Source organism: Flavobacterium ginsenosidimutans (assembly GCF_037478105.1).
Lineage (GTDB): Bacteria > Bacteroidota > Bacteroidia > Flavobacteriales > Flavobacteriaceae > Flavobacterium > Flavobacterium ginsenosidimutans.
In genome coordinates this window covers 576,715-634,385 of sequence record NZ_CP147988.1, presented here as the reverse complement: position 1 = coordinate 634,385, position 57,671 = coordinate 576,715, and the positions used below count along the sequence as shown (strand labels likewise).

Genomic DNA, 57,671 nt, shown 5'->3' with positions numbered 1-57,671 from the left:
AGTTCAAAAGGTTCGCCAACGGTAATTCCAGCGGAAGTTATTCGCGCTACCGAAGAAGAAAAACAATATCAAATTACGATGCTGGATAACCTGCATAATTTCCACGAAGCGAAAGTAAACGAGCATTTAAATACATTACAACAAGCCGCTATTAAAAACGAAAACTTATTCGACCATTTAATGGAAGCTACAAAAGTTTGTTCGTTGGGTCAGATTACTTCGGCGTTGTTTGAAGTTGGAGGGCAGTATAGAAGGAATATGTAAGTTTTGATTTTTTAATGATATGAAAAACCTCTCAAAAAATCTTGAGAGGTTTTTTTGTTTATAAAGTTGATAATAAATAAAGAAATTATAAAGAATTTTTTGATAAAAATTAATTAAATTTAAAATCAAATTGAAATGAAAAATATTCAGATTGTATAAAAAACATGTCAAAAAAGAAGGATACCGTAAAAAATGAATGGATTGAATTTAGAAATTCTGTATATGAAACTAAATCAAAAAGCCAAGATGATTTTGAAAAATACATAAATATAATTGCTTCTGGCGGATTAGGTATAACCATAGCTTTTTTTGATAAGATAGTGCAAATAGATAAAGCGACATGTCTTTGGATAATGGTTTGCGGTTGGGTTCTTCTTGCAATTACTTTATTGGTGAATTTATTTTCACATTTTAAATCCGTTCAATATATGGAATTTACAATTTCGGAAATAAACGATGAAAAATATGAAGAAGTTTTCACTAATGTTGAAAAGAGAAATAAAATTATTAATTGGTTTAACCTAGTCTCTTTGACCTCACTCATTATTGGTGTGTTGGCTATAATTAGTTTTGTAACTATAAATTTATATATTATGAGTAATGATCGAAAACCGGTTTATCCACAAAAACCTATTCCTGAAGAAAAAGGAAGAAAAATACCTAGCCCTCCAGTGAGTAGGCCATCAAATACACCAAAAAAATAAAAAACATGAATGAAGAGATAAAAAAGAAGTTGGAAGAAGCACTGGCTTTAAGTAAAAAGATTGAAGATTTAGGCAGTAAAGTAATTGCAGGTAGAAATGTTCCGACGCCTTCAAACTCATTAAAACCTAAAGTAGTTATAGTTGCAAAGCCTGGAGAGAAAAAGAAGTAATATTAATTTTTTGAAAATTTTCTTATCTTGAAGATACCGATACAAAAAACTAAAATCAAACTAATATGAAAATTTATAATGCTGATTTTAAAATATTGCGTTTAGAATTCAACATTGAGATTTTAAAGACAAAACCATTAATGGAATCTAATGTCGAAATAGTACTGGAGTTATTTCCAGCATCTGACGGTATAAAAGACGCTTGTAGATTTGGATTTAGGATTGCTTCTCATTTTTTAGAAGTAAATTCAAAAAAAGAAGTGGTTGGTTATCTTTCTGAATATTTTTCTGATTTTGTAATAGAAAATGAAACTAAAGATTTGATTGCCATTAAAAGATTTGTTGAAAATGCATTTCTTAATCATGAGGTTCAATTTCAAGAAAATAAGCCTATTGAGGTTGTGATGGATAACTTGATACTAAAACCAAATATAGAAGGTTTTACTCAGGATGTCTTTTCCCATTTAAAGAAGAACGGATATTATCCAGATTAAAAATTACTGTGCCTTCTATCAAGGTCATCTCGCTCTTAAACCCAAAGTTTACCCTTTTCAGTTTGTCATTTCGACGTAAGGAGAAATCACACTAGTAATTCTACAAAGATTGGCGATTTGCTTTGTCGATTCCTGAGTGTGATTTCTCCTTACGTCGAAATGACAAGATTGTGTGCTAATTGGGTTGAAATATAACTATTCAAAAATCTCCTCAACATAACCCAAAAATTCCATTTCATCCACAGGAAACAAATGCAGAATTGTTTCCAAAATCAGACTCACATTAATAGTCGCACTTTTATCTTTTTTAGAAAAATTATGCATATCATTATCAAGTGCCAGAATGCATAATTTGAGTAAATCGGTAATGAGACAGCCGAGTTCTAAATAATTGACCACTTTAAATTGTGCGGTATAAGAATTGGCTTCGTTGGTTGGTTTTAGCGTTGTAAAATACTGAGCGGTTAATTTTTGCAGTTTTTGTAGTTTTTCTGTTTCGTTTGTTTCGTTTGTTTCGTTTGTTTCCATAAGGCGTATATTTTAAATGATTTACAATTGGACTTTTATAAAATTATTATAAGAAAAATTGTACTTTTGTTTGATTCGGCGAAGGAAGAAATAGATTTTGCTGTACGAAATCATTTTTTACTGTATCGCACGGCAAAAAAATCTGTTTTTTACATTTTGCCGATTTTGAGACTTTATTATTATCTTTGAATTATGAGCACACTAACAAAACCAAATCATATAGGGCGAAAAATAAGCCGTATTCGTGAACTTCGAGATATGAAGCAGGAAGCTTTGGCGCAAGCTTTAGGAACAAATCAGCAGGCGATTTCGGCTATGGAAAATAGCGAAACCATCGATGACGAAAAACTTGTTGAGGTGGCAAAAGCACTTGGTGTAACGGTTGAAGCGATTAAGAATTTTTCAGACGAAGCGGCAATTAATTATTTCAATAGTTTTAATGAAGCGGTTCATAATAGTCATTTTGGAAATAATAATCACTGCACTTTCAATCCATTAGATAAATTAATGGAAACGGTAGAAGAAAATAAAAAGCTTTACGAACGTTTGCTTCAAGCAGAAAAAGATAAGATCGAATATTTAGAAAAATTGCTAAAAGAAAAATAGTAAATTTTATATAATAGAAAACCTCTCAGAAATGAGAGGTTTTTTTTGTTTATGTAGGAATTTTTTAACAATAATTTATTGGTGTCTTTCTGAAAAACACAAAATAGATTTATGCTTAAAATATGAATGTTTGTTTTACAATTTTGTAATTGGAATTTGTTTAACTTATTGAAAAAGTGATGAATAATTAAAAAAAAAGTAACCGAATGCGTGTTAAAATTTACTAATGCAATAAACAATTAATTAACTTTATTCTGGCTAAAAATAGTATGCTATAAAATTATAATCTAAATTTTTTAAGATTTTTTAAAATAAGTACAGTATTAACTATAAAGTAAGGCAAATGGATTTAAAAGACAAATTAAAAAAGTGTTGCAAATGGACGACCATTGGCGCTGTATTGGTAACAGGGATAATTAATTCGCCTAACGCCATGGCTCAGGAGAAGAATAAGCCAAACATTTTGGTAATCTTTGGAGACGATATTGGTATTTCTAATATCAGTGCCTACGGAAAAGGCGTAGTGGGTTACCAAACCCCTAACATCGACCGTTTGGCCAAAGAGGGAGCTATGTTTACTGATTATTATGCTGAAAATAGTTGTACGGCAGGGCGCTCAACGTTTATCACCGGACAAAGTTGCTACCGCACAGGTCTGTCAAAAGTAGGACTTCCCGGAATTGATATTGGTTTACAAGCACGTGACATCACTATTGCGCAAGCCCTTAAACCATTAGGTTATGCAACAGCCCAATTTGGTAAAAATCACTTAGGCGATTTGAACAAATATCTGCCAACTGTACACGGATTTGACGAGTTTTATGGAAATCTTTATCATTTGAATGCGGAGGAAGAACCTGAAAGAGCAAACTGGCCCAAAGATCCTCAATTCTTAAAAACAGCCACTCCTCGCGGTATTATGAACTGTAAGGCATCTGACAAAGATGATCCTACGGTTGATCCGCGTTTTGGTAGAGTAGGCAAACAAACCATCGAAGATATGGGGCCATTGACTAAAAAGAGAATGGAAACTATTGATGATGAGACTTTTGATAAAGCAATCGATTTTATAAAAAGACAAAATAAAGACGGAAAACCATTTTTTGTATGGATGAATGCTACTCGAATGCACTTATTTACACACGTGCGTGAATCAATGCGCGGACAAAGCGGTATGCCTGACAACGAGTATGCTGATGGTATGTTGGAGCATGACGGCGACATAGGTAAAATTTTAAAAGCATTGGATGAACTAGGTATTGCCAACAACACTATAGTGGTATACGCTACAGATAATGGACCAAATATGTTTAGCTGGCCCGATGCCTCTATCACTCCATTTCGTAGCGAAAAAGACTCAAACTGGGAAGGTGCATTCCGTGCTCCAGCTTTCATTCGCTGGCCTGGACATATCCCGAGTGGACAAATCCTCAACGGTATTGTTTCTGGTCTTGATTGGTTTCCAACATTGCTTGCAGCAGCAGGTAATGCAAATATAGCAGACGAGTTGTTAAAAGGTGGCTATCAATCGCAAGGTAATACTTTCAAAGTGCATTTGGATGGTTTCAACCAATTGCCTTATTTGACAGGTACAGCTCAAGACAAGAAATCGGCAAGAAATGAATTCTTTTATTTTGACGATGATGCAGATCTTGTAGGTATTAGATTTGACGACTGGAAAGTGGTGTTTGAAGAACAAAGAGCTAAAGGTAACTTAGACATTTGGCAAGACCCATTGGTTAAACTTCGTCTTCCTAAATTGTTCAACTTGCGTCAAGACCCTTATGAAAGAGCTGACGATACAGACCAATACAATGACTGGAGATTGAAAAATGACTTTATCTTGGCACAAGGAATTCAAAAATCAGCCGTATTCTTAGAAACATTCATTGCTTATCCGCCAAGCCAAGAACCTGCAAGTTTCACGATTGACGGAATATCAAAATCTGTAAAAGAAAAAATCAAAGCAAACCAGCAGGAATCTGGAGCAGTCAAAAAGAAAAAATAATTTTTTTTGTTTAATTGATTAAGTAATAAATTAGTAAAAATTCAATAAAAAAGGGGGCTAGCATCGCGCCACTTAAACAATAAAATTCCATAAGCTTGTCATTTCTCCTTACGTCGAAATGACAAATATTGTAGATAATAAGGCTTTAAATAACAAAAAAACCTCTCAGAAATGAGAGGTTTTTTTATAATAGTTCTATTGAATTAACTTTTCGCTATCGCTTTTGGTTTGCGTTTTAATTTTTCCATTATGGCATCAGCTTTTTCGTTTTCACAAATGAAGCGTAGGGATTCTGCATAACGGTAATAATAAATCGGATCTAAATCTAAGGTTAGAGCAAATAGTTCGCCATACCATTCGGCGGCTTTGTCTAGTTTATATTTGGAGTAAGATGAATTTCCTAGTTTCTGAAACAAGTCTACAGATTTATAGCCTTTTGCAGCGACTTTTTCGTAGATTTTTATGGCATCGACATAAGCATATTTGTCGCTGACTTTTTCCGTTATATAAACTTCATTTTGAGCAGAAGCCTCAAATGAAAGTACAATTAAGAACACTAAAGTGAGAAGTTTCTTTTGCATGAGTATTTGTTTGGGGCGTGGTATTATCGTGTTTTTAATTGTTTTTGAAAATAATTTGACAGCCAAAAAGCTGCTGTAATCAATCATAGAACGTCATTTTTGGTTTCTTATTTTGTTGAGTGCCATAAAAATGGCTGATTTTCTGCATTTTAATGTAAAATTTATGATTTAACTTTATATCAGTAAAGAAATCAAAATGACGATACATGAATATTTCAGTAAAATAGAAGCTTTGCAGGACAATAAAAATACGTTTTCTGCTAATGCTGATTTGGAGTTTTACATTCAAAAAATACAGCAGGATTGCACAGAATCGTCTTTTATGCTTCATTCTTTATTCCAAAAATCTACTATAAATAATACTATAATAACGAAGTTTTCAGATCATTTAAAATTATTGTTTTTAGACGAACAAGAATCTGGAAACGTTTGTTTTGTGAATAGCGATGAAATAAGACCAGAATACAGACAAAGTTTCAAATTAATCGATTTGCTGGATTATATCTATGCTTTGGGGCATTCGTCATTTTACCAGAAATTTCAAAAAATAATCATAACCAATGAAGCTGAAGTTTTTTGGAAACTCGTTAAAATTGGTTCTAATCTAAGAAAAGAAATAAAATAAAAAAAGCAGCTCCTGGTACGAGCTGCTTTTTCATTTTTTTAGGGCAAAAAAATTAACGACGGAAAGATGGACTCTGATTAGCAGATTGGTCTAACTTTACAGTCTTAACTTTTTTAGCAGCAACTTTAATTTCGTGTTTCGCAACTTTGTCATTTGCTTTCACTTCAAGAACGTAAGTTCCTGCAGGAAAACTTTCTAAACTAATTGTTTTTGAAACTTCTAACTTGTCTGCTGCAGATTCTCCCGCATAAAGTAAGTTGTGATTCTCATCATAGATAGAGAAAGATGCATTTTCTACAGTATCCAAAGTAAAACTAACTACTTTTCCGTTTCCTGTTTTGATGTTTAAAATATAATCACCTTTTCCTTCAATGGCATAGGTAAACACAGTCGCTAAAAAAAAGGCAGCAACTAAACCAGCTTTGGTAAATTTTGTCATGTTTTTTTTAAATTGTTAATTACTAAATGTGGAACGCGTAAAACTACAAATACAAATTTAATTTTTAGCAACAAATTGGCATTTTTTAACGCTTAACTTGCTGAATTGAAACTATTTCTGCATTTTGTTTGAACTATGTACGTAATTACTGGGCTCGCGGTTTTAAAAATTTTGATATTTTTTTAAGTGTTTTAAAGTCACTTATTTTATTAATCAGAATACTTTTCTTAATTCAGGCTGAAATTCATTTTTCATCAATTTTAGAAATGAAAAAAACAGCTCTAGAAGCAAAAATGCTATATTAATTTAACCGCAAAGTGCGTTAAGATTTTCGCAAAGCAAGCTAAGTTTCTTTCCAGTAATTTTATAAAATAAAAAAGTTCACAAAGCTATATGGATAAAACTTTGTGAACTTTGAGCTTGCGAAATCTTAAACAAAAATCTTTGCGAACTTTGCGGTAAAAAAAATACAGTAAGTATAAAGCAAAAAAAACAGCTCTGTAACCAACCAAGAGCTGTTTCTTAAACAATAAAAATGTTATTTTTAATTTTTTCTAACCTTATTTTATACCTTTTTGGAGTATAAAAATTAGCGTGCAGCAACGCTCGAATTTTTAGCGAAACCAGCTTTGTAAGCATAAGAAACTGCATTTCTTGATAAAGAAGCAGTATCACCAATTGTGATTTCGTATTTCGCTTTTTTTACGCTGTCTTCAACTTCTAAGAAGTAAGTTCCTTCTGGAAATTCTTCTAAACTAAAAGTTCTCAAAATTCCTTCTTTACCTGAAGCAGTTTCAGAGTAAATAAGTGTTCCGTCCTTGTCATAAATTGCTAAGTTGGCTTTCTGTACTTTGTTAAGTGCGAAAGTAATCAGTTTTCCATTAGCTTTCATTACGTGAAGAGTAAACTCCGACGTTCCATCAATTGCGTAAGTGCTAATTCCTGTGAAAAGCAACGCAGCTACTAAACTCATTTTTGCAATCTTTTTCATGGTACTTAGTTTTTAAATTATTAGTTCTAATTCTCTGATGCTAAATTACTTATGTAATACATGAAAAAGCGCAACTGTATTTTCCGATTTCTATGCTATATTCTCATTTACGAAACCGTTATAGGTTAAAATGTGAATTATTTTTATTGTTTTAGTTAATTCGTTAATTATTTTTTAATGTTTTGCTTGATTTTAAGTTTACAATGGGTTAAGGATTTATTTACAAAAAGCAGTGAGTTTTTTAACCGCAAAGTGCGCTAAGATTTACGCAAAGCACGCTAAGAATTATTATGCAAGAGGTTTATAAAAACGCAAAGTTCGCAAAGCTTTGTGAAAAAAACTTTGCGAACTTTGCGTAATTCTTTGCGTCTTTGCGGTAAAAAAAACTTAAAGCAAAAAAAAACAGCTCAGTAACCACAAAGAGCTGTTTTTAAAACTTTTGAAAGTTTTTAACTTACTAACTATCTAACCTCACTTTTTATACTGTATAAGAGTATAAAACTTTTCTAGCGTACTGCTACGCTTGTATTTTTAGCAAAACCTGGTTTGTAAACTGAAGAAACTGCATTTTTAGATAAAACAGTATTTTCATCAGTTATTGTAATTTCATATTTTGCTTTTTTGATATTGTCTTCAACTTCTAAGAAATAAGTTCCTTCTGGGAATTCTTGTAAACTAAAAGTTCTTAATATTCCATCTTTCCCAGAAGCAGTTTCAGAATAAATTAGAGTTCCTTCTTTATCGTAAATTGCCAAATTAGCTTTCTGCGTTTGATTAAGAGCGAAAGTGATTAATTTTCCATTAGCTTTAATTACGTGAAGATTAAACTCTCCAGTTCCATCAATTGCGTATGTGCTAATTCCTGTAAAAAGCAACGCTGCTACTAAACTCAATCTGATAATCTTTTTCATGGTAATTAGTTTTTAATTAATATTTCTTCTAATTCTCTGATGCTAAATTACTTCAGATGTAAGTAAAAAATCACAACTGTATTTTCCAATTTCTATGCTATATTCTCATTTACGAAACCGTTATAGGTTAAAATATGAATTATATTTATCGTTTTCGTTAAATCGGTTATTATTTTTCAACGTTTTTCGTGATTTTTAATTTACATTGAATTAAAGATTGGCTTAGAAAATGTAGGAATTTTGAAAAGATGCTAAGTTGCTAAGATTCCGAGGTTCTAAGTTTTTTTTATTGTGTTTTGTTTTAACGCAAAGGGCGCTAAGATTTACGCAAAGCGCGCTAAGTTTTTTGAGTAAATTCTAAAGAATAAAAGTTCGCAAAGCTTTATCTATATATAGGTATAGCTTTGCGAACTTTGCGTTTATATACGCGCTCAATGGTAAAAAAAAACCTTGCGTTCTTTGCGTAAAAAAAACGTCATGAAGAAAAGGTAAAGCAAAAAAACAGTTCAATAACCGCAAAGCTCACAAAGATTTACGCAAAGTTCACAAAGTTTTTTTATCAAAGAGCATGCATATAAATGCAAAGTTCGCAAAGCTATATTACGATAAAGCTTTGCGAACTTTTTTATTCTATAAAATTTACTCAAAAAACTTAGCGCGCTTTGCGTAAATCTTAGCGCACTTTGCGGTAAAAAAACTTTGCGGTAAAATTTTATAACTCAAAATGTAAAGAGCAAAAAAAAACAGCTCAGTAACCACAAAGAGCTGTTTTTAAAACTTTTGAAAGTTTTTAACTTACTAACTATCTAACCTCACTTTTTATACTGTATTAAGAGTATAAAATTTTAAGTGCCGTGAAGTAGCACTTAACTTTAATATCTTCTTAGTTTAAAGAAGTAGTTCCTTTTGAAGATAAAACAGAAGTTTTAGCATCTACTGTAATATCGTATTTTACTTTTTTGTAGCTGTCAGCAACTTCTAAAATGTATTTTCCTTGTGGAAATTCTTCTAAACTGAAAGTTCTTAAGATTCCTTCTTTACCAGAAGCATTTTCAGTATAGATTAAATTACCATTAATATCGTATATACTGATAACAGCTTTTTGTAATTGATTAATTCCAAAAGCAATTACCTTGCCATTTCCTTTTAATACATGAAGATTTAACGCTTCATTTCCATCAATTGCATAAGTACTCATTCCTGTTAGAAGTACTGCACATACTAAACTTAATTTCATAATCTTTTTCATATTCTATAGTATTAAATTTTTTTCGTTCATTTCTCTGAGGCAAAGTTATAGCAGCATGTGTGTTATTTTAACATCTATATTTTCCAATTTCTATGCTATATTCTCATTTACGAAACCGTTATAGGTTAAAATTTGACTTTAATGTTGTGTTTTTGTTAATTTGATTGTTTTTCTTCAAAGTTTTTTAAAAACTTGATACTTCATAAAATTTCCATCTTTCTTACAAAATTTCACATATTTGTATAAAATCACGTTTTAAATGGGATAAATAAAAAAAAAGTGGAGAAAAAAAATAAGACCCTAAAAAAAAGCCGATTTTGCTATAAATTTTTCAGTGTTAAGAACGTTATTTTAATGTAAAATTCGCATTTACGAAACCGTTGTAGGTTAAAATTTAAATTATTTTAGGTGTTTTTGTTAAATTTGCTATTATTTTTTAAAGAAATTATCATGAAGACTATTGCCCCAGCTCTTGAAGTGATAACTAACTCATACGGAAGTTCTTTTACCTACACCAAACACGCCGAAAAGACCAATAGCAAAGCTCATTTATGGCATTATCATCCAGAAATTGAGTTGGTTTATATTAATGGCGGGGCTGGAAAAAGACAAATAGGGAGCCATGTTTCTTATTATACCAATGGTAGTTTACTTTTAATAGGAGCTAATTTACCGCATTGCGGTTTTACAAATGAGCAGACAGGGAATACGAATGAAACGGTTATTCATATTAAACCTGAATTTTTAGGAAGCGATTTTTTTGTTGCTCCAGAAATGAAAAGGGTGCAAAATATTTTGAAGCAGGCTAAAGGCGGAATCGCTTTTGGAGGCGAAACAAAAAAACGTATAGGGAAGAAAATTGAAATGATGGAAAACGAACCGCCATTTCAAAGATTGATGACACTTTTGAGCGTTTTGGACGAATTAGAATCAGCTGAGGAGTATACCATTTTGAATGCAGATGGATTTTCAATGGAACTTCAGACTCAGGATAATGACCGTATGAATGTGGTTTTCAATTTTGTGAAAGATCATTTTCAGGAATCTATTTCTATAGATGAGGTTTCGAGTCTGGTAAGTATGACTACGCCTTCGTTCTGTCGTTATTTTAAAAAGATTTCGAATAAAACATTTACAGAGTTTGTGAACGAATATCGTTTGGTGCACGCCTCTAAACTTTTGGCAGAACAGCCAATGAGTATTAATGAAGTTTGTTATGAAAGCGGTTTTAATAATTTTAGCCACTTTAGTAAATCATTCAAACAATATACAGGAAAAAGTGCATCGCAATACCGTCACGAACACAAGATCATAATTAGTTAGTTTTTTTGCCACAAAAAGTTTTGCTATTTGTTATTGTTCAAGTTATAGGTTAAAAAAATGTTTTGTCCCAAATTACATAAATTAATAAGAACTTATTCTTATTGCATTTGAGAGAAACAATATTGCAAAACTGCGATTGAATTAAGAATTATTTTATTCTGATTGCAAATCTGAAGTGGCAGAAAAAATAGAAAATCCGACTAGTCAAAAGCTGGTCGGATTTTTCATATATTTTATTCTGAAAAAAAGTATATTTACAGACCCTAATCAGAAAAAAATATCGAAAATGAAAAAAATCAAAATGCTATTATCTGCATTTTTGCTTTGTCTTACCACCATGACATACGCAGCAAAAGTAGATACTTTACAAGTCGCCAGTACCGCTATGGGGAAAACCTATAAAGCTGCGGTAGTTTTACCAAATTCTTATGCAAAAAGTAAATCGGCTTTTCCGGTTATGTACTTGTTGCATGGGGCTTACGGACATTTTAGCGATTGGCTTAAAAATACGCCAAACAAAAAACTGGTTCATAATCTGGCAGATCAGTATAATATGATTATCGTAATGCCAGAAGGTGAGACGTTTAGTTTTTATATTGATAGTCCTGTAAACAAAGAAAGTCAGTTTGAGACTTTTATTACACAGGAAGTTGTGCAAAAAGTAGACAAAACATACCGAACGATTGCCGCTAAAAACGGAAGGGTAATTACAGGTCTTTCGATGGGCGGACATGGCGCATTATATTTATCTGCCAAACATCCCGATTTGTTTTGCGCAGCTGGAAGTATGAGCGGTGCGGTAGATATGAGTACGATGCTTAACAGGGATTCTTCGGCGCAAATTGTAAAATTAATGCAGCCTGTTTTTGGAGATAAAAGCGGTAATACAGAATTGTATGAGCAAAATTCTGTTCTAAGAATGGCTGATAAATTAAAAGCAAACAAATTGCCATTAATAATAGATTGCGGAGTAGATGATTTTTTAATTGAACCAAACAGAGAATTGCACAGAAGATTGGTTTATAATAAAGTTGACCACGATTATACTGAAAGACCAGGAGCACATACTTGGGATTATTGGGAAAATTCACTTCCGTATCATGCATTATTTTTTAGTAAAATACTAGCTAAGAATCAGGTTACTGCAAAAAAATAAGGACATTTTTATTTCAAATTAAGCCAGATTACTTTTTTTGGTTTGATTTTTGGAATACCTTTATAGTATAATACTTAAAAAAAATATGTTATGAAAAAGATACTTACCTTATTTGCAGTTATTGGTTTAGTTGCATTTTCTAGTTGTGAAGGGCCAGAAGGGCCTCCGGGAGTGCCAGGACAAGATGGACAGGATGGATTGCCTGGGAATGTTAATGAAATTTTTGAAGTTACTTTAGATTTTAATAATGCTAATAATTACGGAAGAACTTATGTTCTTGATCCAGTTATAGCACAAGGTGATAATCTTTTAGTCTATGAATTGGTTAATACTAATGACGGAATTGACACTTGGGCGCTTTTACCACAGGTTTATTATCTTTCTAATGGATCAGCTCAGTATAATTTTAGTTTTTCATACGATCAATTTTCAATTTTTATAGATTCAGATTTTGATCCTGCTCTTTTACCAGCTGCATTTACTACAAATAAAACTTTTAGAGTAGTTATTCTCCCAGGTGCGGTTTTTGGTAAATCTGTAAATAAGGCTGATTACTCAGATTATAATGCGGTAATCAAGAAATATAATATTGATGATAGTAATGTTAAGAAACTAAACTAAGTTTTTAAGACTGAAAAAAAAGGAAATCGTGAGATTTCCTTTTTTTATGATTACTTCTTACCTACCCCTGATGATATCTCCTCTTCCTTCGCCTTCACTTGTCTTAATTTCTACGTTAAGAGAAGGGTCAAATGGTTTTTCTGTAATCTTAATTATTGGTAATGCCATTGTGTAATCATTAATTGGAATAGCTGATAATCCGTCTGAAATTTTTGGATGAAGTGAGATTAATAAAGCTTTTTTTTCTTTTGTAGGAGAAAATTTGAAATTAATATACCTTTCTATTTGTCCTCGGCTGTCTAAAGTAAATGATCTGGTATTATTTACATAGTCAGTAGCGTCTAAACCAATCACTCCATCTTTGACACATGGGTCTAGATTTATGTTTCTAAGGTATGGCGGAGTAATTATTCCATCATCTTTTAATTGGGCATATACTGTTGGGAAACCATCACTGAATTTTTTATCTATTAAGTATCTATTATCGTAGAATATGACTGTAAGATTTATTTCGTAACTAACATTTGCTTTAAATGGATATTCAATTGAAATGGCAGAACCCTGATTGTCATTATGGCTTGTAACTCTGCTTCTTATATCAGTTCTTTTTTCTTCTTTATTGCTTACAAATAATATAAGTGACCCATAATAAAGATTATGATGTGGTGTTCCAAAACCTCTTACTAAACATGACTTACCTTCTGAAGTAGGATAAGGATATGGGTTAATTCCATAAACTCCAGAATCTGTATAATAAGAGTTTCCGTTATTATATCTTTTTACCGTGCATCCGCTATTTGACGGATGAGTTGGCGGATAGCCGAAATTTATAGAAACAGTGTGTTCTGAAGTTTTGTAAGTTTTATTTTTCGAGTTCGCATTATCTTTTGTTTTTTCAGGAATGTCATATACTAATATAGGTTTTTTAGGTTTTGAGCCATCAGTAATTTCTGCTTCATATATAATGTCTCCATTAATAATGTAGGTTTGAGTAGGATTTTTACCAGATTGGCTTTTAGATGATAATTCTTCTTTATTATCACATCCTGTAATAATAAAAGTGAACAATAAATAATAATAAAATTTTCTCATGATAAAATATTTAAAGGTTTATAATGAGATAAATGTATTTATAAAATATGTAATATCTTATTTTTAAAAGTTAAAACATAGTATTTATCTTATGTTTTAGCTTTTAATCAAATTAAACAAATAAAAAAAGGAAATCGTGAGATTTCCTTTTTTTATATCTATATGTTTTGAAAACTTATTCCTTTTCAGAATCTGTCAATACTTTTTCTGGTCCAAACTTAAGGGAAACTAAAATTCCAACTAAAAGAGATAAAGCGATAAATCCTAAAGAAGCCCATTCTGGAACATGTATCCAATCGTGTAAAAGCATTTTTAATCCTACAAAAGCTAAAATTGCAACTAAACTGTATTCTAGATAACTGAATTTTGCCAGCATATTAGCCAAGAAGAAATACATAGAGCGTAATCCGAGAATAGCAAAAATATTAGAACTGAATACTAAAAATGGATCTTTAGTAATGGCAAGAATTGCAGGAACACTGTCAACAGCAAATAAAACATCCATAACTTCAATAACGATCAAAGCTACAAATAATGGAGTTGCTGCTTTTTTTGCTGTTTTAGTTGAAATAAAAAATTTCTCTCCATCCATTTCAGAGGTGATCGGCATAATTTTTCCTAACGTTTTGTATACGAAAGAATCTTTTGGATGAAAATCTTCTTCTTCGCCAGAGAAAAGCATTTTTATTGCAGTAAATATTAAGAAAACTCCAAAGACATAAGTTGTCCAAGCAAATTTATTGATCAGCATTACACCGAAGAAAATCATCAAACCACGGAAAACAATTGCTCCAAGAATTCCCCAGAATAAAACGCGGTGCTGGTATTTTTGCGGAATCTTAAACGAAGCAAAAATAATTGCAATAACAAAGATATTGTCGACACTTAGCGAAAGCTCTATCAAATAACCTGTAATAAACTTCATTGAGGCAACTGCAGGTTTTAAACCGTCAGGATTTTCTATGTAATCTGTAGTGTATAGCCAGTAGATTACGCCAGAAAAAAGGAAAGATAAAGTTACCCAGATTAAAGTCCATTTGCTGGCTTCTTTAGTACTAATAATATGTGGCGTTTTGTTGAAGACACCAAGGTCTAAAGCAAGAATAAAAATTACAGCAAGTAAAAAGAGAATCCAGACTATCATAAATGAATTTTTTAAATGATGTACAAAGATAAGTTTTGATGTTTAACTTAAAAATTAATTTTATAAGAAACTTACTTTTAAAGTTAGAGAAAATTTGTTTGAATTTGAGAATGTGAAAAGTGAGCAGTAAAAGGTTCTCGACTCCGCTCGAACTGACAGAAGAAGATTTTTCAAGTTTTCAGTTTGTCACATTGAGCGAAGTCGAAATGCATTTTACTAATAAAAAAAAGTGCCAGCAAATAAATGCTGGCACTTTTTAGAATATAAATTAAGCTTTGAATTAGATCGCTGAGTTAACAGTTTTGATAATTCTTGCAGCAATTTTGTAAGGGTCTCCGTTTGAAGCTGGTCTTCTGTCTTCCAACCAACCTTTCCATCCTTTTTGAACAGTCATTAAAGGAATTCTGATAGAACATCCTCTGTCTGAAACTCCATAAGAGAAATCGTGGATAGAAGCAGTTTCGTGTTTACCAGTTAAACGTTGGTCATTGTAAGCTCCGTAAACTGCGATGTGCTCAGCAGTAACAGGACGGAAAGCTTCGCAAATTCTTTCGTAAGTTGCTTGATCTCCACATGTTCTTAATACAGTGTTAGAGAAGTTAGCGTGCATTCCAGAACCATTCCAGTCAGTATCTCCTAGAGGTTTTGGGTGATATTCAATATAGTAACCATATTTCTCAGTTAAACGGTCTAATAGGTAACGAGCAACCCAGATTTCATCTCCAGCTTTTTTAGCACCTTTAGCGAATAATTGGAATTCCCATTGTCCGCAAGCAACCTCTTGGTTGATTCCTTCAAAGTTGATTCCAGCAGCGATACATAAATCAGCATGCTCTTCAACTAATTTTCTACCGTGTGTGTTTTTTCCACCTACTGAACAGTAGTACATCCCTTGTGGAGCAGGGTATCCTCCAACTGGGAAACCAAGTGGAAGTTGAGTTTTAGTATCCATGATGAAATACTCTTGTTCGAAACCAAACCAAAAATCGTCATTATCATCATCAATTGTAGCTCTACCGTTAGAAGGGTGTGGAGTTCCGTCTGCATACATAACTTCAGACATTACCAACCATCCGTTGATACGAGTTGGATCTGGATAAATTGCAACTGGTACTAAAAGACAGTCAGAAGAACCACCTTCAGCTTGTTTAGTTGACGAACCATCAAATGACCAGTTTCCAAGTTCTTCTAATGTTCCTTTGAAGTTTTCATGCTCTTCAACTTTAGTTTTACTTCTAAGATTTTGAGTTGGTTCATATCCATCTAACCAAATGTACTCTAACTTAATTTTAGCCATAATAATATAAATTAATTTTTTTGTTTTTTTTCGTTGGGTCAAATATAGATTTATTTTTTTAGTCCTAAAAATTAGGGGGCTATTTTGTTTATCGAAGTATAATTTTTTGGATAAGCGCAATTTTGATAGGGGTATATTTTAAAAAAAGCAATTTTGGTAACTCTAAAAATGTAAATTCGTAATAATTACGGCACTTTTTTGAATTCTTGAGTTAAGAAATTATGAAAAAATGTTTATTTAATCAATATTACCGTACACTTTTGTGATATTTCTGTGATTTGAATTCATTATTCTTCGAAAAAAGCATCTTCTATTGAAAAATCAATGACTAAAAATCTCTTTGATATATTTAAAATAGGCTCATTTATTGTTTATCTTTGTTCCTCATTTTTTTAGTGAAAATTAGTACGAATTAAAATATACATAACCATGTCAACATTACGTTTCCAAGCTTTACAACAAGCTTCAAACAGAAAGCCAGTACATTTTGAAGAAATTGGCCGAAAATCTAATCTTTTTGGTGCAAATGTGTTTAATGAAAAAGCAATGAAGCAATATTTAACTCCAGATGCTTTTAAAGGAGTAAGAGATGCCATTCAGCACGGAACAAAAATCGACAGAAAGATGGCAGATTATATCGCCATGGGAATGAAAGAATGGGCTCTGGCGAAAGGAGTTACACATTATACACACTGGTTTCAGCCTTTAACAGGAACTACTGCAGAAAAACACGATGCTTTTTTTGAAACTTCTTATGACGGAAGTGATCCTGTAGAGAAATTTGGCGGCGCACAATTGGTTCAGCAAGAGCCAGATGCATCAAGTTTTCCAAATGGCGGAATCAGAAATACTTTTGAGGCAAGAGGTTATACAGCTTGGGATCCAACTTCTCCAGCTTTTATATATGGTACAACTTTATGTATTCCAACAGTTTTTATTGCTTACACGGGTGAAGCTTTAGATAATAAAATTCCTTTATTAAGAGCATTATCGGCAATTGATGAAGCAGCAACAGAAGTTTGTAAATATTTTGACAAAAATGTAAAAAAGGTAACAGCAACTTTAGGATGGGAACAAGAATATTTCTTGATAGATAAAGCTTTAGCAAATTCTCGCCCTGATTTAGTAATGACTGGAAGAACTTTATTAGGACATACTTCGGCAAAAGGACAGCAGTTAGATGATCACTATTTTGGATCAATTCCAACTCGCGCTCTTACTTATATGAGAGATTTAGAACAGGAATGTATGTTATTGGGAATTCCAGTAAAAACACGTCATAATGAGGTTGCACCAAATCAGTTTGAGTTGGCTCCAATTTTTGAAGAAACTAATTTAGCTGTTGACCACAACTCTTTATTAATGGATGTAATGCAAAGAGTTGCTGAACGTCATGATTTTAAAGTATTATTTCACGAAAAACCATTTAAAGGAGTAAACGGTTCTGGAAAACACAACAACTGGTCATTGGCTACAGATACTGGAGTTAATTTATTAAGTCCGAGTAAAACGCCAATGAGCAATTTACAGTTTTTGACTTTCTTTATTAATACGATAAAAGCAGTAAACGATAACGAAACTTTATTAAGAGCATCTATTGCAACAGCAAGTAACGACCACAGGTTAGGAGCAAACGAAGCGCCGCCAGCAATTATGTCGGTATTTATTGGTGCACAATTAACTAAAGTTTTATCTGAGTTAGAAAGCGTTACAACAGGAAAACTTTCGCCAGAAGAAAAAACAGATTTGAAACTGAACGTTGTTGGTAAAATTCCAGACGTATTATTAGACAACACAGATCGTAACAGAACTTCTCCTTTTGCTTTTACAGGAAATAAATTTGAGTTTAGAGCAGTTGGTTCAAATTCAAACTGTTCAAATGCAATGACAACTTTGAATGCGATTGTGGCAAAACAATTAATTGACTTTAAAAACGAAGTGGAAAACCTAATCGAGTCGAAAGACATGAAAAAGGATGATGCTATTTTTAATGTTTTAAGAGAATACATTAAACAATCTAAAAAGATTCTTTTTGAAGGTGATGGTTACAGCGAAGCTTGGGAAAAAGAAGCTGCAAAAAGAGGGTTAAGTAATTTTAAAACAACTCCAGAAGCTATTAAAGCTAAGGTTTCTAAACAAGCTTTGGATTTATTTGAAGAATTAGGAATCTTTAACCACGTTGAAGCTGAAGCTCGTTACGAAATTGAATTGGAAGAATACACTAAAAAAATCCAGATTGAAGGAAGAGTTTTAGGAGATATTGCTAGAAATCATGTTATTCCAACCGCAATTCGCTACCAAAATACCTTAATTGAAAATGTAAAGGGCTTAAAAGAGATTTTCGGAAAAGAATTTGAAACGATTGCAAGCGAGCAGATTGTTTTAATTAAAGAAATCTCAGGCCATATTGAAGGGATTAATTCTAAAGTATTGGCAATGACCAATGAAAGAAAAAAAGCAAATCAATTGACTGACGGTCAAAAAATGGCTGAAGCATACTGCAATAAAGTAAAACCTTATTTTGAAGATATCCGTAATCACTGTGATAAATTAGAGCTTTTAGTAGATGACGAAAGTTGGACATTGACAAAATACAGAGAATTATTATTTACTAAATAATCGTTTTCTATACCTATTATATATAACCTGTCTTTTTTAAGGCAGGTTTTTTTATATCAAATAGTGATTTTTTTTGAAACCTATATTTGAATAAGCAAAAGAATTAAAAAAAGGGATTATCTTTGCACCACATCAACACAAACTAATTTTCATGAGTTCAGATTCTAGCAAGAGATATGCACAAAGAGGTGTTTCGGCATCAAAAGAAGACGTACATAACGCTATAAAAAATATTGACAAAGGTTTATTTCCTCAGGCATTTTGTAAAATTGTACCTGATTATTTAACTCAGGACAACGATCATTGCCTTATTATGCACGCTGACGGAGCAGGAACAAAGTCATCTTTGGCATATATGTATTGGAAAGAAACTGGAGATCTTTCTGTTTGGAAAGGAATTGCGCAAGACGCATTAATCATGAATATTGATGATTTATTATGTGTTGGTGCAACTGATAATATTCTGCTTTCTTCAACAATTGGAAGAAATAAAAACTTAATTCCAGCTGAAGTTATTTCGGCAATCATCAACGGAACAGAAGAATTAATCAACGAATTAAAATCATTCGGTGTTACCATTCACTCAACAGGTGGAGAAACTGCTGATGTTGGAGATGTTGTTCGTACAATCATAGTAGATTCTACAGTTACAGCTCGTATGAAACGTGCAGATGTTGTAGACAATGCAAATATTAAAGCTGGAGATGTAATTGTTGGTTTGGCTTCTTTTGGTCAGGCAACTTATGAAAAAAGCTATAACGGTGGAATGGGAAGTAACGGACTTACTTCTGCGCGTCACGATGTTTTCGGAAAATATTTGGCTAAAAAATATCCAGAAAGTTATGATGCAGCGGTTCCAGAAGAATTAATTTATTCTGGACAAGTAAACTTAACAGATGAAGTGGAAAACAGCCCGATCAATGCTGGACAATTAGTGCTTTCTCCAACAAGAACTTACGCGCCAATTATCAAGAAAATTTTAGATAAATATACTCCAGAGGATATTCACGGAATGGTACACTGCAGCGGAGGCGCTCAGACTAAAATTTTACACTTCGTAAAAGATTTACACGTTATAAAAGACAATTTATTTCCAGTACCACCATTGTTCAAATTAATTCAAGAACAATCAAAAACAGATTGGAAAGAAATGTATCAAGTTTTCAACTGTGGACACAGAATGGAGCTTTACGTTCCAGAAAACATTGCACAAGATATTATTGAAATTTCAAAATCATTCAATGTTGATGCGCAAATCGTAGGTAGAGTGGAAGCTTCAGAAGAGAAGAAACTTACCATTACAAGTGAATACGGAACATTCAATTATTAATCTAGTTGTAAAGATTCAAAGGTTCAGAGTTGCAAAGACTTTGAAACTTTTAAAATAATTATTAAATTTAGAGATGCATAATTGTGCATCTCTATGTTTTTTTAACACATTATATTATGTACGAATTACTTTTTTGGAAATATCTAGACGAAATCTACCTTAATAATCAAGAAGTTTATGAAGCGCTGCTTGAAAAAGAAGAAGTTGAAGGTCTAGCCGTTCTTCAAATTGATGTAATCGTAAATAGGATCAATTCTGTCTTTTCAGACTGGGAAAGAGTGGATGAAAACAGCTGGAAAAACCCAAAAGGAAAAGGTGCATTTCAAGTTATTACCACACCACAAAGCATAAAAATTGACTGCTACGGAACAGAAGGAAAAACCATGAATAAATTAGTAGATATCATGGAAGAATTCAAATGTCCGCTTTACGATCCACAAGTTCCAGAACGTTACGACGAAATGAACGAGTAAAAATAATTGTTAATTGTAAATTGTTAATGATTGATTGTTGTTGATAATTCACCATTTACAATTAACAATTTACAATTAACAATTAAAATTTAGCCGTTTTTCAAAAGCAAATCCTGTTCTTTTCTCATTTTAGCCAGCAATTGATCAACATAGGTTTTAATTTTCTGCGGAAGCGTATTCCAATTTTGATCCTTTTTAAAACTTCTGCAATCGTCTAAATCGCACTCAACTGCGCGAATAACGTATTTTTTTGTTTTGTAAAGCGTAATAATTTTTACTCTTCTTATATAGCCATCTTCTGTTCTGGTTCCATAAACTACAATAGGATCAATATAACCGTCGCCGTCAATGTCTTTTGTATTACAATATTTTGTCCAAAACCAAATGTTAGTTTCTTTTGGCTCATAATCTTCAAGAAGATCATTAATTCTCCATTTTTCTAAAAATCCGCCGTGATCGTTAACCACGCAAATCGCTTGAATTTTGGTATTTAAAGTATCTTTTTTAGAAATTATTTTTTGATTTTCGGCTAAAACCAATTCGTAAACGCCTCCTTTATCACTGAATTCAAATGCTCTGTAAATAGGGAAATCGGTTACGTTTTCAAGTTCTCTTTCGTGGATTTCTTGTTTGGTTAATTTATAGCTTTCTACTTTTTGAGAAAAAATAAATGTCGAATAAAAGGAAAGTAGAAATGCAATATGTTTTTTCATGCTTACTATATATTTTTAGTACATCAAAGATATTTAAACCTTTTGAGTTCTGCTAAATTTATGTTTTTTAAAAACAGTTTTTGTTGTACTTTTCTGAATTAAAATAACAGCAAATATTTCTACAAAAAACTATAAAATGGCTAAGATAAACTGCGTCAAATTTCTTTTCGGTATATCGGTTTTAATGCTTTTTTCCAATACTATAATTGGGCAAAAAAAAGCTGACGAAAAGCGAAATCTAATTCAATATGTAGATCCAATGATTGGAACTGCCAAAATGGGACACACTTATCCAGGTGCAACAGTTCCTTTTGGAAGCGTACAATTGAGTCCAGAAACTGATACAATCGCTTACAGTTTAAACGGAAAATATAATGGCGAAGTCTATAAATATTGTGCAGGTTATCAATATGAAGATAAAACGATTGTAGGTTTTAGTCACACGCATTTCAGTGGGACAGGGCATTCTGATTTGGGCGATTTTTTAATTATGCCCACAACAGGAAAACTGCAATTAAATCCGGGTGTGGCATCAAAACCTTTGTCAGGTTATAGATCGGCATTTTCGCATTCGACAGAAAAAGCAGAACCAGCATATTATAGCGTTTTTCTGGAAGATCATAAAATTAAAGCAGAATTGACCGCAACAACTCGTGTTGGAATGCATCAATATACTTTTCCAAAATCGGATCAAGCGCACATCATTTTAGATTTAACTTCTGGAATTTATAATTATGATAAAAAGAATGTTTGGACATTTGTTCGGGTAGAAAATGATACTTTAATTACAGGTTACCGCCAGACAAATGGCTGGGCAAGAACGAGAACGGTTTATTTTGCAATGTCTTTCAATAAACCCATTAAAAGTTACGGACAAGCTGCTCAAGAAAAAAGTGTTTACAGAGGTTTTTGGGGAAGATTCGATCAAACGAAAAACTTTCCAGAAATGGCAGGACAAAACTTGAAATTATTCTTTGATTTTGATACCAATGAAGGAGAGAAAATCAAAATAAAAATGGCTTTATCGCCTGTGTCTTCTGCGGGTGCATTAGAAAACATGAAAAAAGAAACACCTGATTGGGATTTCGAAAAAGTAAAAAAACAAAGTCAGGACGTTTGGAATAAAGAATTGAATAAAATTCAGGTAGAAACTATTCAAAAAGAAGATTTAGTCAATTTTTATACCGCAATGTATCATGCTTTTCTTGGTCCGACAGAATACATGGATTTAGACCGAAATTATAAAGGTCTGGATATGAATGTTCACAAAGCCGAAAATTTCACCAATTATACCAGTTATTCACTTTGGGATACGTATCGTGCTTTGCATCCATTATTTAATATTGTACAATCAAAAAGAAACGCCGATATGGTAAGTTCGATGCTGGCTCATTCAGATCAGAGCGTTCATAAAATGCTTCCAATCTGGTCGCATTATGCTAATGAAAATTGGTGTATGATTGGGTATCATTCGGTTTCAGTTGTGGCAGATGCCATTGTAAAAGGAAATATTAGTTTTGATGCAGAAAAAGCGCTTCAAGCCTGTGTGAATACTGCAAAAGTGCCATATTATGACGGACTAGAATTTTACATGAATAAAGGATATGTTCCAGAGGATAAAAATGGTTCTTCGGTTTCTAAAACTTTAGAATATGCTTATGATGATTGGGCAATTGCGCAGGCTGCAAAGAAATTGGGTAAAACAGAAATTTATAATGAATTCATCAATAGATCGAAGAATTATAAAAATGTTTACGATGAAAAAACGGGTTTCATGCGTCCGAAATTAAATGACGGAACTTTCAAAAAAGAATTTGATCCGTTAGATACCCATGGACAAGGTTTTATTGAAGGAAATTCTTGGAATTACAGCTTGTACGTTCCGCAAGATCCTGCTGATATGATTCAATTGATGGGCGGAAATGAGAAATTCAAAGTTCGTTTAGATTCATTGTTTAATATGCATCTTCCAGATAAATATTTTGAAAATACAGAAGATATTACAAGAGATGGAATTATTGGAAATTATGTTCACGGAAATGAACCCTCGCATCACGTTGTGTACTTATACAATTGGACAGATTCTCCTTGGAAAGCTCAAGATAAAATTAGAATGATTTTGAAAAAAATGTACAGAAATGGTGCTGATGGTTTAGGAGGAAATGACGATTTCGGACAAATGAGCGCTTGGTATATTTTCAGCAGTTTAGGATTTTATCCAGTTGCGCCAGGTTCAGACGAATATGCTTTAGGAAGTCCGCTAATGAAAAATGCTGTTTTGAATTTGGAAAACGGAAAGACTTTTGAAGTTTCAACAGTTAATCAATCTGATAAAAATGTATTTGTGAGCAAAGTGTTATTGAATGGAAAACAATTAGACAAACCGTTTTTAAAACATGAAGATGTTATAAACGGAGGAAAAATTACGTTTTATATGAGCAGCAAGCCAAATAAAAAAAGTTATTAAAAGAGTTCAAACCTAACAGGTTTTTAAAACCTGTTAGGTTTAACAATAATATTAAATCAGTATAATTTGTGAATTTGTGGCAAATAACAAAAAACTTCACGAAATTTGCATTTCAAATAAAGAAAAACGAAATATGAAAATAAATCTAAAATCAGGAATTGATAAACTGCTTTTCGGAATGAAGCAGAATGATGTAACAGCTGCTTTAGGAAAACCGGATAAAAACTATAAAGACGAAGATGACAATGTGATTTTTGTTTACAATGCACATAAAATCAGATTGACATTTTATCAAGAAGAAGACCTGAAATTAGGTTATTTAGTAGCATCAAGTAATGATCTAGAAGTTTTCGGATTCAAATTAATCGGAAGAAAAATTGCTGATGTAAAGAAAGATTTCGCTGCAAAAGGAATTACAAAATACAATCAGGAAACTTTTGATACTTTCGAAAATTATTTCAATGAAGATAATTGGTTCATTCTTCAAACAGAATTTGACGAAGTTGTGAAGTTTGAAATCGGTGCAATTATCAATAGTAAGGATGAATTTGACTGGAAATTTCCTGTGAAGAAATAAGGCTTTTTTTTGTCAGGCTGAGCGGAGTCGAAGCCCACGTAAGTCAAATCTTGGGCAAAAGGCTTCGACTTCGCTCAGTCTGACAGACCAATGACATAAAAAAAACCGACAATCACTTGTCGGTTTTTTTTATTCTTTAAAAAGAAATTATCCTTTTAACCATGCATTTTTAAGTTTTTCTTTTGAAGCATCAGTTGCTTTAAAAGTTTCAGCTTCTTCGAATGGTAATTTTACAGTTCCTTTTACAGTTTCCTCTTTACCGCCACGTTTTACTTTAAGAGTGATTGGATCGTTTTCTTTCCAGTTTTCACTTTCGGTAATCAAATCATAAATATTATCTAGATTGTATGATTTATTATTTACAGCCAAAATTTTATCACCACCTTTTAAATTCAGGTTTTTAAAGAATTCAATTGATTCTGAATCAGGACGAACAGTAATTTCTTTTGTTGCTTTATCAATAGTAATGTATGGAGTTTGTCCTTTAATAAACGGATTTCCAGATTTTTTCTCAGTTGCTTTTGTTACACCAACTTTTGCTAAGTAGAAATCGTAAGGAATTGGAGTTGTTCCAGCAACATATTTGTTTAAGAATTCACCCACTTCTGGATAAGTTAAAGAAGTGATTTTTGCAAATAATTCATCATCATTAAATGGTTTTTCAATACCATATTCGTTAGATAATTTGTGCATTAAATCCAAAATCCCTCTTTCTCCGTTGCTTTTTTCTCTAATGATAATATCGATACACATACCAATTAAAGCTCCTTTTTGATATACATTTAAGTATTGATCTTTATATGGTTGCTCTAATACATTTTTACTCATTACAGTAAATGACATCGTATCATTTAAACCTTTAGCTTGCTCAATTTTATCAGCAATACGAGTATAGAATTCAGCTTCATCAATCAAACCTTGATTGATTTGGAAAAGATTAGCAAAGTATTCTGTCACACCTTCGTACATCCATAAATGCTCAGACATTTTTGGTGCATTGTAATCAAAATATTGAATCTCTTTTGAGTGAATAGTTAATGGAGTTACAATGTGGAAGAATTCGTGAGAAACTACATCTTTCATAGATTCTACCAATTTTTCTTTCGGCATTGATTCTGGTAAAACTACAGTTGTAGCAGTAGGATGCTCTAAAGCTCCAAAACCGTGTGCGTCATCTTTTGCCATGCTTGAAAGATATAATAACACGGTATATTTTTTAGTAGAATTTACTTTTCCTAAAAAGTTTTTCTGTGCTGTCATCATCGTTTTCATCTCTGGCGTAATACTTTCTGCAGTATATTTTCCAGTAGGAGAGTACACTGCGATTAAGATATCCATTCCATTTACATTAAATGTAGTATAATCTGGTTTAGAATACATAATCGGGTTCTCTACTAAAATAGCATAACGAGAAGTTTTAAATACATCTGAAGTATTGCTTGCATCTTCATCTGTCATAGAAGTTGCACCCCAAAGAGTTTCAGGATGTGTAACGGTAACTTTGTAAGGAACATCTAATTTATCTTGAAAATACCCCACAAAACCATGAGTGTTTAGCATGAAGTTTTTTCCTGCGTCAATGTTTGTTCCAGCTGGTGAGAAAACGTCATCGTTACCAAATCCAGTTCCTTTTTCAGTATCGAAAGTATCGTTTACTAAATAAGTGATTTTTTTTAATGATTTTGCATTCGAAATAGACCAAGAATTATCGTCTAATCTTTTTACAGTAAGTGCATTTCCTTTTGCATCAAAAGCTTTAAAGTCTTCTGAATATTTTCCGTAATTGTCTGTTGAATAAGTTCCAGGAACGGTTTTAGGAATGCTGTAAACAATTTCATCCGTTTTAATAGCTGGCGGAGTAACTGTTACTAAGACTTTATCGTCTTTAACATCGGTTAGATTGATATTAACTTCAACTATATTGCTTTTCGCGGCTCCAGTGCTACCCGTTTTACAGCTCCAAAAAGTTACCGCTAGAGCTAAGGTGTAAAGTATTTTTTTCATTTGTAAATGTTTAGTTAATTGTATTTGTCACAAAAAGTGATGAAAAGTTACTAAAAAATAACAATAATTTTAAAAATAAAAAAAACTCCTGAAAAACAGGAGCTTTATGTTAGTCTAATTTATTCTTGATATAATATTTTCCGTCCAAATCTTCATCAAAATCATCTATTTTTAAGGGTTTTGGTTTTGGTTTATTTGCAATTGCCTTCTTTTTCCACATCTCGAACTTTTCAAGAGGCATTTTCTTTTTCATGATGTCCAGGACTTCTTTTTCTGCCAATCCAAATTCCTTTTTTATAATTTCAAATGGATTTCTTTCTTCTAAAGCTAACGAAACAAGTTTTTCAGTTTGTTCCGGAGTTAATTCTTTGCGGCTACTCTTTTTCATCTCGTGAAAATTAATTCAAAATAGGGTGTTAATTATTAATAGATTGATTTTCAATTCTAGTATCAATATTAAAAAAAAAAATAATAAGTTGGTACAGTAGAGTGCAATTTTTTTATTGATTTTAACTGTTTTTAAAGGATCTTGATTTTTGAAATGGAATTTTTAGCAGATTCTTCAATTCATTGTTTTCTTCTGGCTGCATATGCGTGTCTACGCCATATATTAACTGGTCTTTTGGTAAATAGGTAAAAGTTCCAAAAAGCCTGTCCCAAACAGAAAAAATATTACCATAATTGCTATCTGTATAAGGCAGAACATAATGATGATGAACTTTATGCATATTAGGCGAAACAATAAAATAACTTAAAAAATTATCCAGTTTTTCTGGAAGCGAAATATTCGCATGATTAAATTGTGAAGCTACAACAGAGAGCGATTGATAAAGGAAAACCATCCACATTGGAGTTCCAACGATTAAAACGCCTAAAGTGGTAAAAACAAAACGAACCACGCTTTCTCCTGGATGATGTCTGTTTGCAGTTGTCGTATCAATCCAAGTATCTGTATGATGGACTAAATGAAATTGCCACAGAATTTTAACTTTATGTTCGACCAAATGTGCTAAATATGCTCCTATAAGATCGAGAAGCAGTAAACCAATTAGAGTATAAAGCCAAACTGGCATTTCGGGAAGCCATTGCAGAATTCCAAAATTATGGTCGATTGTCCAAGCAGCAGTTTGTATTAAAATGAAAGCCAAGATAAAATTGACAACAATTGTAGTGAAAGTAAAAAAGAAATTTATTCCCGCATGTGGCCATTTCTTATACTGCATTTTGAATAATGGAAAACTGTTTTCTATTAGCCAGAAAATGGTAATTCCGCCAACTAAAATCAAACTTCTATGTGAAGATGGAATAGTACTGAAGTAAGAAATAATTTCGTTCATAATACATTAATATTTGAGATGAAATGATGTTTCCTTTCTGATTTTATCCAAAGAAAAAGAGAAAACCACATATAAATATATCTGATTTTCTCTTTAAAAATTAATTATAAGCTAAATTTATAATTATTATTTTTTGATGAGGCTTATTATAAATAATAAAACCCAGGCACCTCCAACAGCAATTAAGATTTGCCAAAGAAGTCCGCCGCCTCCTATACCAAGTTTTCCTGCAATCCATCCGCCAATAAATCCGCCGATGATTCCAACAATAATGTTTCCAATTAATCCAAAGCCAGCACCTTTCCAAATTTGGCCAGCAAGCCATCCAGAAATTGCACCAATAAGTAAGAAATATAAAAATTCCATATTTTTTTAATTTTTTGTTAGAGTTTATTTATTTTGATCAAATTATGCTTCAGCATGATTTTGCAGCAATGTTTTATAAAGAAAACCGGCAGCTAAAGCGCCAAGAATAGGAGCGACCCAAAATAGCCAGACTTGTGATAATGGTTCTCCGCCTACAAAAATTGCTTGTGATAAAGATCTCGCTGGATTTACAGAAGTATTGGTAATTGGAATACTTATTAAGTGAATTAAAGTTAAAGCCAAACCAATTGCAACTCCAGCAAATTTTCCGTTTGCAAATTTATCAGTAGCTCCTAAAATCACTAATAAAAAGAATAATGTAAGTACAAATTCAGCAATAAAAGCGGCTTGTAACGAATAACCATCAGGAGAAAAAGCTCCGAAACCATTAGATGCAAAGGCTCCAGCTTTTGTGCTATCTATTGCAAATCCCGCTTTTCCAGAAGCTATTGTGTATAAGGTTCCTGCAGCGGCCGCTGCACCCACACATTGAGCAATGATGTAAGGAATAAGATCTTTGGCTGAAAATCTTCCGCCAGCCCATAAACCAAAAGAAACAGCAGGATTAAAATGACCGCCTGAGATATGCCCAACCGCGTATGCCATGGTAAGTACCGTTAAACCAAAAGCTAGAGCAACACCTGCAAATCCAATTCCTAAGTTTGGAATTCCCGCAGCAAATATCGCGCTTCCGCATCCTCCAAAAACAAGCCAATAAGTTCCAAAAAACTCTGCAAATAATTTTTTCATAATAAAATAATTTAAGGTTAATGTTTAGAATATATATTGGTAAGCCCAATAAATCAAAACAATTTGTAAGGGCAAACGTACAAATAAAATCCATCTTGGTAAACCAAAACCTGCTTTTTTATTTTGATACATGTATAAATTGGCAGGAAAAACAGCAATTAATAGCATAATAATTCCCCAGGCGGCAAAATTTGATGAAAAAGGCAGGATAAGAAGGATGCCTAAAATTATTTCGGCAGCACCACTTAAAATATTTATTAATTCGGGGTTCTTAAATAGAGGAGGAATGGTTTTTATATACATTCCAGGCTTTCTAAAATGATTTATTCCAGCAAGAATATAAAGCAAAGCCATTAAATATAAATGCCAAGGTAAAATCATGATATCTAATTGTTTATCACGAAATTATAAAAAAATTAACAATTATTGCATTACAGATATGCTTTTTTTGATAATATGTATTTTGGGTTATTTTTTAGACTTGAAATTTACATTCATAATAATTATGGCAAGTATAATTAGTACAATTCCAACCCATTGAGAAAAGATTACTTTTTCGTTTAGTAAAACAAACGCCATCATTACAGAAACAGGAAGCTCAAGTGCAGAAACTATACTTCCGAGTCCGATGCCTGTTAAAGGAAAACCTGCTGTCATTAAAAGAGGTGGAATTATAGTTCCGAACAATGATAACACGATTCCCCATTTTAAGAAAATTTCAAGATTGAAAGCCGTTACCTGAGTTGCGAAAGCAAAAGAAAAAACAATAATTGCACCGCCCAAAAGCATATAAAGACTTCTTTGTGCCGACGAAATTTCGGTTGCGACACTATTTGCAGTAAACATGGTTGTAGTGAAAGAAGCTGCAGCTAAAATTCCCCAAACTAAACCTCTCCAATCTAATTGGATATCATTATTGATAATATTTGTAGCTAAAACAGTTCCAAAAAGCACTATAAAAACCGCAATAACTTTTTGTTTAGAAGGCAGTTTTTTCTCTAAAATCATTTCTAGTAAAACCCCCATCCAAACGGTTTGCATTAGTAAAACAATTCCAATAGAAACAGGAATATATTTTACAGCCAAGTAATAGAAAAGACTCGTCATTCCTAATGAAGTTCCAGCTAACATTAAATTAAAAATGTTTTTTGGAGAAGCTTTTACTGCTTTGTTTTTGTTTTTTATTCTCTGAAAAAGATTGATCAGTAAAATACCTAAAATTCCGTAAATAAACTGTGAGGTCGTCACTTCTGCTGTAGTGTATCCTTCAGAATATGCCATTTTTACAAAAGTTGCCAGCATTCCGTATGTTGTTGCTCCCAAAGCAACTAGAAAAACACCTTTAAGTACATTGTTTTGCGACGTCATAATTTATCTGTTTTAAAAAATTTAAGCCGGCAAAGGTAAGTTATTTTGTTTAGGACTTAGCAGAAAGAATAGCTAAATAATGTTTTTAATAATTAAGAAGAGCGATTTTAAACTTCTAAATTGCTAATTCTTTAAAAGTTAGGATTGCTTTAAAACAAAAAAACATCAAAATATACTTTTGATGTTTTTTTGTTTTAAAGAAGAGAATTTCTCTTTTCTAATTATTTAGGCTGATTTTGGTATGTCTCGATTTCAAAAATCAAAGTCGCATTTGGTGGAATTACACCGCCAGCACCTTTTTCACCGTAAGCTAAATTTGAAGGCAGGAAGAAAGTTGCTTTTTCTCCATCTGTCATCATATCAAGAGCTTCAATAAAACCAGGAATCATTCCGTCTTTTTTGCCAACTGTAAAAGGAAACGCATTATAACCACCTTGAGCATCTCTGTTAGCATCATATTTTCCGTAAGCTTTTGCTACTGAAGGCATACTGCTGTCGAACAAAGTACCGTCTTCAAAGTATCCAGCATAGTGGAAGTAAATTGTAGAACCTTCAGCGCCTTTAACACCTGTTCCTTTTTGTGTAATCACATATTTCAAGCCAGATGCTGTTGTAGTTGCTTTTGCTTTTAAAGCTGTAAAAGCTGCTGCTTTAGTAGCAACTACTTTTTTAGCTTCTTCTTTTTGTAGTTCTCCTTTTTTCATTTCATCGCTAAAAACTTTTACTGCATCAAATTTCTTAGCAGCAGCGCCTTTGCGTGTAATGGTAATTTTATTCATGATATCATCTTGAACAATTTTATTTACATTGTCCATTCCAGAAACTACATGTCCAAAAATAGTATGTTTTCCGTTTAGCCAAGGAGTGTCTTTATGTGTGATGAAAAATTGACTTCCATTTGTAGCAGGACCAGAATTTGCCATAGCCAAAACTCCACCTTTTTCAAATTTTAATTCTTGAACAAATTCATCTTTAAAAGAATAACCAGGGTCTCCAGCGCCAGTTCCTTGCGGATCTCCACCTTGAATCATAAAATCATTGATTACTCTATGAAATTTTAGACCATCATAAAATGGTTTGCCTTTTAAGCGTTCTACTGTAACATAAGGGTTTTTACCTTCTGCTAAAGTGATGAAGTTCGCAACCGTTACAGGAGCTTTTACATATTCTAAAGAAACCACAATATCTCCTTTTGATGTAGAAATTGTAGCAAAAATTCCTTCAGCTGGATTTGCGTTAGCAGTGGCTGCTGCTGTCGTTTTTGGTTTTGCTGCTGGTTTAGTCGCAGGCTTTTTAGTTTGTGCCTGAATATTTACTATTGCTAAGCAAAATAAAAATAGAAATTTAAATTTCATTGCTTTTTAAATTTTTAAGTCTATAATTCGATTATGGTTTTTCTGAAATCTGGATTTCGAAAATAATGTTTGCGTTTGGCGGAATTACACCACCAGCACCAGTTGCGCCATAAGCTAAGTGCGACGGAATGAAAAGAACCGCTTTGTCTCCATAAGACAATTGCTCAACTCCTTCAATAAAACCAGGAATTAAACCGTCTTTTTTGCCAGCTTGAAATTGAATTGGCTGGTATCCATGCTGTGCAGCTCTTGCTTCGTCAAGTTTTCCAAATTGTTTTGCAACTTCTTCAATGCTCGTGTCAAATAAAGTTCCGTTTTCAAGGAAACCAGCGTAGTGAATGAAGATCTGATTTCCAGCAGCAGGTTTTTTACCGCTTCCTTTTTCAGTAATTACATACTCTAAACCGCTTGTAGTTTTAGTTGCTTTTGCTTTTAAAGCTGCATAAGAATCTACTTTTTCTTTTTGAACTCCAGCATATTTCTGTTGCTCTTTAGATATTTCAGCAAAATAGTCGTGGAATACTTTCACGGCATCAAATTTTTTCGCTGCTTCACCATTTCTGATAATAGTTACAGCTACGATATTATCACCTTGAACAACTTTATTTACCACTTCCTGATCTTTTGCACTTACAACATGACCAAAAATAGTATGAAGGTTATCTAACCAAGGAGTTTCTACGTGAGTGATAAAAAATTGGCTGCTGTTTGTTCCAGGACCGTTATTTGCCATTGCTAAAACTCCAGCTTTGTCAAATTTTAAATCTGAGAATTCGTCTTTAAATTTATAGCCAGTATCTCCAGAACCAGTTCCTAATGGATCACCACTTTGAATCATGAAATTTTCGATTACTCTATGAAATTTTAAACCATCAAAAAAAGGTTTCTTTTTTAAATCTTCATGTGTTATAAACTCGTTTTTGCCTTCAGCCAAAGTCACAAAGTTAGCAACTGTAATTGGGGCTTTTTTATAATCAAGTTCTACAATGATGTGACCTTTGTTTGTTTCGATATCGGCATATAAACCATCAGGCAGATTACCGTGATCGTCTTTACAAGAATAAAATGAGCTTACGGCTATTAGTAATAATAAAATACTCTTTTTCATTTTAAGATATTGTTTTTATTGAGTTAATGTGTCTTTTTTAGCTGGTGCAACAGGTTTTGCAGTTGCAGGTTTTGGTGTTACGGCTTGCGGAGATTGCGTAGCTGGTTTTGCTGTTTGTGCCGCAGGATCTGGAATGAAATTTCTAAGCGTAACAGTAACGATTAAAGATTCGTTTGGACCAATTTTTTTGTTGTCTCCGTGATACCCATAAGCCATGTGTGATGGAAATAAAAAAGTAACAGTTTCGTTTTTATGAATTCTTTTTATTCCGTCACGTAAACCCATCATAATGTCTTGTTTATCTACATAATAAGTTTGCGGACCAAGATCAGAATCCGAATAAATAATATTGCCTTTTATATCTTTTATTTCCATATTAAAGTAAGCAATATCACCTTTTCTAGGCGCTAGAGTTTCTGTTGCACTTTTTTCTTCGTAGCAAAACCAATAGCCTTTTGGAGTGGCATAATATTTTACTTTCGGATTGCTTTTTATGATTTTTTTAATGACTTGTTCTTCATTAGCCACTAATTTTTTATTTCGGTCGGCCGATTTTTTCATGAATGATCCCGAAGCACTTGAAATAGGTCTTCTGGCTTCTTCATGATGCTTACAGCTGCTTAACAAAACAGCAAAAAGCACACTATAAATGCTAAGTTTTAGGTAATTCATGATTTGGACTATAATTTTAGTTTTGTTACTAAATCTTCAAATTTCTTAACCGTTTCTTCCATAGAAACCTCAGATCTTCCGCCAGCCGCATTGCTGTGACCACCGCCATTAAAATGATCTCTTGCAAACTGGTTTACATCAAAACCGCCTTGTGAACGGAATGAAATCTTAATAATGCCTTCGTCTTTATTTTCAATAAAAATAGCAGTAAAAACGATATCTTTTATGCTTAAGCCATAATTAACAATTCCTTCGGTATCACCTTTAACATAATTGAAAGAATCTAGTTCTTCTTGTGTTAACGTGGTATATGAAGTTTTATGATCTTCAAGAATTTTCATATTCTGCAAAGCGCGGCCTAATAACTGTAATCTGCTGAAAGAGCTATTATCGAAAAGCAGGACAGGAATTTGAGTGTTTTCGACACCTAAATCGATTAACTCTGCAATAATTCTATGCGTATTTCCTGTTGTTCCAGGGAAACGAAACGAACCTGAATCGGTTAAAATTCCTGTATAAATGCAAGTTGCAATGGTTTTATCAATATCTTCTTTTTTATTTAAGAAAGTGATAAAGTTGTAAACCATCTCACAAGTTGATCCGTATGAAGTGTCTGAATAAGTGTATTTAGCGTAATCATCAGGTTTTTGATGATGATCGATCATAATGAAAGTAGCTTTCAGCTTTGCTAGAGTATGCTCCATTTCGCCTGTACGATGAAATGCATTAAAATCAAGCGTAAAAATGATTTCTGCCTCTTCTAAAATCTGCGTACAGATTTCAGTTTCTTTTTCGAATATTTTTACAGTTTCTGATCCTGGAAGCCAAGCTAAAAAATTAGGGAAATCATTAGGCGCAATTACCGTTGCCTGATGATTATTTTTAATTAAAAAATGGTATAAACCTAATGTTGATCCCATTGCATCGCCATCTGGTCCTCTGTGCGGAATGATGACAATTTTCTTTGGGGTAGCGAGTAATAATTGAATCGCTTGAATATCTTGTATTTTCATAGTGTGCGAATTTACATTTTTTTAATGTAATGCTGAAAATAATTAGTCGCAGTTTTCAGTTTCAGTTTTCAGATATTCTAGGGTTAAAAAAAATGTACGCGGATGAAACGGATTCGCTATCGCGAAAACGCGGATTTGGACGGAATTTTTTATTTTGAAACTGAGAGTGTAAACTGCGACTGCGACTGAAAACTCCGTTTAAAGAAACCTTTGATACAATTTGTATTTCGCACCTTTTACAATCTGAGATTTGTAGATTCCAACAGAACCAGAAGAAAAATAAGCAATTGTACAGGCGATTGCAATGAAGATTCCAGGAGCAATTCCGAATAATTCCATTCCCATAATCGTGCAGGCGATAGGAGTGTGGGTTGCACCTGAGAAAACAGCAACAAATCCGATTCCTGCTAAAAGAGCAATCGGCATCGGAATCACGGTCGATAAAGCACTTCCTAAAGTTGCGCCGACAAAAAATAATGGAGTTACTTCTCCTCCTTTAAAACCAGCTCCTAAAGTAAATCCAGTAAATAGGATTTTAAGCAGAAAATCGTACCATTGATTCGGATTTGAAAATGAATCAACAATAACTGGAACGCCCAAACCAGAGAATTTGGTAAATCCAAAACCAGCGATTGCAATAGCTAAAACAACTCCACCAATTACTGGACGAAGCGGTGGATATTTAATGTTTTTTGAAAAAAGAGAACCCCAGAAATGAGTGCTTCTCGAAAATAACAAAGCTGCAAATCCAGATGAAATTCCAACAATTAGAGTAAAAATAATATTGTTTAAACTAAGCTCTGGAACAACCGGAATGCTGTAATGTGTATGTTTGATTTCCCAGAATTCTACCGTAAAATAAGCTGCATAAGCAACTACGAAAGAAAGCAAAATGCTTTTGAAATTAATTTTACTGAAATATAAAACTTCCAAAGCGAAAATTGCGCCAGCCAAAGGGGTTCCAAAAACAGAAGCAAAACCCGCGCTGATTCCGAGAATGATCAACATCTTGCGTTCTGAATTGTCAAGCTTGAAGAATTTTGTGAACTGATCGGCAATTGCGCCTCCCATTTGCACCGCAGTTCCTTCTCGTCCTGCGGATCCTCCGAATAAATGTGTAAGTAATGTTCCTAAAAGTACTAAAGGAGCCATTTTAAACGGAATCACTTTTTTAGGATTTTCGTATTCTTCCAATAAAAGATTATTTCCTTTTGCAACAGATTCTCCCCAATAATAATAACTCAGACCAACCAGAAATCCGCCGAAAGGCAGAAGCCAAATAATCCAGTCGTGCTGAATTCTAAATTGTGTCACCCATTCTAAAGAAACTAAAAAGAAAGCAGATGCAGAGCCTGAAAGTATGCCTATTAAAACACAGATAAGAATCCATTTTGGAAGAGAAAGCAAGAATTGTTTTGGATTTTGGGAAGTCATTAATGAATTCTAAAAGTTTGCCACGAATTTCGCCAATTTTCACGAATTAAAAGGAAAAATAATCATTTTTAATCCATTTAATCTGTGGCTTAAGAAAAATAATTAGCGCAATTAGTGTAATTCGTGGCTATAAAAAATTACTGAACAACAGCAGTAAATTCTATTTCAACCAGATATTCTGGAGCAACCAGTTTACTAATTTCATAAAATCCTGTTGTTGGTTTTATATCTTTAAAGAAAGCAGAGTGTGCTCTTGCCACTTCTTCAAAAGTAGAAACATTGGTAGTAAAAATTCTAGTTCTAATTACATCTTTCATACCTACATTTAAATCTTCTAAAACCTTTTCAACTCGCTCTAAAATATTATAGGTTTGAGCATAAGCGTCATCAGCTTTTACTTTATCGCCGTCAACAATGGCGACAGTTCCAGAAACTTCTACAATATTGCCAATTCTTACGGCACGGCAATATCCCATTTTGTCTTCCCACGGCGATCCAGTTAAGATGTTTTCTCTTTTCATTTTTTTAGTTTTTTGCGAATTTGTCTATACGTTTTAAAAGCAAATTCAGGTTAATTAAAGATGCTGCAATTTAAGAATTATGGTTCTGAAAGGAATTAAAAAAAGCTTGAAATCAATTCAGAAATTCAAGCTTTTTTGTGATATAAATCGTTATTCGGTTTCTTTTTCTTCGTAAAGGCGAAGCTTGTTTTGTACCGTATTTAAATTTTGCTGTAAGGTTTCGATTTTGTTTAAGAGATTTGCAATAGCATCAATTCCTTCCAGATTAATTTTGAGATCGTAATGCATGCGGATCATTTTTTCGACTGTTGGCAACTGTTCTGGTTCCAGAAATTCGTCATTTTCTTGTGTAATAATATGGATGAGTCCGTAGTTATTAAGTTCGGTTATAAAAGTATTTTCAATTTCGTGATAGATACAAAACTGTTTGATCTGGATTAAATTTTTGCTTTTCATGACTTTCTTAGTTTTGCTAATTCTTCAAATAATTCTTTTTCCTTATCCGACAATTTTGTTGGAATCTTGATAGTATAAGTGATGTATAAATCGCCAAATTGATTCTCCTTTTTATAAACAGGAAAACCTTTTCCTTTCAGTTTTACCTTCGTTCCCGGTTGTGTTTCTGCTGGAACTTTAATTTTTACTTTTCCATCAAAAGTATTGATATGCGTTTCTCCGCCTAATATAGCTGTGTACAAATCAATTGGAGCATCGGCGTATAAATTATTTCCTTCACGTTTAAAATCTGAATTATTAGAAATTATAAAGGTGATGTACAAATCGCCATTTGGACCGCCATTTACGCCGGATCCGCCATGATTTGGAATTTTGATAATTTGTCCATTTTCTACACCTGCAGGAATCGTAATTCGGATATTTTTGCCATTTACTGATAAGTTCCTTTTATGTGTTGTATAAGCTTCTGCGAGATCTAACTCCAGTTCAGCATTAAAATCCTGACCTCTATATTTAGACTGCGATCTGCTTCTTCCTCCGCCATACATCGAATTGAAAAAATCGGAGAAATCACTTCCAGAAAAGTCTCCGCCAAAACCAGAAAAATCGCCACCCGAGTATTGAGAACCGCTTTGTTGTCTGCTTTGCTGCTGATTTGGGTCGTAGCCTGCCTTTTCAAATTCTTCAGCATGTTTCCAGTCTTTTCCATACTTATCGTATTTTTTTCGATTTTCTGGATTACTTAAAACTTCGTTTGCTTCATTTATTTCTTTGAACTTTTTTTCGGCTTCTTTATCATTCGGATTCAGATCGGGATGATATTTCCTTGCCAGTTTTCTATATGCTTTTTTGATATCTGCTTCAGTAGCCGATTTTGCAACATCTAATACTTTGTAGTAATCTATATAATCCATTTCATTGAGTTTTATAAATGGTTAAATAAAGTCTTGAAGTTAAGAATAAGTTGTTAATAATCAAAATGATGAATGATTTTATGAAATGAGATTTTGGAATTTGGAAATTTAAGAGTTGAAATTTATTTTTTATGAAATAAAAAATCTTGGCAGGTTTTTTGATTCCAAAAATTAGCTTAATTTAATGTTATAAAACTCCTAAAGTTGTAGAGGCTAACTAAATTATACTATTTTTGTGATGCTGGACTTTTGATTTTATATTAATTATAAAAGCCGATTCGATAATCCTTTTTCAATGAAGCACATTTTATTTTTCATATTATTTTTTACTGTATTGTCAGTATCAGCCCAAGCCGAATTTAATTCTAAATTCAAAGCTATTCCTGCACCAAAGTTTAGCGCAAAGCCTAAAAAGACTCCAATTCCTGAGGTTAAAGATCCACAGGCAGACAATTTGGATATTCCGAGTATTAAAACTCCGAATGTTTTTGAAAATACTACAATAACTCCAAAATCGAAGTTTCAGATAGGAGAAGAAAAAAGCAAATTTACCATGTCTACAGAAACCGATTTTGCTAATCCAGGCGATCGTTATGTGGCAAAAATGGAAAAAGATCTGGATAAAGCCTTAAAAGATGCTGGCTTAAGAGAAGGTCGAGGCGTATTGGTGAAGAAAAATATTTCGCTAGGAGATTTTAAAACTAAATCAGAATATTTTATAGTGAAGTTCCGAGATTTTGGAGCAATTGATGGCGATTTAGTAAAAGTATCTTGCAATGAAAGCGTAGTAAGAGAGCGAATTCTACTGGATTCAAATTTCCAACAAGTAAAAGTTAATCTTAACGCAGGTTTTAATAAGTTAGATTTCGAAGCTTTAAATATAGGTTCGCTAGGAGGAAATACCGCAGAAATACAAGTGTATGATGATAAAGGAAATATGGTCACAAGCGATTATTGGGACAACCTTGCCGCAGGATTCAAAGCGTCTATTGTTGTGACGAAAGAGTGATTTTTTTTGAGATGCTAAGATACTAAGGTTCTAAGACTATAAGTTTTTTTAGAAGCTTAAATAAACAAAAAAGGAGATTCTAATTTTAGAATCTCCTTTTTTTATACGATCTGATTAGAATCTCAGCAACTTAGAACCTTAGCATCTCAGCAACTTAGCATCTTAGAAAGGATCCGCGGTAACCTTAAACTTCATTTCTGCTTTTACAGTTACGTCTTTAGTTAAAGTTTCTTTTAAAGTTACTTGAGTTCTTATTTTGTAGCTATCTGCTTTAATATATTCATCCAGCTTTTTATCCGTACAAATCAAATCAATTGAATTGCTAGATACGTTAATATTATCTACGTAAGCTAATTCTATTTCATCTGAATTTGCTGTTGAGATATACAGATGAATTGATTTTAAAAATGTAAAAGTTTTATCAGACGGATCGGTAATTGATAATTTTAGTGATCTGATTTTAACATCTTTTACCAGATTGGCTTTAGTTTTATTGTTTTCAAATTCAGCAGAAGAATTGGTTGTAACTTCTGGTGTAATAATTTCTAATGGCAAGTTGATTGGAGAAGTGCTTTGAATTTTTATCGAAGTGTTATTCGAAATAGTAAAAGTCAATAAATCATCGACAGCATTACAAGAAGAAAAAAAAAATGACAAGAAAGCTGTCAGTGCAATAAGTTTTGATTTCATGGTTAAATTAAATTGGGTTTTTCGTTAGATACGAAATAATTGGGTTTTTGGATTTGCAAAGATACTGAGTTGCTAAGATTTTAAGTTGCTAAGTTTTTTGTTTTTGAGCTAGAAAAAAGCTCAGAACCTTAGTAACTTAGTATCTTAGAATCTACAGTGAAAAAAAAAATATTTTTTTTCACTGCTCTGATTTTTCAATTTCGAATATAAAAAGTATTTTTGCGCATGCAACACAACGTACTTATTTTAGATTTCGGATCGCAATATACTCAGCTTATTGCGCGTAGAGTTCGCGAATTAAATATATTCTGCGAAATTTTCCCTTACAATCACATTCCAAGTGATTTATCAAGTTATAAAGCCGTAATTTTAGGAGGAAGCCCTTTCTCTGTTAGAGGAGAAGATGCACCACATCCTGATTTATCAGAAATTAGAGGTAAAATGCCTTTACTTGCCGTTTGTTACGGAGCGCAGTATTTAGCTCATTTCAGCGGTGGAGAAGTGGCAGCTTCAAATACAAGAGAATACGGAAGAGCTAACTTGTCTTATATTAAAGAAGGTGAAACTTTCTTTGAAGGAGTTTCAGAAAACAGCCAAGTTTGGATGAGCCATAGCGATAGTATCAAAGCGCTTCCAACAAATGCTGTAAAATTAGCAAGTACGCATGACGTAGAATACGCAGCTTATAAAATCGAAGGCGAAACTACTTATGCAATTCAATACCATCCAGAAGTTTACCATTCAACAGATGGAAAACAGATGTTGGAAAACTTCTTAGTAAAAATTGCTGAAGTTCCTCAAAACTTTACACCAAATGCTTTCGTTGACGAAATGGTAGCAGAATTAAAAGAAAAATTAGGAAACGACAAAGTGGTTCTTGGTTTATCTGGAGGAGTAGATTCTACTGTAGCAGCAGTTTTATTAAACAAAGCAATCGGACAAAATTTATACTGTATCTTCGTTAACAACGGACTTTTGCGTAAAAACGAATTCCAAAATGTATTAGATCAATACAAAGGAATGGGATTAAACGTAAAAGGTGTAGATGCTGGAGATCGTTTCCTTGGCGAATTAGCAGGAATTAGTGATCCTGAAACAAAACGTAAAACAATCGGTCGTGTATTTATCGAAGTTTTTGATGATGAATCACACTTATTGGAAGACGTAAAATGGTTAGCGCAAGGAACAATTTACCCAGACGTAATCGAGTCTGTTTCGGTAAAAGGACCATCAGCAACAATTAAATCGCACCACAACGTTGGTGGATTGCCAGATTATATGAAATTAAAAATTGTAGAACCTCTTAGAATGTTGTTTAAAGACGAAGTTCGTAGAGTTGGTGCTACATTAGGAATAGATCCAGAATTATTAGGAAGACATCCTTTCCCAGGACCTGGATTATCAATTAGAATTTTAGGAGATATTACTCCAGAGAAAGTACAGATTTTGCAAGATGTTGATTCTGTATTTATCGAAGGATTAAAATCTTGGGGATTATACGATAAAGTTTGGCAGGCTGGAGCAATTTTGCTTCCTGTAAACAGTGTTGGTGTTATGGGTGATGAGCGTACTTACGAAAAAGTAGTAGCGCTTAGAGCTGTAGAATCAACAGATGGTATGACTGCTGACTGGGTTCACTTACCTTACGATTTCTTGATGAAAGTATCTAATGATATTATCAACAAGGTAAAAGGCGTGAATCGTGTTGTTTACGATATTAGTTCAAAACCACCTGCAACAATTGAGTGGGAATAGTAGCATAATTTAAAATTAAGGTCTTACATTTGTAAGGCCTTAATTTTTTATAACCTACTATTTATGAGAGAACTTTTAACAATTTCTCTTGTGTTTATTTTGTCTTTTAACAGAATAATTGCGCAAGATTCAATTATTGAACACAAAATTCAAAAAGGAGAAACTGCTTATTTTATAGCACAAAAGTATAAGGTTTCTGTAGAAGAGATTTACAAACTCAATCCCGAATCTCAAAATGGAATCAAGGATAATCAGATTTTAAAGATTCCAATTCATCATCTAGAAAATTCAAATTCAAAGCAACAAACTCATATTGTTGCCCCTAAAGAAACATTGTTTGGTTTATCTAAACAATATCACGTTTCGGCAGAAGCGATTCAGGATGCTAATCAAGAAATTCTGGCCAACGGACTTCAAATTGGTCAAGAATTAATAATTCCTCAAAATTCAGATATATCTAAGTCAGAAGCGGCTGTTTCTTTAAAAATGACACATCAGGTTGTGGCTAAAGAATCTTTATTCAGTATCGCGAGACAATACAATGTTTCAGTTCAAGATTTAGAAAATTTGAACAAAGACATTTTGATTAATGGCTTGCAAATTGGTCAAACGATTTCAATTCCGAATAAAAGAAAAACTTTGGATGGAAGAGTTCGTGTAATTAATCAGGAAACAGTTTTTCATGTTGTTCAACCCAAAGAAACTAAATTTTCAATTGCCAAGAAATACGGAATTTCAATTGACCAATTGGAATCTCAAAACCCTGAAATTGTAAATGGATTAATTGTTGGAAACAAATTAGCAATTAATACCAAAGGAATTCAACCAGCAAACGAAAGCGAAGAATTGATGTTGGCTTTGGCCGAAAAACAAGTCGTTGTCGAAAAAACAAAAGCCAAAACAGTTGAAATTGAAGATTTGAAAGATCGCTTGGTTGTTCAGAAAGAAATGAATCAGAAAATTATAAAGATTAATGATCTGAAAGTGAATCTGAATGATATGAATGGCTCTAAAGAAAATTCGGTTGAAAAACTGCGTCTGGTTTTAGAAGCCAATAAAAATGTACAGGATATTTTAATGGCAAAATTAGATTCGCTTGTCAATTCAATGAATGATGATTTGAAAGAATTAAAGCGAATGGATATTTTGAATGTGGAAGAATCTAAAAGATTGGAAAAACAATCTTCTGAAGGAATTAATAAAACCAATGAATTATCGTCTCAACTGAAAAAAGAATTGGCAGAAAATAGAAAAGCTTATGCTGGTTTGATGAATAAAGTGGAAAAAATTGCAGTTGAGGAAAATCAGGAGTATAAGAGGAAAATCCGCGAAAGCGAAAAAAATACCAACACAGCTTCTTTGCAGCAGCGTTTGTCTTTAGAAGAAATAAAAAAATATAAAGCAGAGCAGGAGTTGGGCGATAAACAGAATCAGCTTTTGATTGCGAAAATTGATTCTTTGGATACTCAGAAAAAAATTGAAGTAAAAAGACACATCAGCAAAGCTTCTTTTTATAGTATGGAAGCTAGAAAATTTGATGATAAATTGGCTTTAGTTAAACTGAAAAAGTATCAGGACGAAGCGGTTAAAAAGCAGAAAAAAAATGGTGCTGGCGAAAATTCAAAAACAATTTCGCTGGAGGAAATGAAACAGGAATTGAAAGACAATCCGTTACGAACTGACAAAACGGTAAAAGTAGAAGTTTATGATAATCTTAGAGAAGTTTCAAACGGGTATTACTTAGTTTTAGGTATATTTACAGACGCAGTTGACCGAGATAAGCTTATTATGAAACTCATTGATTCTGGTGCGTTTAATGCCAGTTTTTTTTTCAATATTAATAGTCTTTCGTACTATGTTTATAGCGACAAATACGAAAACATGGAAGAAGTGCTTTACGAATGCAAGAAAAAGGAAGAAGATGAGTTATATAAAGAAATCATTATTGCTAAAGTAGAAATCGATTTAAGGTAATTTTTACAGCAAAAAAACAAACGGCGCGAATTTTGCTTTTGGTAAAATTGTAACTTATTTTAGAATTAGAAATTAAATTGTTTTAAGCCTTATTATGAAATATTATTTAACAGTATTGTCTCTTGTGTTTTTTATTACTTCAAGCGCATTTTCGCAAGAAAAAGTGGTGAAGTATAAAGTATCAAGCGGTGAGACAATTAATCAGATTGCACAAAAATTTAAGGTAACGCCTTTTGATATTTATCAGCTCAATCCAGATGCAAGAACAGGATTGGTGCCAAACTCTGTATTGTTGATTCCAACAAAAACTGGAGAAGCAAAAAAAGAAGTTTCTGAAACTAAAACTGCAGTATCTTCAGGAAAAGAAATTATTCATGAAGTACAGCCAAAAGAAACGTTTTGGAGTATTGAACATAAATACGGAATTTCGGATGAAGCGCTTAAAGCAGCAAATCCGTTTTTAGAAAAAGAAGGTGTTCAGATTGGACAAAAATTGGTAATTCCTGCAAAAGGTTCTGCTGCAAAAGCTGTTTTACCAAATAAAACAATAAAAGAAAGGGCACAGGAAAAATATGTTTATCATGATGTGCAGCCAAAAGAAACAAAATATTCAATTGCTAAAAAGTATAATACTACTGTTGAAGATATAGAAAGACGTAATCCTTCTATAGTTTCTAATTTACCTGTTGGATATAGGTTAATAATCAAGGGAATAGCGCCTAAAGAAGAAGGTGTTCAGACAGAACCAACAAAAACTGTAGAAAGTAAAAAGCCTGTTGAAACTTCTAAAAAAGCGGTTTCTTATATGGATTATCAGGTAAAACCAAAAGAAACTTTATATAGTTTAGGTCGAGTTTTTCATTTATCACAAGATGAATTAGTGGCTTTAAATCCGTCACTTTCTGAAGGTTTAAAAGAAGGAATGATTTTGAAAGTTCCTGCAGGATATGTAGCTCCAGCTCCAATTGTTGCAACACAAGTGCCAGCTGAAAAAACTGCTGAATCTACATGGAACAAACCAGTTGAAAACACTGGTGGCGGTGGAATTAAGATTATCGATAAAGTAAAATCGACGGAAAATGAAAATATAGAAATTGTCGAACTAAGCAAGAAAAAAGGAGCTAACGAACGTAAAAAAGTAGTTTTATTGCTTCCTTTTAATATGGCAAAAGTACAAAGTGATACTTCTGGAACGGCGAATAGAATTAAAAACGATAAGTTCTTAAACATGACTTTAGATTTTTATTCTGGAGCTATGATGGCGATTGATTCAGCGAGAACATTGAAATTGCCAATTGATGTTGCAATTTATGATTCGCAGGAAACAAAAACGACTTCAAATGTTTCTAGTTTAAGTTCGAAACTTCAAGATGCAGATGCTGTAATTGGGCCATTTTATCAAAGTAATGCAGAGGCTACAGCAAATACACTTCGTATGTATAATGTTCCTGTTATTTCACCTTTATCAAAAGATAGCGCAAATCCGATTGAGAATTTATACCAAACGATACCTTCAAATGATGTAATCAGAAATTCGATGTTTGATTATATGCGTTCTAAAAACGGAAATATTATTGCGGTAGTTGATAAGAAAAAAGAATCGGTTATCAATTACATCAAACAAAACCAAAAGGGAGTTGCATTTGCTACTTTAACTGAAACTGGCGGTTTGGATGCAGCGAACTTAAAAAGCTTATTATTGCCAAATCGTATGAATTATGTTGTTATGGAAACGGGTAATACAGCAATGGTGAAAACGACGATTAAAGCGTTGCTTGATTCTCAGAAAACGTGTCAAGTTCAATTGGTAATTTTAGAGCCAAATAGTACGTTAGATACAGATGAAATCAGTTTTGATAATTTGGTAAAATTGAAATTAATGTATCCTTCTGTAACTCGTGAAAGTGACGAACAAGCGGTTTTAATTTATGAAAAACAATACCGTTTGAAAAACAAAGCAAATCCAACTACTTATGCAACAAGAGGATTTGACGTAACGTTTGATACAATGATGCGTTTGGTACAGGGAAAAACATTTCAAGAAACTGCTGATTTGATGACGACTCAGCAAGTAGATAATAAATTTCAATATTATAGAAAAGAAGATGGCGGACACGCTAATAAAGGTGTTTACATCTTATATTATGATAGTGACTTAACTTTAAAAGTAGCAAATTAATGACATCAAAAGTAACCTATTTAGGAGATTTAAGAACAAGTTCAATCCACGTGCAATCAGGAAGCGAAATCATTTCTGACGCACCATTAGATAATAACGGAAAAGGAGAAGCATTTTCTCCAACAGATACTGTAGCAAATGCTTTAGCAAGCTGCATGATGACAATTATGGGAATTAAAGCCCGTGATTTAGAAGTTGATTTTGTTGGATCTACAGCAGAAGTAACTAAAATTATGAACGCAGAACCAAGAAGAATTGGAGCAATCGAAATTGTATTTCAAATGAAAAGTAATGCTGACGAAAAAAGCAGAACTATTTTGGAACGTGCTGCAATGACTTGTCCAGTATTCTTAAGTTTAAGCAGTGAAATAGAAAAGAGAATTACTTTCAACTGGAATTAATTTTTTGTTTAAATAATTAATAAAGGGGCTGTCTCAAAAGGACAGCTCTTTTCTTTTGTAAGCTTCGGAGAAGCGAAATATTTATAGTAAAGAATAGATATTTATTATAATATGTCGTTCCTCTGGAGCTTTTTCATTATGGAGATTGAAATGCTATAAATATTTTGCCCCGCTGGGGCTTTGCTATATGTTTTTGTATAATGTTCCCCCATTTAAAGGAGATCTTTTTTATAAGCTTCGGAGAAGCGAAATATGTATAGCAAAGAATAGAAGTTTACAATGTAAAGCTCCAGAGGAGCGACATATTTTTTTACAATCTAAATTTTATGAACGGTCTAAAACAGACAAGAGAGCAATATCTACTTTGCCCTCTTGTCCCTCTTTAACTAACCAATAATATTTATTAATTACTCTGAAAATTCTAATTTTTTCAATTTATTCCAGCCTCCACGAGTAAAGTCCGGTATTTCAACAGGCGCAGAATTATGGTCTAATGAAATTTCGGTTAATGGACCAAGGCATGACCATTCGGCTAAATCGTAAACATCCATATCAAGCGGAAGTCCTTTTTGCAAACAGTGGATTAAACGATAATCCATAATAAAATCCATTCCGCCGTGACCGCCCACTTTTTTGGCTTGTTCTTCAATTCCTTTGGCAATTGGGTGTTTGTATTTTTCCATTAATGCTTTTTTCACTTCTTCTGGAACAAAAGAGTGAGCGCTCAATTTTTCGTGATTTGGTTTTACGTCATCGCTTAATTCTTTTCCGTCAAGCGCATAACCTTCCAGCGGATATTTATTAGCAAATCCTTTTGTACCGCTCAATTGATACATTCTGCTGTACGGGCGAGGAGAAGTAACATCATGCTGTATTTGAATCGTCTTTCCGTTTTCTGTGCGAATCATGGTCATGGTATGATCTCCGTTTCTAAAATCTTTAATTTCCTGTCCTGATTTTTCTTTAATGTAAGCAGGATTTCCGACGGCTTTTGTATCCATAGAAACCAAGAAATTCATTTTGTCACCACGATGAATGTTTAATGCCTGACAAGCCGGCCCCATCCCGTGTGTTGCATAAATATCACCGCGGTGTTTGATGTTATAATCCATTCTCCAGTTATTCCAATATTCTCCCCAAAACGGTTGTAAGCCATGAATATAAGAACCTTCAGCATGAAGAATTTCGCCAAAAAGGCCTTGTTGTGCCATATTTAAAGTAGTCAATTCGAAGAAATCGTAAACACAATTTTCCAGTTGCATACAATGTTTTCTTGTTTTTTCTGAAGTATCAATCAGTTCCCAGATTTCTTTCATAGTTAAAGCTCCCGGAACTTCAATTGCAACGTGTTTTCCATCTTTCATAGCTTGAACTCCGATAGAAGCATGATGAAGCCAGTCTGTAGCCACATAAACTAAATCTACGTTTGGCAGCGCCGTTACTTTTCTCCATGCATTTTCATCACCGTAGAATTCTTGTGCTTTTGGAAATCCAGCTTTAGTCAAAATTTCATTTGATTTTGCAGTATTTTCTTGAGTCATATCACACAGCGCTACAATTTCAACACCAGGAATATGTGTCATACGTTCAACCGCGCCTGGACCACGCATTCCAAGTCCGATGAAAGCAATACGTACTGTTGGAATTGGATCTGCAGCCATTCTAAGCACATCTTGCTGTCCTTTTGGGCGTGACGGTGTTTTGGTCTTAATCATTTGTGCAGATGCAATTGTCCATCCGAACAAAAGAAAAAGAGCTATAGTAGATTTAAAAAAGGTAGTTTTCATAAGTGATAGTTTAGTGGTAATTTATTCTAAAAGTAACCTCTCTAATGAACCAAATTAGAGAGGTTTTCAAAAACAAAACAATCCAAGGACTTTTATAATTATTTTTGACTACTAAATCTTTTCATTAATGGCGTTACATGTTTTTGGGTATCGTCATCTAATGAAGCCAATGCCTTATGTGCTTCGGCTGGTGCATATTTTGTTAATCCTGCTAATCCTGCAGCAATTACGTTGTATGATTGTTCTTTAATGCTTTCTTCTATTAACGTTTTATAAGAAGTATCTCCAGTAGAAGCCAATTTTACAATTGCATTTGCTCTTGCGATTGTCTTTTTATCGTTTTTAGCAATATCAAGAAGCGTTTTTAGAACCTGATCTTTGGTTTGTTTTTCATTTAAATCAATTGCTTTGATGCTCAACACTCTTAAATCTTCTTGAGGGTCTTTTAAACCTTCTAATAAAATAAGCTGTGACTCTTGACTTCTATCTTTTGAAGCAAATTTTATAGCTTCAATTCGGTTGTAATACGATGGCGCATTTTTATATTGAAAAAGATAATCAGCAGCCGTTTTTTTATCTACATTAACTTCGCCAACTAATATTTTATCTGGATCTAAGTCTATAAATTCAGGTTTTGAAGGAAGATCAAAACTGAAGCTTTGTTGTCTTTTATTAATTAAAATTTCCTTTCTTGTTTTAGTTCTGTTTATGTAAAAATCAACTTTTAAAGGCAACGTAAAGGTTTGCACTGCACTATCCTGAGATTGATTTATTGTAATGATAATTTTTCCATTTGCATATTTGTAAGTTACATCCAAAATCGGACTCCCAGCATTATAATACCATTGATCAAAATAAGGCAACCAGTCTTTTCCTGTCACTTCTTCCATAGATAAACGCAACTGATGCGGTTCGCCAGATTTATAAGCATTTGTGGTTAAATAATGATTTAATCCTTTAAAGAATGCTTCGTCACCCATTTGATTTTTCATGGCATATAAAATAATCGAACCTTTCGAATAGCTGATGTTATCAAACATATCGTCTGCATTTTTGTAATGAAAACGGGCTAAAATAGGGCTGTCACCATTTTTTTGAGAGCGTAAATAATTCTGCAATTTTTCATAACGTGATCTGTCTTCGCCATCTTGTCCGGCATCGTGCCCGTGCCAAAGTACTTCTCCAAAAGTGGCAAACGATTCATTCATGGTTAAGTTCGACCACGATTCAGCCGTTACATAATCGCCAAACCATTGATGAAAAAGCTCGTGAGCGATGGTGCTTTCTTGATTATCATCTAATAATTCGCGTTCTGTTTTCTGAACATATTCGCCATGAACGGTTGCTGAAGTATTTTCCATCGCGCCTCCAAAATAGTCTTTCACCACAATCTGCGCATATTTTGCCCAAGGATATTCTACGCCAAGCATTTTGCTGTAAAAATTCATCATATCTGGCGTTTTATAAAAAATCTGTTTGGCATAAGGTGCATATTTCGGCTCTAAATAATAGCTGACTTCTTTGCCATTATAAGAATCTTTATAGATTTTAAAATCACCAACGGCCATCATAAACAAATATGGTGCATTTGGCTGTTCCATCTTCCAGATATCAGTTCTTGTACCGTCTTTATTTACTTTTTGTGATGTTAATTTACCGTTTGAAAGCGTCGTATACTTTGCCTCAACTGTCATAGCAATTTCAGAAGTTGTTTTCTGATTTGGTTTGTCAATTGTTGGAAACCAGCAAGAAGAAGCTTCTGTTTCGCCTTGAGTCCATATTTGTGTTGGTTTGTCACCTTTTCCGTCAGGATTAATAAAATACAATCCGTTTGAATTGGTAATCGATTCTCCTGCTTTGCTTTTCAGTTCTGCTGGTTTTGCGGTGTAATTGATGAAAATCGTGTACTTTTCAGTTCGTTTGTATTTTCTGTTTAATGCAATAGAAAGCTCTTCGTTATCGTATTTGTATTGTAGCGGAATACTTTTTTTACCGTCAATAATAGCGATTTCTTTAAAATCCATTCCTTTTGCATCGAGCTTAAGCGAATCGGTTTCGTAAAAATGCGGTTTTAAAGTAATCCATTCTTTTCCGTACAAATAACGTTTTCCGTAATCGAAAGAAACTTCCAATTTGGTATGAATTAAATCGTGTGTTTTTAAAGGAGTAGTGCGATAGATCGATAACTCATCAACCTTTTCTGCTTTGTTTTGTGCCTCAATTTTTGGACTCATCAAAACGACAAGACCAAAAAAAGTATATTTTAAAAAATGGTTTTTCATTTTTATTGTTTTTGAAAGTTCTTTACAATTTTTCGATAATTCTGACTTCACCGTCTTTTTCATCTTCACTCAAAATATTCGATGGTTTTTTGGTGTAAGACAATAAAGTCCACTGCACTATTTTATTTGTCGGATATAAATCTGCTTGAGTTTTAATCCATTTTTCAGCCTCTTGTGAAGAAGACGTTTTTTCTATCGCCCAAGCCGAAACAAGGTTGTTTGCCGGAAGGAAGTTCATAACTGTATTATCCACTACAGGATGGAAAGCGACAATTTTGTCCAAAGATTTAGAAGCCATTTCTTTGTTTCCTAAATTGGTATAACATTCATAATCCAGCCAGTTTTCTAGTCTTTCATCGATGTTTTCGTCATACGGTTTTCCAACGCCTAAATTCTCTGGAAACAGTTTGGCATCAGCAATAAATTGTAATGCTTTTTTGTACTGCTTATTTTTGATTTCTGCTAAAGCCTGCATCAATTTAGCTTCGTGATACAATTGTCTTCCTGCTGTTGCACCTTCAAACGGAAGGATCTCCAATTTGGTCAAGAACGAATCGGCTTCGCGGTGTTTTTTATTTAGCAATAAAGTTTTAGCGTAAAGCATTCCAATCAAATAATTGTCTTGATGTTTTTTATAGAAAGATTCAGCCGTTGTAAGCGCTTTGTCAAATTGTTTTTGAGCGATGTAATGTTCTGCAAGCATTTTATGGTATCTCCAACCTTGCGGATTCAATTTTATTGCCTGTTGCAGACTTGCCAATACTATTGAAGCATCATCTTTAAATAACGAAGCTTTTGCTCCATAAAATGCAGGATCATTTGGTTTTGAACCGCATTCTGAAAACAATCTTTTAGCTTCTGAAATGCTGTTACGATTCCATTCTATTAAACCTAAATGATATTTCAATTGGTATTGATCATTTGTTTTAATTAATGATTTCAAAATTTCAGCAGTTTCATTTCTAAAAGGGAAACTAGTTCCTGGTTTGATTTTGCTTACATCAACTGGTTTGTTTTCTAAAAAGGCTTTCCAATAGATGATTTCAGCACTTGGTTCAGCAATAGAAAATACTTTTAAAGCTTCTTCTTTACGGCTAATATTATTGTACCAGATTCCTAATTCAAGAAAAGTTTGTTCTGGCATTTCGTTTTGAATGGCAGCAATAAAAGCATTTTTTGAATCGTTTGAATTGCTTAAAAGGTATTTTTCAAAATCAGCAAAATGATTCAGCGGATCTAATTTTGTAATGGTTTTTAAAACTGAATTTGCTTTGTCGGAATTATTTTGAAGACGATATAAAACCGCTAAAACCTGTAAACCTTCTATGTTATATTGATTGTATACCAAGCTTTTTTCAGCATATTCAACCGCTTTTGGCAAATCGTTTTCTGCTAAATAAATTTTGCTTAAAGCAGTATAAGCTGGACTGCGGAATTCAACGCTTGCAGCAGCAATGTCAAAACCATCTTTTGCATCGATAGTATTTCCTAAATGAAAGTTTGCCAAAGCATAAAAATAATTCGCAGCAGGATCATAAGTATCAATCGATAAAGCTTTGCTTGCAGAATTTACAGCTGCTTTGTAATCTAATTTTCTGATTTGCAAAGAAGCCAATGCAGAAAGGGCAGGTGCGAAGTTTGGATCTAGTTTTAAACAAGCATTCAATTTATCTTCAGCCAGAATATAATCTTTAAAACTGATATAATTTTCACCCTGTTGATACAATCCGTAAACCGAATTATGATCAAAATCTTTTGGTATTTCTACAGGGCGATTGATATTTCCGTCTTCTGGAGCAGAATTCCAAACGAGTTTATTTCCTCCTAAAACAAATTTCAATTTATTAGAATCGACTTTTATCTGAATAGAATCTTTAAAAGTTTGCATCGTATTCAATGCAATGTCTTTAGAATACACTTTTTTGTCATTTTCAAAAACTTCAATTTTTTCATTTAGTTTTTGAAGCGGAGAAAAATAGATTTTCAACCAACCGTTTTCATTTTTAATATTAACTGAACCGTAATTATTCGCTTTTACAAAACCTTTTGTGTGTTTTACGGGAAACCAATATTCGGTCCAAGTATCCGTTTGATATGGTGCAAATGAACGTTGTTTGAAAGGTGTAAGATTACTGCCTTCGCTCGCCTGATTAAACAATCTTCCGCTTTGCACTTCTACATATTGTCCGTCAGTATCGGTTAATAATTTTTCCCAAATCATTCCTTGCTGAGACAATCCCCAAATCCAGATTTTTTTACCCGGTTTATCATCGTGATTGCCATATCTTCCCATTCCGAAATCTTCATCATGATAATATCCTCCAAAGAAATCATCGTATTTACCGAATACATGGTACGATTTGTAACCGCCAAAATTGTTGTTTTTGTAGAACGATAAATCTTTGCCGTTTTCTTTATCAATTGGCCAAGAATTGTATTCTCCGTTATGGCCAATGTAAGTCTGACCCGGATAAATAAACTGCAGATTTTCGGCTGCTTTAATTCCCGTATTCATCCAAGTATAATAAGGCTGTTCAAATTCGGTTGTATTTGACCAAAACGAATTTGTAGTAAAATACGCTTTGTCTTTTGGAAGGTTGATGTCTAATTTCCAAGAAGTTCTTGTCAATAAATCTAAAACTCCAATCACGCAGCTGATACTTCCGTCTTCTCTGTTTATGATTTTATAATCGACAGGAGTGGCGCAGTTTGGCGTGTGTCCGATAATCCCGTAATTGCCTTCAACACCGCCGCTTGTCCACGGTCCGCGCATGGCAATGTCTCTAAATTTTACAACATGATTATTGTACACAATATCTTTTCCTGTAGATTTTTCTATAGCCGACCAAACTTTTCCGCCAATTTCTGGCAAGATCATCAATTTGATATAATCGTTTTCAATTTCAATTACTTTCCATTCTTTCTGAACAGGTTTATCGGTAAAACCATCAAAACGGAAATACGGATAAAACTTGGTATCTGGTTTCGGAATCGGATCAGGATCTGAGAATGGATATGTGGTAAATACTTTTTTGTATTCTTTTATAGTGGGTTTATTTTGTGCTGTGACAAAGAGGCTTCCAAGGAGTAAAAAGGATAATAATGGTCTAAATTTCATGATGGAGAGCTTGGTTATTTGTGGTTATTTTTTTGCCACAGATTTCACAGATTAAAAGGATTTTTTTTAATCTGTGTTAATCTGTGTAATTTGTGGCATTATTTTTTTTGCATTTTTGTCATTTCGACGAAGGAGAAATCACACTCGTAAATCGATAAAGATTGGCGATTTTCTGTGTGGAATTTCTTGTGTGATTTCTCCTTCGTCGAAATGACAAACTGGACTGTGCTTTATGATTACTTAACAATCAACAACCATCCTTTTCCTTTAGGAACAGTTATTTCGTCTTTTGCTGTGAATGTTTTTGCAGGCTGGAAATTGGTAACTTCTGGAGCACTAATAGTTGCTTTTGCAGGATTGATTCCTAGTTTTTTCCAGTCAATATTTAGTTTCACATTTACATCAGCATCTGCCCAGCTTGCGATTGAAATTAAAGCTGTTCCATTCTTTTTGTAAACTGTTGCCAAAACTTTGTCGTTGTTTGTTTTTACAGGACAGTTTTCGCTCCAATATCCAATCATTTCAGAACCTTTAATTCCGAAAGAATCCCAAAGTTTCCAGATGTTTCTTGGGTCTGCGCCATCGCTCCAAGGCAATCTGTTTGTCATTCCGTAAACCATTCCTCTCCACGGATTTCCGCCATCTTGAAGCATTTCTCCCATTAATCCAAACGGAATTCCACTTACCTCAGTCAAGAAAAAGTCAGGTTGATTTTTCTCATAATCAAAATATTCTCCAAACCATAATTTATTGATGTATGGAAAGTGTTCCATGTATAAGTTTGCACTATTATTAAATCCGTCACTTTTGTTGTATTGATTTGCACTATGTAAATCGATAATTCCAGGATGACCGTCTTTAGTCAAAACTCTTTTGATACGTTTCATCGTGATTCTGTCGAAAGCGACGTCGTCTAAATAAATTCCGTCAATACCAACGTTTTGAGTTAGCCAATTCATTCCTTCCACATAATAATTATGCCAACGGTTCATGCCGCTATTTACGATTGCAGCATCTTTAATTTCAGGAACAAACCAAGCAGCGATATAATCGTCACCAACGTGTTCTTGCAACCAAGAGAATCCGCCACCTTTTCCTGGAGAATAGATTTCGTGACCTAAACTTCTTAAAGCAAAAGTCTCATAAGCTTTGTTTGAAACCTCTCTAACCGTATTATAGATTTTTACTTTTAATCCTTTTTCATGCGCTTCATCGATATACGTTTTCATCTTTTTAAATTCGATAAAAGGATAATTGATATACGGATTGATTGCATTTGCGTGGTGAATATTAATTACCGTCGCGCCAGTTTTAGCAATAGAATCGATTGGACTGTATTTGTGATAAAACTTTGTATCCCATTGAAAATCGGTATTGATAGTATGGAAAGGTGTAATCAATAAGTTGAAGTTGTAATACAAAACATCGCCCTTTTTCATTGTTCTAGCACCGCTATACGCATTTACTAAAACTGATTTTTGATTTGGCGTAATGGTAATTCCACCTTTATTTTCGTTACCCCAAGAAGTTGGCAACAATAAAGGTTTTTGCAAATAGAAATTCGTGTTTAACGGACGGCTGTATTTTTCGTCTCTTAAAGAAAACTGCAATCCAGAATTTACTGCACCAATCCAAGCACCGTCTTGGTTTTTATGAGCTACATCCCATTTCCAGTCGAAAGTTGCAGGACGATCGCCACCTTTTTGACCTAATCCCATCATGTATTTTGCAGATGTTGGCTGCATTGGCATTTGGAAGTTGATATCATTAAATGAAACATCTTCAAGAGCTGTAACTTTTACAATATAATGTACGAAACCATCAAATTCAACAGAAGCGTTAACATCCATTTGAACCGATTTTGAAGTCGAAGTACTTTCCCAAGAAACTGTTCCCGCTTCTTTTTTAGTAAATTTTACACCATTGTTTTTCCATTGTGCTTCTTTTCCAGATGCATCAATAAAATGAAAATCGATTGGCGAACTTAAAATGTCATTTGCTTTTGCTGTTACAGAAGTCATTTCTGGAGTAAAGAAAGTCTGAATTTGCGCAGGGAATCCGTTTGGTGCTACAATCAGTTTTCTTCCTAGTAAAGCAATTTCAGAATTGTTTACTGTTAATGGAGTATAAGGTGCAATAACCGTATTTTCTTGCGCTAAAGTTGAGTTTAACCATTTTAGGCGAGTCATTTTTTCTGGACTGTCAATGCCTCCGTTTTTTGTTACTTGGTTAGAAACCGTAATTTGAAGATTGATTTCTTTTGATTTTCCATTAGCAGTAACAGTTGCTTTTCCGTTGTAAGTTCCAGCCACTGCAGTTTGCGGGACATCAATTCCGCACCACATAGCCTGAATTTTTCCTTTTGAAACTGAAACAGTATTCGTGAAAGGATTGCCGTCATATTTCGTTCCGTCAGTATTGATACAGTTAATTTCTTTTGCATCAATTGTTCCAGAAGGACTTACTAAGTTAGAAAAAGTCACTTTAACATTTTTTAAGTCTTCAAGAGCGTAAACTCCTAATTGAAAAGCTAAATATTCGCCTTTCATTGCTGTATCAGAAAAACTATTTTGAACGCCTTTCTGAATCCATCTTTGTGGTAAATCCGATTTTAATTTGATAGAATGTTCTCTGTCTTCTGGGAAAACCAAGAAAGAGTTTCCGCTGTTTTTTGCCACAAGAGCAGAAGTCTCAGAAGCTGTAGCAATTACTTCCATTGGGTAAAAACTGTTGAAAGCATTTACACTCTGAATCTCTGTTACAGCGGCATTGTCTTTTAAGTTTGCCTTTAGGTTAGAAAGCCATTTAGCATCGGCTTTATCTTCAGGTTTCTGATAAATTCCTTTTGGGTAATTTGCAGTTCCTTCATCAACATAAGGCATATAATAAACGTAGTATGTTCCTTTTCCTGAAATTGGTTCAAAGAAAATAGTGCCGTTTTCTCTATTGATATTTTCGGTTTTTATGTTCTGAATTTCTTTTCCAGACGCATCCTGAACGATAATCTTTTTAAGTTCCGGATTTGTGTCTCTTCTTCGCCATTCGATAGTTGTTTTAGCAACATTTCCTGAGCCAGAAAAAGCAACTACAGCGCGGTGATTTCCTAATTGATTCGGATTCCAGCTGTCATTTCCGTCTGAATATTTTATTTGTGCAGTTAGCGGAATACTGATCGTGAAAAGACACATTATCATTATTCTGCTTAAAAGCGTTGTGTTTAGGTTTAGTTTCATTGTATAATCAGGTTAAATAGTATATTTTGAGTTTAGTAAACGGCTTTCCATCCTTGTTTTTTCCAGTAAGCAATAATTGGTTTGTAAGGACCATATTTATGCTGCTCTTCTGTAAAATTATCCTGAAAAGGGCTATGTGAATAATCAATTGGTTTGCCCATTTTATTAGGATAATCAAATGTTTTAGGATTTGGTCTTTTATGAATTTCATCATCATTAACAAAGGCAGCAATATCAAGAGCTTCTTTATCTGTTAAATAAGGTTTTCCTAAAAGTACTTTGTCATAAGGCATATTGCTTTTTAACCATTGCGCTTGTTTAATTACGCGATGCATACTTGAACCCGGTTGGTAACCATATTCGCCCCAAAGAGGAGGATAAGTATAACCTGATTTGTCGGCATTATAAACTCCTTCACCATTATTTCCGTGGCATCTTGCACAGTTTTCAGCAAATAGCACTTTTCCTCGTTCTGGACTAGCCGCAACATCTGGAAACTCGATTTCTAAATTTTTTGCTCCTTTAAAATTACCATCTTTTGGAACAAATTTGCTAATCCATTTAAAATAAGATAAAAACGCCACCATTTCTTTACTGTCTAGCGGAAGCGGTTTTCCAGAATGCGGGCGCATAATGCAGTTATTAACTCTTTCTGCCAGTGTAAGCACTTTGTTTTCGCGCCCGCGATATTGTGGATAATTATCATGTGAAGACATTAAATTGAATGCATGAGGTTTTGTTCCAGCGTCTTGATGACAGTTCGTGCAGTTCATTTTATTGCCTAAATATTTTCCATTTTTCCCGTTTGGACCAATATAATAAGCGGTTTTCATCATTAATTCTCTTCCGTAACGAACCGATTCTCCAAATTGATCGTCTGGAATTTGAGAAGTATCGATTGTGATGTAACCTTCATCTTCTTCTCCTTCTTCAATGGTTGTTGAAGCTAAAGTTTGAGAATTTGATTTGGTGCAGGAATTGAAAACAGCCATTGATAATGCTGAAAAAAGTCCGATAAGAATTGTTTTTTTCATGGTTACTATTTTTTTAATTTAGAAGAAAAGGTTTTAGTTTTTCTTCAGGAATAAAGATGGTTCTGTATGGCGGAATTTCGGATTCTAAAGCCCATAGCAAAACTCCTTTTTTATTGGTTAAAACCGTAATATGTCTTTTTGAACAACAGACTAAAATGGCATCTTTATCAATCATATAAGCACTTCCCATTCTGTCGTTGTAAATTTCTTTTGGCAATTTTATATGAAAATCCAGTTTTGCAGCATTGTTTTTTTCGTCAATTTTGAATGCAAAAACAGAAGATTGTTTTTTGTCTACTCCGTTATCAAAAAAGAGCAAACTTCCTTCCTGATCGATGTGTGCTGCGTGTGCCTGAGAGAAATTACTTTCTGGCGTCATTTTCATGTTTCCGCCTTTACCCAATTTCCACATCACTTTTCCGGTTTTTGCATTTACTTTCCAAATCTGACCATTGTTGTAGAAAGAGATAAGAAAGTTTCCATCTGTATCATAATTCAGACTGTTGGCGTGTGTCCAATCTTTTTTGGT

Annotated in this window: 52 protein-coding genes (2 of these 52 only partly in view); 20 read left to right on the top strand and 32 right to left on the bottom strand. The window is 33.4% G+C overall.

Annotation, left to right across the window (positions count from 1 at the left end; genetic code table 11):
- From V6624_RS03005 to V6624_RS02990, 4 genes are all read left to right on the top strand, one after another.
- On the top strand, positions 1 to 264 hold the 3' portion of the coding sequence (locus V6624_RS03005; protein ID WP_338840814.1) for a methylmalonyl-CoA mutase family protein. 3,177 nt of this gene lie to the left of the window's left edge; 264 of the gene's 3,441 nt are visible here — the last part of the coding sequence; its start codon lies off the left edge, out of view; it ends in the stop codon at positions 262 to 264.
- Between the two features lie 164 nt (positions 265 to 428).
- Positions 429 to 968: a hypothetical protein gene (locus tag V6624_RS03000; RefSeq protein ID WP_338840813.1), complete on the top strand. Its 540-nt coding sequence runs from the start codon at positions 429 to 431 to the stop codon at positions 966 to 968.
- Positions 969 to 973: 5 nt separating this feature from the next.
- Positions 974 to 1,138 (top strand): hypothetical protein, encoded by a 165-nt coding sequence (locus tag V6624_RS02995; RefSeq protein ID WP_338840812.1) that lies wholly within the window; start codon positions 974 to 976, stop codon positions 1,136 to 1,138.
- A gap of 65 nt (positions 1,139 to 1,203) precedes the next feature.
- Positions 1,204 to 1,632: a hypothetical protein gene (locus V6624_RS02990; RefSeq protein WP_338840811.1), complete on the top strand. Its 429-nt coding sequence runs from the start codon at positions 1,204 to 1,206 to the stop codon at positions 1,630 to 1,632.
- Between the two features lie 195 nt (positions 1,633 to 1,827).
- Here V6624_RS02990 and V6624_RS02985 read toward each other — a convergent pair whose 3' ends face one another.
- Positions 1,828 to 2,160, bottom strand: a complete 333-nt coding sequence (locus V6624_RS02985; protein WP_338840810.1) for a hypothetical protein — start codon at positions 2,158 to 2,160, stop codon at positions 1,828 to 1,830.
- 192 nt (positions 2,161 to 2,352) lie between these two features.
- Between V6624_RS02985 and V6624_RS02980 the strand changes: the two genes are divergently transcribed.
- A complete protein-coding gene (locus V6624_RS02980) occupies positions 2,353 to 2,766 on the top strand; it encodes a helix-turn-helix transcriptional regulator (RefSeq protein ID WP_338840808.1) in 414 nt (137 codons plus the stop codon).
- 433 nt (positions 2,767 to 3,199) lie between these two features.
- Entirely contained in the window at positions 3,200 to 4,774 is a 1,575-nt protein-coding gene (locus V6624_RS02975) for an arylsulfatase (RefSeq protein ID WP_338840806.1), read from the top strand.
- Between the two features lie 203 nt (positions 4,775 to 4,977).
- Here the strand turns inward: V6624_RS02975 and V6624_RS02970 are convergent, their stop codons facing one another.
- Positions 4,978 to 5,355: a flagellar motor protein MotB gene (locus V6624_RS02970; protein WP_111283232.1), complete on the bottom strand. Its 378-nt coding sequence runs from the start codon at positions 5,353 to 5,355 to the stop codon at positions 4,978 to 4,980.
- A gap of 196 nt (positions 5,356 to 5,551) precedes the next feature.
- On the opposite strand from V6624_RS02970, the gene V6624_RS02965 reads away from it, so the two are divergent.
- Positions 5,552 to 5,980, top strand: coding sequence for a hypothetical protein (locus V6624_RS02965; protein ID WP_338840805.1), 429 nt, complete (start codon positions 5,552 to 5,554; stop codon positions 5,978 to 5,980).
- Positions 5,981 to 6,032: 52 nt separating this feature from the next.
- Here V6624_RS02965 and V6624_RS02960 read toward each other — a convergent pair whose 3' ends face one another.
- From V6624_RS02960 to V6624_RS02945, 4 genes are all read right to left on the bottom strand, one after another.
- On the bottom strand, positions 6,033 to 6,419 hold the full coding sequence (locus V6624_RS02960; protein ID WP_111283228.1) for a secretion protein: 387 nt from the start codon (positions 6,417 to 6,419) through the stop codon (positions 6,033 to 6,035).
- Between the two features lie 589 nt (positions 6,420 to 7,008).
- The gene (locus V6624_RS02955; protein WP_111283226.1) at positions 7,009 to 7,410 is read right to left on the bottom strand and encodes a secretion protein; all 402 of its coding nucleotides are present in this window, start codon (positions 7,408 to 7,410) and stop codon (positions 7,009 to 7,011) included.
- A 506-nt stretch (positions 7,411 to 7,916) separates the two neighbouring features.
- Entirely contained in the window at positions 7,917 to 8,321 is a 405-nt protein-coding gene (locus V6624_RS02950) for a T9SS type A sorting domain-containing protein (protein ID WP_111286871.1), read from the bottom strand.
- Positions 8,322 to 9,204: 883 nt separating this feature from the next.
- Positions 9,205 to 9,570 (bottom strand): DUF3244 domain-containing protein, encoded by a 366-nt coding sequence (locus V6624_RS02945; RefSeq protein WP_111286869.1) that lies wholly within the window; start codon positions 9,568 to 9,570, stop codon positions 9,205 to 9,207.
- Between the two features lie 450 nt (positions 9,571 to 10,020).
- On the opposite strand from V6624_RS02945, the gene V6624_RS02940 reads away from it, so the two are divergent.
- The 3 genes from V6624_RS02940 (at position 10,021) to V6624_RS02930 (ending at position 12,670) form a co-directional block, all read left to right on the top strand.
- Complete coding sequence (locus V6624_RS02940) at positions 10,021 to 10,893, top strand: AraC family transcriptional regulator (protein ID WP_111286867.1); 873 nt, start codon at positions 10,021 to 10,023, stop codon at positions 10,891 to 10,893.
- Positions 10,894 to 11,179: 286 nt separating this feature from the next.
- Entirely contained in the window at positions 11,180 to 12,049 is an 870-nt protein-coding gene (locus V6624_RS02935) for an alpha/beta hydrolase (RefSeq protein WP_111286865.1), read from the top strand.
- 90 nt (positions 12,050 to 12,139) lie between these two features.
- Complete coding sequence (locus V6624_RS02930; RefSeq protein WP_111286863.1) at positions 12,140 to 12,670, top strand: hypothetical protein; 531 nt, start codon at positions 12,140 to 12,142, stop codon at positions 12,668 to 12,670.
- 57 nt (positions 12,671 to 12,727) lie between these two features.
- Here V6624_RS02930 and V6624_RS02925 read toward each other — a convergent pair whose 3' ends face one another.
- The 3 genes from V6624_RS02925 to V6624_RS02915 form a co-directional block, all read right to left on the bottom strand.
- Positions 12,728 to 13,762 carry a hypothetical protein gene (locus V6624_RS02925; RefSeq protein ID WP_338840804.1) on the bottom strand — a complete coding sequence of 345 codons (1,035 nt, stop codon included), beginning with the start codon at positions 13,760 to 13,762 and terminating at the stop codon, positions 12,728 to 12,730.
- A 175-nt stretch (positions 13,763 to 13,937) separates the two neighbouring features.
- Positions 13,938 to 14,906 carry a TerC family protein gene (locus tag V6624_RS02920; protein WP_111286859.1) on the bottom strand — a complete coding sequence of 323 codons (969 nt, stop codon included), beginning with the start codon at positions 14,904 to 14,906 and terminating at the stop codon, positions 13,938 to 13,940.
- A gap of 280 nt (positions 14,907 to 15,186) precedes the next feature.
- Positions 15,187 to 16,203: a glutamine synthetase beta-grasp domain-containing protein gene (locus V6624_RS02915; protein ID WP_111286892.1), complete on the bottom strand. Its 1,017-nt coding sequence runs from the start codon at positions 16,201 to 16,203 to the stop codon at positions 15,187 to 15,189.
- 429 nt (positions 16,204 to 16,632) lie between these two features.
- Here V6624_RS02915 and V6624_RS02910 point away from each other — a divergent pair, with 429 nt between their 5' ends.
- The 3 genes from V6624_RS02910 (at position 16,633) to V6624_RS02900 (ending at position 20,625) form a co-directional block, all read left to right on the top strand.
- The gene (locus V6624_RS02910; protein WP_111286857.1) at positions 16,633 to 18,822 is read left to right on the top strand and encodes a glutamine synthetase III; all 2,190 of its coding nucleotides are present in this window, start codon (positions 16,633 to 16,635) and stop codon (positions 18,820 to 18,822) included.
- 151 nt (positions 18,823 to 18,973) lie between these two features.
- The gene (locus tag V6624_RS02905; RefSeq protein WP_111286855.1) at positions 18,974 to 20,152 is read left to right on the top strand and encodes an AIR synthase related protein; all 1,179 of its coding nucleotides are present in this window, start codon (positions 18,974 to 18,976) and stop codon (positions 20,150 to 20,152) included.
- 116 nt (positions 20,153 to 20,268) lie between these two features.
- A complete protein-coding gene (locus tag V6624_RS02900) occupies positions 20,269 to 20,625 on the top strand; it encodes a hypothetical protein (protein ID WP_111286853.1) in 357 nt (118 codons plus the stop codon).
- Between the two features lie 89 nt (positions 20,626 to 20,714).
- Here the strand turns inward: V6624_RS02900 and V6624_RS02895 are convergent, their stop codons facing one another.
- Entirely contained in the window at positions 20,715 to 21,338 is a 624-nt protein-coding gene (locus V6624_RS02895) for a M949_RS01915 family surface polysaccharide biosynthesis protein (RefSeq protein WP_338840802.1), read from the bottom strand.
- Positions 21,339 to 21,474: 136 nt separating this feature from the next.
- Here V6624_RS02895 and V6624_RS02890 point away from each other — a divergent pair, with 136 nt between their 5' ends.
- Both V6624_RS02890 and V6624_RS02885 read left to right on the top strand, forming a co-directional pair.
- The gene (locus V6624_RS02890) at positions 21,475 to 23,805 is read left to right on the top strand and encodes a GH92 family glycosyl hydrolase (protein WP_422389326.1); all 2,331 of its coding nucleotides are present in this window, start codon (positions 21,475 to 21,477) and stop codon (positions 23,803 to 23,805) included.
- Between the two features lie 133 nt (positions 23,806 to 23,938).
- A complete protein-coding gene (locus V6624_RS02885; RefSeq protein ID WP_111286890.1) occupies positions 23,939 to 24,382 on the top strand; it encodes a hypothetical protein in 444 nt (147 codons plus the stop codon).
- A gap of 147 nt (positions 24,383 to 24,529) precedes the next feature.
- Here V6624_RS02885 and V6624_RS02880 read toward each other — a convergent pair whose 3' ends face one another.
- From V6624_RS02880 to V6624_RS02810, 15 genes are all read right to left on the bottom strand, one after another.
- Entirely contained in the window at positions 24,530 to 26,386 is a 1,857-nt protein-coding gene (locus V6624_RS02880; protein ID WP_111286847.1) for a peptidase M61, read from the bottom strand.
- Positions 26,387 to 26,495: 109 nt separating this feature from the next.
- Entirely contained in the window at positions 26,496 to 26,774 is a 279-nt protein-coding gene (locus tag V6624_RS02875; RefSeq protein WP_111286845.1) for a DUF2805 domain-containing protein, read from the bottom strand.
- 121 nt (positions 26,775 to 26,895) lie between these two features.
- Complete coding sequence (locus tag V6624_RS02870; RefSeq protein WP_111286843.1) at positions 26,896 to 27,723, bottom strand: sterol desaturase family protein; 828 nt, start codon at positions 27,721 to 27,723, stop codon at positions 26,896 to 26,898.
- Between the two features lie 126 nt (positions 27,724 to 27,849).
- Positions 27,850 to 28,089, bottom strand: a complete 240-nt coding sequence (locus V6624_RS02865) for a GlsB/YeaQ/YmgE family stress response membrane protein (RefSeq protein WP_111286841.1) — start codon at positions 28,087 to 28,089, stop codon at positions 27,850 to 27,852.
- A gap of 42 nt (positions 28,090 to 28,131) precedes the next feature.
- Complete coding sequence (gene aqpZ, locus V6624_RS02860; protein ID WP_111286839.1) at positions 28,132 to 28,839, bottom strand: aquaporin Z; 708 nt, start codon at positions 28,837 to 28,839, stop codon at positions 28,132 to 28,134.
- A 24-nt stretch (positions 28,840 to 28,863) separates the two neighbouring features.
- Complete coding sequence (locus V6624_RS02855) at positions 28,864 to 29,220, bottom strand: DoxX family protein (protein WP_338840801.1); 357 nt, start codon at positions 29,218 to 29,220, stop codon at positions 28,864 to 28,866.
- 87 nt (positions 29,221 to 29,307) lie between these two features.
- A complete protein-coding gene (locus V6624_RS02850; protein ID WP_111286835.1) occupies positions 29,308 to 30,207 on the bottom strand; it encodes an EamA family transporter in 900 nt (299 codons plus the stop codon).
- A 221-nt stretch (positions 30,208 to 30,428) separates the two neighbouring features.
- Positions 30,429 to 31,562: a peptidylprolyl isomerase gene (locus V6624_RS02845; protein WP_111286833.1), complete on the bottom strand. Its 1,134-nt coding sequence runs from the start codon at positions 31,560 to 31,562 to the stop codon at positions 30,429 to 30,431.
- Positions 31,563 to 31,593: 31 nt separating this feature from the next.
- Positions 31,594 to 32,670 carry a peptidylprolyl isomerase gene (locus V6624_RS02840; RefSeq protein WP_111286831.1) on the bottom strand — a complete coding sequence of 359 codons (1,077 nt, stop codon included), beginning with the start codon at positions 32,668 to 32,670 and terminating at the stop codon, positions 31,594 to 31,596.
- A gap of 15 nt (positions 32,671 to 32,685) precedes the next feature.
- Positions 32,686 to 33,342, bottom strand: a complete 657-nt coding sequence (gene gldI / locus V6624_RS02835; protein WP_111286829.1) for a gliding motility-associated peptidyl-prolyl isomerase GldI — start codon at positions 33,340 to 33,342, stop codon at positions 32,686 to 32,688.
- Between the two features lie 8 nt (positions 33,343 to 33,350).
- On the bottom strand, positions 33,351 to 34,355 hold the full coding sequence (locus V6624_RS02830; RefSeq protein ID WP_111286827.1) for a DHH family phosphoesterase: 1,005 nt from the start codon (positions 34,353 to 34,355) through the stop codon (positions 33,351 to 33,353).
- 198 nt (positions 34,356 to 34,553) lie between these two features.
- The gene (locus V6624_RS02825; RefSeq protein WP_111286825.1) at positions 34,554 to 35,789 is read right to left on the bottom strand and encodes a voltage-gated chloride channel family protein; all 1,236 of its coding nucleotides are present in this window, start codon (positions 35,787 to 35,789) and stop codon (positions 34,554 to 34,556) included.
- Between the two features lie 137 nt (positions 35,790 to 35,926).
- Positions 35,927 to 36,310, bottom strand: a complete 384-nt coding sequence (locus V6624_RS02820) for a RidA family protein (protein ID WP_111286823.1) — start codon at positions 36,308 to 36,310, stop codon at positions 35,927 to 35,929.
- Between the two features lie 150 nt (positions 36,311 to 36,460).
- Positions 36,461 to 36,766: a chaperone modulator CbpM gene (locus V6624_RS02815; protein WP_111286821.1), complete on the bottom strand. Its 306-nt coding sequence runs from the start codon at positions 36,764 to 36,766 to the stop codon at positions 36,461 to 36,463.
- A complete protein-coding gene (locus tag V6624_RS02810) occupies positions 36,763 to 37,680 on the bottom strand; it encodes a DnaJ C-terminal domain-containing protein (RefSeq protein ID WP_111286819.1) in 918 nt (305 codons plus the stop codon). Before V6624_RS02810 ends, V6624_RS02815 begins: the two co-directional genes overlap by 4 nt.
- Before the next feature lie 334 nt (positions 37,681 to 38,014).
- On the opposite strand from V6624_RS02810, the gene V6624_RS02805 reads away from it, so the two are divergent.
- Positions 38,015 to 38,689, top strand: a complete 675-nt coding sequence (locus V6624_RS02805) for a hypothetical protein (protein WP_338840798.1) — start codon at positions 38,015 to 38,017, stop codon at positions 38,687 to 38,689.
- A 162-nt stretch (positions 38,690 to 38,851) separates the two neighbouring features.
- Here the strand turns inward: V6624_RS02805 and V6624_RS02800 are convergent, their stop codons facing one another.
- Positions 38,852 to 39,379 carry a hypothetical protein gene (locus V6624_RS02800; protein ID WP_111286815.1) on the bottom strand — a complete coding sequence of 176 codons (528 nt, stop codon included), beginning with the start codon at positions 39,377 to 39,379 and terminating at the stop codon, positions 38,852 to 38,854.
- Between the two features lie 225 nt (positions 39,380 to 39,604).
- Between V6624_RS02800 and guaA the strand changes: the two genes are divergently transcribed.
- The 4 genes from guaA to V6624_RS02780 all read left to right on the top strand — a co-directional run bounded on the left by guaA (position 39,605) and on the right by V6624_RS02780 (position 45,688).
- Entirely contained in the window at positions 39,605 to 41,134 is a 1,530-nt protein-coding gene (gene guaA, locus V6624_RS02795; RefSeq protein WP_111286813.1) for a glutamine-hydrolyzing GMP synthase, read from the top strand.
- A 63-nt stretch (positions 41,135 to 41,197) separates the two neighbouring features.
- Positions 41,198 to 43,108: a LysM peptidoglycan-binding domain-containing protein gene (locus V6624_RS02790; protein WP_111286811.1), complete on the top strand. Its 1,911-nt coding sequence runs from the start codon at positions 41,198 to 41,200 to the stop codon at positions 43,106 to 43,108.
- Between the two features lie 94 nt (positions 43,109 to 43,202).
- Complete coding sequence (locus V6624_RS02785) at positions 43,203 to 45,287, top strand: LysM peptidoglycan-binding domain-containing protein (RefSeq protein WP_338840794.1); 2,085 nt, start codon at positions 43,203 to 43,205, stop codon at positions 45,285 to 45,287.
- Positions 45,287 to 45,688 carry an OsmC family protein gene (locus tag V6624_RS02780; RefSeq protein ID WP_111286807.1) on the top strand — a complete coding sequence of 134 codons (402 nt, stop codon included), beginning with the start codon at positions 45,287 to 45,289 and terminating at the stop codon, positions 45,686 to 45,688. Before V6624_RS02785 ends, V6624_RS02780 begins: the two co-directional genes overlap by 1 nt.
- A 407-nt stretch (positions 45,689 to 46,095) precedes the next feature.
- Here V6624_RS02780 and V6624_RS02775 read toward each other — a convergent pair whose 3' ends face one another.
- The 6 genes from V6624_RS02775 to V6624_RS02750 form a co-directional block, all read right to left on the bottom strand.
- On the bottom strand, positions 46,096 to 47,475 hold the full coding sequence (locus V6624_RS02775) for a Gfo/Idh/MocA family protein (RefSeq protein WP_111286805.1): 1,380 nt from the start codon (positions 47,473 to 47,475) through the stop codon (positions 46,096 to 46,098).
- A 98-nt stretch (positions 47,476 to 47,573) separates the two neighbouring features.
- Complete coding sequence (locus V6624_RS02770; RefSeq protein WP_338840791.1) at positions 47,574 to 49,757, bottom strand: M1 family metallopeptidase; 2,184 nt, start codon at positions 49,755 to 49,757, stop codon at positions 47,574 to 47,576.
- 22 nt (positions 49,758 to 49,779) lie between these two features.
- Positions 49,780 to 52,875: a DUF5107 domain-containing protein gene (locus tag V6624_RS02765; RefSeq protein WP_338840790.1), complete on the bottom strand. Its 3,096-nt coding sequence runs from the start codon at positions 52,873 to 52,875 to the stop codon at positions 49,780 to 49,782.
- A gap of 236 nt (positions 52,876 to 53,111) precedes the next feature.
- On the bottom strand, positions 53,112 to 56,108 hold the full coding sequence (locus V6624_RS02760) for a glycoside hydrolase domain-containing protein (RefSeq protein WP_338840789.1): 2,997 nt from the start codon (positions 56,106 to 56,108) through the stop codon (positions 53,112 to 53,114).
- Positions 56,109 to 56,140: 32 nt separating this feature from the next.
- Complete coding sequence (locus V6624_RS02755) at positions 56,141 to 57,142, bottom strand: c-type cytochrome (RefSeq protein WP_111286797.1); 1,002 nt, start codon at positions 57,140 to 57,142, stop codon at positions 56,141 to 56,143.
- 13 nt (positions 57,143 to 57,155) lie between these two features.
- Positions 57,156 to 57,671 carry the 3' portion of an aryl-sulfate sulfotransferase gene (locus V6624_RS02750; RefSeq protein WP_111286795.1) on the bottom strand. The gene runs 891 nt beyond the window's last position, so 516 of the gene's 1,407 nt are visible here — the last part of the coding sequence; its start codon lies off the right edge, out of view — the gene reads right to left on this strand; it ends in the stop codon at positions 57,156 to 57,158.

Excerpts from the sequence above, each read along its gene's own strand:
- V6624_RS03000 (WP_338840813.1), top strand. The coding sequence starts at position 429 with ATGTCAAAAAAGAAGGATACCGTAAAAAATGAATGGATTGAATTTAGA.
- V6624_RS02995 (WP_338840812.1), top strand. The coding sequence starts at position 974 with ATGAATGAAGAGATAAAAAAGAAGTTGGAAGAAGCACTGGCTTTAAGT.
- V6624_RS02990 (WP_338840811.1), top strand. The coding sequence starts at position 1,204 with ATGAAAATTTATAATGCTGATTTTAAAATATTGCGTTTAGAATTCAAC.
- V6624_RS02985 (WP_338840810.1), bottom strand. The coding sequence starts at position 2,160 with ATGGAAACAAACGAAACAAACGAAACAAACGAAACAGAAAAACTACAA.
- V6624_RS02980 (WP_338840808.1), top strand. The coding sequence starts at position 2,353 with ATGAGCACACTAACAAAACCAAATCATATAGGGCGAAAAATAAGCCGT.
- V6624_RS02975 (WP_338840806.1), top strand. The coding sequence starts at position 3,200 with ATGGCTCAGGAGAAGAATAAGCCAAACATTTTGGTAATCTTTGGAGAC.
- V6624_RS02970 (WP_111283232.1), bottom strand. The coding sequence starts at position 5,355 with ATGCAAAAGAAACTTCTCACTTTAGTGTTCTTAATTGTACTTTCATTT.
- V6624_RS02965 (WP_338840805.1), top strand. The coding sequence starts at position 5,552 with ATGACGATACATGAATATTTCAGTAAAATAGAAGCTTTGCAGGACAAT.
- V6624_RS02960 (WP_111283228.1), bottom strand. The coding sequence starts at position 6,419 with ATGACAAAATTTACCAAAGCTGGTTTAGTTGCTGCCTTTTTTTTAGCG.
- V6624_RS02955 (WP_111283226.1), bottom strand. The coding sequence starts at position 7,410 with ATGAAAAAGATTGCAAAAATGAGTTTAGTAGCTGCGTTGCTTTTCACA.
- V6624_RS02950 (WP_111286871.1), bottom strand. The coding sequence starts at position 8,321 with ATGAAAAAGATTATCAGATTGAGTTTAGTAGCAGCGTTGCTTTTTACA.
- V6624_RS02945 (WP_111286869.1), bottom strand. The coding sequence starts at position 9,570 with ATGAAAAAGATTATGAAATTAAGTTTAGTATGTGCAGTACTTCTAACA.
- V6624_RS02940 (WP_111286867.1), top strand. The coding sequence starts at position 10,021 with ATGAAGACTATTGCCCCAGCTCTTGAAGTGATAACTAACTCATACGGA.
- V6624_RS02935 (WP_111286865.1), top strand. The coding sequence starts at position 11,180 with ATGAAAAAAATCAAAATGCTATTATCTGCATTTTTGCTTTGTCTTACC.
- V6624_RS02930 (WP_111286863.1), top strand. The coding sequence starts at position 12,140 with ATGAAAAAGATACTTACCTTATTTGCAGTTATTGGTTTAGTTGCATTT.
- V6624_RS02925 (WP_338840804.1), bottom strand. The coding sequence starts at position 13,762 with ATGAGAAAATTTTATTATTATTTATTGTTCACTTTTATTATTACAGGA.
- V6624_RS02920 (WP_111286859.1), bottom strand. The coding sequence starts at position 14,906 with ATGATAGTCTGGATTCTCTTTTTACTTGCTGTAATTTTTATTCTTGCT.
- V6624_RS02915 (WP_111286892.1), bottom strand. The coding sequence starts at position 16,203 with ATGGCTAAAATTAAGTTAGAGTACATTTGGTTAGATGGATATGAACCA.
- V6624_RS02910 (WP_111286857.1), top strand. The coding sequence starts at position 16,633 with ATGTCAACATTACGTTTCCAAGCTTTACAACAAGCTTCAAACAGAAAG.
- V6624_RS02905 (WP_111286855.1), top strand. The coding sequence starts at position 18,974 with ATGAGTTCAGATTCTAGCAAGAGATATGCACAAAGAGGTGTTTCGGCA.
- V6624_RS02900 (WP_111286853.1), top strand. The coding sequence starts at position 20,269 with ATGTACGAATTACTTTTTTGGAAATATCTAGACGAAATCTACCTTAAT.
- V6624_RS02895 (WP_338840802.1), bottom strand. The coding sequence starts at position 21,338 with ATGAAAAAACATATTGCATTTCTACTTTCCTTTTATTCGACATTTATT.
- V6624_RS02890 (WP_422389326.1), top strand. The coding sequence starts at position 21,475 with ATGGCTAAGATAAACTGCGTCAAATTTCTTTTCGGTATATCGGTTTTA.
- V6624_RS02885 (WP_111286890.1), top strand. The coding sequence starts at position 23,939 with ATGAAAATAAATCTAAAATCAGGAATTGATAAACTGCTTTTCGGAATG.
- V6624_RS02880 (WP_111286847.1), bottom strand. The coding sequence starts at position 26,386 with ATGAAAAAAATACTTTACACCTTAGCTCTAGCGGTAACTTTTTGGAGC.
- V6624_RS02875 (WP_111286845.1), bottom strand. The coding sequence starts at position 26,774 with ATGAAAAAGAGTAGCCGCAAAGAATTAACTCCGGAACAAACTGAAAAA.
- V6624_RS02870 (WP_111286843.1), bottom strand. The coding sequence starts at position 27,723 with ATGAACGAAATTATTTCTTACTTCAGTACTATTCCATCTTCACATAGA.
- V6624_RS02865 (WP_111286841.1), bottom strand. The coding sequence starts at position 28,089 with ATGGAATTTTTATATTTCTTACTTATTGGTGCAATTTCTGGATGGCTT.
- aqpZ (WP_111286839.1), bottom strand. The coding sequence starts at position 28,839 with ATGAAAAAATTATTTGCAGAGTTTTTTGGAACTTATTGGCTTGTTTTT.
- V6624_RS02855 (WP_338840801.1), bottom strand. The coding sequence starts at position 29,220 with ATGATTTTACCTTGGCATTTATATTTAATGGCTTTGCTTTATATTCTT.
- V6624_RS02850 (WP_111286835.1), bottom strand. The coding sequence starts at position 30,207 with ATGACGTCGCAAAACAATGTACTTAAAGGTGTTTTTCTAGTTGCTTTG.
- V6624_RS02845 (WP_111286833.1), bottom strand. The coding sequence starts at position 31,562 with ATGAAATTTAAATTTCTATTTTTATTTTGCTTAGCAATAGTAAATATT.
- V6624_RS02840 (WP_111286831.1), bottom strand. The coding sequence starts at position 32,670 with ATGAAAAAGAGTATTTTATTATTACTAATAGCCGTAAGCTCATTTTAT.
- gldI (WP_111286829.1), bottom strand. The coding sequence starts at position 33,342 with ATGAATTACCTAAAACTTAGCATTTATAGTGTGCTTTTTGCTGTTTTG.
- V6624_RS02830 (WP_111286827.1), bottom strand. The coding sequence starts at position 34,355 with ATGAAAATACAAGATATTCAAGCGATTCAATTATTACTCGCTACCCCA.
- V6624_RS02825 (WP_111286825.1), bottom strand. The coding sequence starts at position 35,789 with ATGACTTCCCAAAATCCAAAACAATTCTTGCTTTCTCTTCCAAAATGG.
- V6624_RS02820 (WP_111286823.1), bottom strand. The coding sequence starts at position 36,310 with ATGAAAAGAGAAAACATCTTAACTGGATCGCCGTGGGAAGACAAAATG.
- V6624_RS02815 (WP_111286821.1), bottom strand. The coding sequence starts at position 36,766 with ATGAAAAGCAAAAATTTAATCCAGATCAAACAGTTTTGTATCTATCAC.
- V6624_RS02810 (WP_111286819.1), bottom strand. The coding sequence starts at position 37,680 with ATGGATTATATAGATTACTACAAAGTATTAGATGTTGCAAAATCGGCT.
- V6624_RS02800 (WP_111286815.1), bottom strand. The coding sequence starts at position 39,379 with ATGAAATCAAAACTTATTGCACTGACAGCTTTCTTGTCATTTTTTTTT.
- guaA (WP_111286813.1), top strand. The coding sequence starts at position 39,605 with ATGCAACACAACGTACTTATTTTAGATTTCGGATCGCAATATACTCAG.
- V6624_RS02790 (WP_111286811.1), top strand. The coding sequence starts at position 41,198 with ATGAGAGAACTTTTAACAATTTCTCTTGTGTTTATTTTGTCTTTTAAC.
- V6624_RS02785 (WP_338840794.1), top strand. The coding sequence starts at position 43,203 with ATGAAATATTATTTAACAGTATTGTCTCTTGTGTTTTTTATTACTTCA.
- V6624_RS02780 (WP_111286807.1), top strand. The coding sequence starts at position 45,287 with ATGACATCAAAAGTAACCTATTTAGGAGATTTAAGAACAAGTTCAATC.
- V6624_RS02775 (WP_111286805.1), bottom strand. The coding sequence starts at position 47,475 with ATGAAAACTACCTTTTTTAAATCTACTATAGCTCTTTTTCTTTTGTTC.
- V6624_RS02770 (WP_338840791.1), bottom strand. The coding sequence starts at position 49,757 with ATGAAAAACCATTTTTTAAAATATACTTTTTTTGGTCTTGTCGTTTTG.
- V6624_RS02765 (WP_338840790.1), bottom strand. The coding sequence starts at position 52,875 with ATGAAATTTAGACCATTATTATCCTTTTTACTCCTTGGAAGCCTCTTT.
- V6624_RS02760 (WP_338840789.1), bottom strand. The coding sequence starts at position 56,108 with ATGAAACTAAACCTAAACACAACGCTTTTAAGCAGAATAATGATAATG.
- V6624_RS02755 (WP_111286797.1), bottom strand. The coding sequence starts at position 57,142 with ATGAAAAAAACAATTCTTATCGGACTTTTTTCAGCATTATCAATGGCT.